This window comes from Streptomyces sp. NPDC107454 (assembly GCF_055582885.1).
Genome location: NZ_JBVJPA010000006.1, coordinates 1 through 56,853, shown reverse-complemented (window position 1 = coordinate 56,853; position 56,853 = coordinate 1). Strand labels below are relative to the sequence as shown.

The following is a 56,853-nucleotide window of genomic DNA, read 5'->3' as shown; positions in this document are numbered from 1 at the left end:
TGCACACGGGTGGCGGTGCGCTCGCCATGCCGGGTACGACGGCCGGTGGGCTGGCGGTCCTGGCTCTCGCCGGTGCGGGCGTCTACGTGGTGCGCCGCAAGCGTGCGGCGGACGGCCTGTCCTGATCCATGCCTGACGACATAGCAGCCCGGGCCGCCTCCTGCGCACAGTGTGGCGGCCCGGCTGATTGCCCCCCGTCCGCGCCGGCTCCGCCGCCGTAATCCAGTGAGTTGTCCCGTACGTGTTCCAGTGAGGTGGTGCCCGATGGCATCCCGGTTGTCCTCCCCTGTCGAGCCCCATTCCGTGACGCCGCTCCAGGGCGCGCGGACCGGCGTGCCGTTGTACGTGTGGTGCGCGGGAATCCTGGTTCTGGCGCTGAGCCTGTTCGGCGGCCACGGCAGGCCCTCCGACCCCTCAGACCCCTCGGCCAAGCCCCATGCCGCGGCGCTGGCACCGTCGTCCGCGGCCCGGCCGCTGGGCAAGCATCTGCCGCGGTCCGAGCCGACGCGGCTGCTCATCCCGAAGATCGACGTGGACGCCCCGTTCACCGAACTGGCCGTCGACGCCGAGGGCAAGCTCCAGCCTCCGACGGCCGACGACACCAACCTGGTCGGCTGGTACGCCAAGGGAGTGTCTCCCGGTGAGCCGGGCGCCGCGATCATCGCCGGTCATGTCGACACGACGACCTCCCCGGCCGTCTTCGCCGACCTCAGGGAGCTGGAGAAGGGCGACCGGTTCACCGTGCAGAGGGCCGACGGGCGCAAGGCCACCTTCGTGGTCGACAACGCCGACACGTATCCGAAGGACGACTTCCCCGACAAGCGCGTGTACGCCGACACCCGCGACGCCGAGGTCCGGCTGATCACCTGCGCCGGCGACTACGACCATTCGGCGAAGGACTACACCGAGAACCTGGTGGTCTTCGCCCACCTCGTCTGACCTCACGGCCCGTAATGTGTCAGAGGCCGGGGACTCCGTGCTCGCGCAGGGGCCCGACGCGCCAGCCGTGCGTCTCGCAGGTGTCCAGGACGCGGGGCAGGGCCGCGAGGGTGGTGCGCCAGGAGGCCGGGGCCGAGGTGCAGTCGGAGTCGTGGAGCAGGATGGTGCCGCCGCCGGACAGATCGCGGGTGACGGTGCGGTGGACGGAGTCGGGGGTGGCCCGTTTGCGCCAGTCCTCGCCCCAGGCCGTCCACAGCGTCGGGGTCAGCCCGAGGCGGCGGCAGGTGAGGTGGGCGGCGGTGTTCATCACACCGTACGGCGGCCGGAACAGTGTGGGCGGGCGGCCGGTGACCTCGGCGACGGCGTCGCGGGCCCGGGCGAGGTCGTCGTACGTGGCGCGCGGGCCGCGCAGCAGCAGGGGGCGGTGGTGCCAGCCGTGGATGCCGATCTCGTGCCCGGCGGCGGCCATCTCCTCGGCCAGGCGGGGCGAGCGGGCCAGCATCGAGCCCAGCAGGAAGAAGGTCGCCCGGATGCCCCGGGCGTCCAGCAGCCGCAGGAAGTGCGGGGTGGAGAGGTGGTCGGGCCCGTCGTCGAAGGTGAGCGCGACGTGGTCGGGGCGGCCGCGGCCGGCGAGGCGGGGCATGGTCCGGTTGCGCAGCGGGCCGAAGGTGGAGATCACCGGCGCGGCGTGCGCGGCGGCGAGCACGGGCAGGGCGATCGCCCCGGCCCGCAGAACGGTACGGGCCGACCGGCCCGGGCCTGACCTCATCGGTCGTCGTCCTCCAGGTAGTGGGTGAGCGCGCCGAAGCGGTGGCCGGGGGATTCCCCGTAGGCATACGCGAGCGGGGCGCCGATACCGAGGGAGAGGGTGGCGGCGACGGCGGCGACCATGAGGGCCGTACGGCGCCCGGCCTGCCGTGACCTGACGGCGAACCGCGCGGCAACGGGGCGGCGCAGCGCGTCGGCCGGTACGGCGGCCGGGAGTCGGGACGTGTCGAAGTCGACGGCGGCCCGCGCAGCGACCGGCCGCCCAGGCCTGTCGGTCCGAACTCCGGCCCGGGATCCGGGAGTCCCGCCGCGGGCGTCGGACGGGCGGCGCTGGGACGGAATGACGGCGGCGGACAGCGGGCCGCGGGTCATCGCTGTGACGGCCGGTACGGGGCCGGGGGCCGCGGTGAACAGGGCCAGGCCCGCCTCGCGCTGCGCCCGGCCGCGCGGGCCGTGGAGGAGTTCGGCCAGGGTCGGCGTCAACTGGTCGGGCTCGCGGATCCAGGGGGCGAGGCCCGCCTCGTCGAGCGCGGCGGCGTTGGTCTGGCCGTGCCCGGGTATGCAGCGGTAGCTGACGACCGGGAGTCCGCCCGCGAGCGCCTCCAGCGAGGTGAGCCCGCCCGCGTTCTGGACGAGGACGTCGCACGCGTGCATCAGACCGGGCATGTCGTCCACCCAGCCGTGCACGTGGGCGATGCCGTCCGCGCGCAGCCGCTGGGCCAGCGCGTGATTGCGTCCGCAGACCACGACCGGCAGCGCGACCCCGGTGCCGAGGATCTCCGCGGCGGCCTCCCGGACGGGCCCGACCCCCCACGAGCCCGCGACCAGCAGGGCGAGCGGTGTGTCCGGGGGAAGGCCGAAGCGGGTGCGGGCGGCACGCCGTTCGTCCGCGTCGGCGGGGGTGAAGCGCGGGTCGGTCATCGGGCCGGTCACGGTGACGCCCGCCGCGCCCTGCTCGTGCGCCTGGGCGGCGGGTATCGCGTGGGCGGCGAGGTGGGCGTCGATGCCGGGCGCCACCCACAGGGAGTGGACGGAGAAGTCGGTGAGGTAGGTGAGGGCCGGTATCGCGAGCCGGCCGCGCAGCCGCAGGGCGCCGAGGACCTGGCTCGCTCCGGGGTAGGTCGAGACGACCGCGCGGGTGTCGGGGGTGACGGTGGCGAGGGTGTGGCGTTCGGCGCCGCGCAGCAGGGCCCGTACGGCGGGGTTGGGGCGTCGTTCGTGCTCGGTGGCGGCGTAGATGCGCTGGTAGCCCGCGGGGGCCCAGGTCAGCAGCCGGAGGTAGGCGCCGGAGAGCAGCTTTCCGATGCGGGCGGGCAGCAGGTCGAGGAAGTCGTGGCGGTCGACGAGGAAGCCCGCCGCCGTGAGGTGGCGGGTGAGTTCGGTGGCGGCGCCGTCGTGCCCGGCCCCCATGCTCGCGGAGATGACGGTGATGCGGGTGGGACTGTCGGAGTGGGGCACAGCGGATCAGCCTCCAGAGTGGTGAGGGCATGACGGGGGACGTCACCGACTCGGCGGTGAGGTGCTGAGCGCTCGGGCGTGGTGCACTCAGGCGTTGAGCGCTCCCGCACCCAGCAGCCCGAGAAGCAGTACGCCGACGACAATCCTGTAGATCACGAAGGCGTTGAAGGAGTGCTTGGCGACGAACTTCAGCAGCCAGGCGATCGACGCGTAGGCGACGACGAAGGAGACGGCGGTGCCGACGGCCAGCGGCACGGCGCCCACCCCCGCGCCGACGGCGTCCTTGAGCTCGTACAGGCCGGCGCCGGTGAGGGCGGGGATGCCGAGGAAGAAGGAGAGCCGGGTGGCGGCGACCCGGTCCAGGTCGAGGACGAGCGCGGTGGACATCGTGGCGCCGGAGCGCGAGAAACCCGGGAAGAGCAGGGCGAGGATCTGTGAACAGCCCACCAGCATCGCGTCCTTGAAGGTGGTGTCGTCCTCGCCGCGCTTGTGGCGTCCCATCTGGTCCGCCGCCCACATCGCGCCACTGCCCACGATCAGCGAGACGGCGACCACCCACAGGGAGCCGAGCGCCCCGTCGATGAGCGGCTTGGCGGCGAGGCCCACGACCACGATCGGGATGGTGGCGTAGATGACCCACCAGGCGAACTTGTAGTCGTGGCTGTGCCGTTGCTCGCGGTCGCGCAGCCCCCGGCCCCACGCGGAGACGATCCGCACGATGTCCTTGAAGAAGTACACGAATACGGCGGCGATCGCGCCGACCTGGATGACGGCGGTGAAGCCGACCACGGCCGTGTCGTCGACCGGGATGTTCATCAGCCCTTCGGTGATCTTGAGGTGGCCGGTGGAGGAGACGGGGAGGAACTCGGTCACTCCCTCGACGACTCCGAGGACGGCGGCCTGGCCGACGCTGATAGCGCTCATGGGATCCATCTCTGCGGTGAACAGGGCGAGCACGTGTCCCCCGGGGCACGGGCGCACGGCAACACATGGCAGACTCGGACCACGGCAGCATTTACACCGCCGTAGAAGTTCAAGTTTTACAGGACTGTAGAAGATGGACGGGTGAACGACAAACCCATGGGCCGCGATTCAGGCGATTCACAGGCTCGGGGCTCCAAGCGGGCCAACGGCGAGCGGGAGTCCGAGATCCTCGGCGTACTCCAGCGGGCCGAGGCCGCGCTCACCCCGGGTGAGGTCGCCGAACGGCTCGGGGGCGAGCTGACGTACAGCAGCGTGGTCACGATCCTCACCCGGATGCACACCAAACAGCTGCTCACCCGCACCCGGCGCGGACGGGCGTACGCCTACGCGCCCGTCACCGACGACCCCGGGTTCGCCGCCCGCCGGATGCGCACCGTGCTCGAGGAGCGCCCCGACCGCGAGGCGGTGCTCGCCCGCTTCGCCGACAGCCTGTCCGACACCGACGCGGACCTGCTGCGCCACCTGCTGGGACCCGACGCGGACCCCGACCGGTAGGACAAGGAGCCCGCCCGGATGCGTATCGCCGTCTATCTGCCGCTGCTGCTGTCCGTGATCGCGCCTCTCGGCGCCCGCCCGCTCTCCGAACGCTGCGAACCGCGCCTGGCCACCTGGCTGCTCACCGCCTCCGCGCTGATCCTGGGCGTGGCGACCACCATCTCGCTGGGACTGCTGGCGGTCACCGGCCTGATAGGCGTCCCGTTCCTCGCCGGCCTCGGCCACTGGTCGGCCCGCACCGCGCAGATCAACGACCCCGCCGAACCCCCGGTCGCGCTCCTCGCCGGCCTTCTGCTCGGCGGCGCGCTGCTGACCGCGGCGCGGATGCTGTGGCGCCGGTCCCGCTCCATCGCCTCCGCCATGTGGGAGGCCGCGTGCATGCCCACGCCCGACGGGCTCGTCATCGTCGAGGACGAGGCGCCGGACGCGTACGCGCTGCCGGGGCTGCCCGGGCGGGTCGTCGTCTCCACCGGCATGCTGCGCACCCTGGACAAGGCCGAGCACGACATCCTGCTCGCCCACGAGCGCGCCCATCTCGCCTCCCACCACTATCTGTTCGTGGCCCTGGCCGGCCTGGGCGCCGCCGCCAACCCCCTCCTGCGGCCCTTCGCCACCGCCGTCACCTACACCGTGGAACGCTGGGCCGACGAGCAGGCCGCCCGCGCCACCGGCGACCGCCGCCGGGTCGCCCGCGCGGTCGGCAAGGCGGCCCTGGCCGCCCACAACTCCCCCGCCCCCCGCCTCTCCACCCTCGGCTTCCGCGGCGTCCTCGGCCGACGGGGGCCCCTCGCCGGCGCGGGCCCGGTCCCCCGCCGGGTCGCCGCCCTCCTCGCCCCGCCGCTCACCCGCCGTCCGGGGCTCGCCCTCGTCACGACGGCGTGCCTGGCCCTCACCATGGTGTCGACCGTCGCCGCCACCCGCGACCTGCACGATCTCCTGGAGGTGGTCGGCATCGCCCACCACCACGGCCCGCATCACCCCGACCAGGACAGGTCCGAACACACCGCCCTGCCCTTCGGCTGAACCGGTCGTCGTCGAGGCGTAGGCTGACTGAAAACGGAGGAAAGGGGCGGGCCATGACGAGTCGTTTGCTGATGCCGTGCCGACGTGCGGGAGGCGACCCGGTCGCCCCGGAGACCGAACCCGTACCCGGCTCCACGCGCCCCACCCCGATCCTCGACTGGACCCGCCCGGCCGTCACCGCCCTCGTCGAGCGGATCCCCACGGGCACCGCCGCCCGCGACTCGTTGCGCCTGGCACACGGGGTCATCGCGCGTGAGGTACGCCCGGTGTACTCCGTGGACGACCTGCGCAGCACCTCGCGGACGCTGGCGCTCGGGCGGGGCTCGTGCAGTCAGCGGATGGCGGTGCTGGAGGCCGTCGCACGGGCCATCGCCGTACCCACGCGCGTGCGGGGGCTGCTCGTCGACGGAGTCTTCTGGTATCCACGGTTCCCCCGGTTCAAGCCGCTGGTCCCGGAACGGGTGCTGCTCGCGTGGCCCGAGTTCCTGCTGGACGGCGGCTGGGTACCGATCGCCGAGCTGTTCGGAAGCCCGGACGAGATGAGCGCGGCCTCCGGCGGCTTCACCAACAAGGGCGGCGAGACCCTCTTCGACGCCGTGGCCCGTACGGCGGTCGACTGGGACGGCCACGCCGCCGCGAGCTGCGACGGCGGTCCCGGAGCCGTCTGTGACCTGTCCGGCCACCTCCGCCTCGACCTCGGTCACTTCACCTCCCGCGACGAACTCTTCGCCCGTCACGGCCAGACCCTGTGCCTCCCGGCCCGCACCCTCGCGGAGCCGGTGCTCGGGCGATGGGCCGCGGGAGGCCGGGCGGCCCGGACCGCGTAGCGGCAGGCCGAAGCCTCTTGTCGCATCCTTGACGCCCAAGTCATCAGAGACCCGTCAAGGCATGCTGCCTGCGGCCTCCCCGGTCTCTACCGTCGGTCGTATGGAACGCCGCAACCGCCGCACCAACGCGCGCACCGCGGTCGACGCACCCGCCCCACTCTCCGCGGAAGTCGCGCGCGACCACCTCTGGGCCCAGGACGTACGCAGTTCGATCCGCTGCGCCGCCGTGCTCCTCGCCCTTCTCCTGCTCATCGACTGGGGAGTCGGCACCCTCTCCGCGCCGCGCGCCACCCTGTGGGCCGGGCTCGCGGTGCTGCTGTTTCTCGTGCTGTACCCCACCCGGGTCTCCGCGGGCGAGGGCTGGCTGGTCTCGCGCGGACTGCTGCGCGCGCGCCTTGTGCGCACCGACCACCTGGTGTCGGTGCGCTGCCTGGACGGAGTCGGCCAGCGGCTCGTGCTGCGGGACACGTTCGGCGCGCGCGTCGAGATCGACCCCCGGGTCCTGGTCGCCAATCCGCCCCTGTGGCGCCGCCTCGACGAGGACGCGCGCCTGTCCGCCCTGCACTCCACGCTCTCGTGCGGGCAGACCGCACTGCACCGCGTCTCGGAGCGGATCGACCGCGAGACGGCACTGACGGTCTTCAGGGTGTCGGGGCTGGAGTGAGCGAGAGGCCGCACGGAGGGGGCCCCGTGCCCGCCCTCGCCGACCTGGGCTCGCCGACCTGGTGAGGAGCGGCCCGGAGTGAGTGTCGGGCCCCCTCCCGGCCCCTCCCCCGGCTTACCCTCCGCCCGTGTTCAACGTCACGGGGATCCTCAAGCGGCTGGTGATCGGCCGGGCCATGCGCAGCGAAGAGCTGCACGAGACACTGCTGCCCAAGCGGCTCGCCCTGCCGATCTTCGCCTCGGACCCGCTGTCCTCGGTGGCGTACGCGACCCAGGAGATCCTGCTGGTCCTCACCCTGGGCGGCCTTGCCTACCTGCACTTCACCCCGTGGATCGCGGGCGCGGTCGTGGCCCTGATGACGGTCGTGGTGCTGTCGTACCGCCAGGTGGTGCACGCCTACCCGAGCGGCGGCGGCTCGTACGAGGTGGTGTCGACGAACCTCGGCCCGACCGCCGGACTGGTCGTCGCCGCCTCGCTCCTCGTCGACTACGTCATGACGGTGGCCGTCTCGGTCGCCTCCGGCGTCGACAACATCATCTCCGCCGTCCCACGCCTCGCCGACCACCGCGTCCTGATGGCGATCGGCTTCGTGGCGGTCCTGACGGCGATGAACCTGCGGGGCGTGCGGGAGTCGGGACGCGCCTTCGCCGCACCGACGTACCTGTTCATCGCCGGTGTGCTCGTCATGGTGGTCACGGGCCTGATCCGCTACGCCCTCGGGGACGCGCCGGTCGCCGAGAGCGCCGGCTACGGCGTCACGCCGGACCCCTCGGACGCGAACCTGACGGGTCTCGCCCTGCTGATGCTGGTGCTGCGCGCGTTCTCCTCCGGCTGTACGGCACTGACCGGGGTGGAGGCCATCTCCAACGGCGTACCGGCCTTCCGCAAGCCCAAGTCGAGGAACGCGGCCGAGACACTGACCGCGATGGGCGCCCTCGCGATCGTCATGTTCGTGGGCGTCACCGCGCTGGCGCTGATCACCAAGGTGCACATCACGGACGACGCGTGCCGGCTGACCGGACTCACCGGCGACTGCGGCTCGTACACCCAGCGCACGGTGATCGCGCAGATCGCGGCGGCGGTCTTCGGCGGCGAGCACAGCGTCGGCTTCTACGTCATCCAGGCGGCGACCGCGCTGGTCCTGATCCTGGCGGCGAACACGGCCTTCAACGGCTTTCCCCTGCTCGCGTCCATCCTGGCCCAACACCGTTATCTGCCGCACCAGTTGCACAACCGGGGCGACCGGCTCGCCTTCTCCAACGGCATCCTGGCGCTCGCGGTCGTCGCGGCGCTGCTGCTGTGGGGCTTCAAGGCGAATGTCACCAGCCTCATCCACCTCTACATCCTGGGTGTGTTCACCGCCTTCACGCTCTCCCAGCTGGGCATGGTCCGGCACTGGAACAGCGAGCTGCGCGCGGAGCGCGACCCTGCCCTGCGGCGCCGCCACCACACGGCTCGCGTGATCAACGCGCTCGGCTCGGTCGTCACCGGCCTGGTCCTGGTGATCGTGCTGGCCACCAAGTTCACGGAGGGCGCGTGGCTCGCCGTACTCGCGGCGATCGTGCTGTGGGTGATGATGCGCGGCATCCGGCGCCACTACGACGCCACGTCGGCGGAACTGGCGGTGGCCGACCCGAAGGGCGAACTCACCCTTCCTTCACGCGTGTTGGGGATCGTCCTGGTCTCCACCCTGCACAAGCCGACCCTCCGTGCCCTCGCCTACGCGCGCGCCTTCCGCCCCGACCGGCTGGAGGCCCTGACGGTCTCCGTCGACCGTGACGAGGCGGCGGCGCTGCTCAGGCGCTGGGAGGAGTACGGCATCGACGTCCCGCTGAAGATCATCGACTCGCCGTACCGCGAGGTGACCCGGCCGGTCGTGGAGTACGTCCGCTCGATCCGCCGCGAGAGCCCGCGGGACATCGTCGCCGTCTTCATCCCCGAGTACGTCGTCGGGCACTGGTGGGAGAACCTCCTGCACAACCAGTCGGCGCTGTGGCTGAAGAACCGGCTCCTGTTCACCCCGGGGGTCATGGTCACGAGCGTGCCGTGGCAGCTGACGTCCTCGGCCCACGCCGACCGGCCCACGGCCAGGGCGCCGGGGTCCTTCCGGCGGGGGGAACCGCAGGGGCCGCCGCCCCGGGCGGGCACCCGGCACCGGTGACACGCCCACGGCGGCACTCCGTTCAGCGGAACTCGGCGAGCCTCGGTCGCAGCCCCAGCAGGATCAGCGCACCCGCGCCGAGCAGCAGACCGCACGTCCACGGGAGCAGTCCGGTGGCCTCGAAGCGGCCCGCGCGGACCGCCGCCGTGAAGTGCCGCCGGTTGATGTCCGTCACCTGGTCCAGCGCCGTCATCCAGGCCCCGAAGTGGGCGTTGGACGTGCCCGGCTCCCAGCCCATGCAGAACGCGACGGCCTCGCGCTCCCTGCCCTGCGCGACCAGGGCCCGGATCCGCCGGTCGTCGCGCTGATAGACGGCGTACGCGTCCACCGTCCGCTCCGCCGCGTCCCGTTCGCCGGGGAAGGTGAGGTTGGCGAGCTCACGCGCGAACTCGCCGCCGAAGTCGAGGGTGTGGTGGTCGGCGCGGTACTCCTGCCAGGTCGTGGCGAGCCCGGAGTCGTACGAGTCGAGGGTCGCGCCCTTCATCCCGTACAGCTGCTGCGACTTGGCGAGGAAGGCCTGCGCGTACTGCGAGCGGCGCTCGGGGTCCAGCAGGTAGCGGCTCTCGTCGGCGTTCGCGTCGTAGGCGATCGCGCGGGCGCGGGAGAGGGCGACGACGGAGTCGAAGGCGTCGCGGCGGGCGCTGTGCAGCCGGTCGGCGGAGGCGGAGAGCGCCTGGCCGCCGAGGAGCACGGCGAACAGCGCGCAGACGGTGGCGGCCAGCACGCCGGGGTTGAGGATCCGGTGGAAGCGGCGGGCCAGGTACCACTGGAGGACGCCGAGGACGGCGAGCAGCAGCACGCCGAGCACGAGGACGGCGGCGAGCTGGGCCGAGAGGACCGAACGGGCCTGGTCGTACTGCCGGTCGAAGGCGCTGTTGTTGGAGTCCACCAGCGTCCTCGCGCTCGGCAGGAGCTGGGCCTGGAGGAGATCGGTGGCCTCGCGGTAGTCGACGAGGGCGGCCGGTCTGCCGCCCGCGCGGTCGTCGTTCTCCAGCGCGCGGCCGATCAGCTCCTGGTACTCGGCGAAGTCGTCGGTGAGCGACTCGACGGTGTGTTCGTCGCTCTGGTCTCCCTGGGCGGCGACGGCGAGCGTGCGCAGGTCGTGGCCGATCGCGCGGCGCGCGCCCCCGTAGAAGCCGGCCGCCTTCTCGTACGGCGTCGCCAGGCGCCCCTTGCCCCCGTCGCCGCCGGCCAGCAGGAGGTTGGCGGCCTGCGCGTCCATGTCGTTGAGGGCGAGGTTCAGGTCGGCGGCGCTGGTGGTGCGGGGTGCGTCGCGGCCCTCGACCGTGTCCCAGGTCCCGGTGGCGGCGAGTCCGGCCAGCCCGAGCAGCAGGGCGAGGGCGGCGGTCAGCAGGAGGGTGCCGGTCCGCAGCAGCCGCAGCCGCGCGGGCAGGGTCGCCCAGAAGCGGCGGTGCAGGGCGGTGGCGGCTCTTCGGGGTGCGAGGCGCAGAGGGAGCCTGGGACTTCGGGACCGCCCGGTGCGTCGGGGGCGTCTCGATCGCGGTCCCCCGCGTCTGGGCCGAGGCTGGTGCCCACCCCCGGAGGGGGCGCTCGCGCCGCGCGGTGGCGCTGCGACGGTCCCGGCCCGCGCCGGACGGTGCGTGGTCGCGGCTCGCGCCGCAGGACTGTGCGTGGTACCTGCCGTGACAGCCACGAGCCCCTCCATCGGCACGCCACGGACGCTCGTCCGTGTCCCCCGTGCCGCGCCCAGTCTGCGACCGCTTCACCTCCCCCGCACCGGACCTTGATGGGCCCCTGATGTGGCACCGGACGACTTTGACGCGGCCTTGACGCCGTCGGCCGACCGCGTGTGCGAAAAGCACGGCATTCTCGTCGTCGGGGGCGGACCGAGCGCCGGACCGGAGTGCCGGACCGCGGTGCCGGACCGGGGGCTGTCACCCCTGCGACCGCACCGCCGTCCCCCGTTCGCCGCAATGTCCACCCGCCCTGCCGTTTCCTCCCCCATTGCCCACAATCGGACCACAATGGGCACCACGCCGGGCAGCACGTCAGGAGCACCCCGATGGCCACCACCGACCACGCTCGTACCAGAGGTACGACGGGTACGAGCCGGCTGCGTGCGTGGATGCTCCAGGGGCTGTCCGACATGGGCAAGACCCCGACCCCGCAGAGCCCGCACGCCGCGCCGGAGCCCGTGCACCAGGGGCAACGCTGGTGGCGGGTGATGTGCCTGACCGGCGTCGACTACTTCTCGACCCTGGGCTACCAGCCCGGCATCGCGGCCCTGGCCGCCGGACTCCTCTCGCCCGTCGCGACCATCGTGCTCGTCATCGTCACCCTGGCGGGCGCACTGCCCGTCTACCGGCGGGTGGCCGAGGAGAGCCCGCGCGGCGAGGGCTCGATCGCGATGCTGGAGCGGCTGCTGTCGTTCTGGAAGGGCAAGCTGTTCGTCCTGACCCTGCTGGGCTTCGCCGCCACCGACTTCCTGATCACCATCACCCTGTCGGCGGCCGACGCCTCCACCCACCTGGTCGAGAACCCCCATCTCACCAGCACGTTGCACAACCAGCAGATGCTGATCACGCTCATCCTGGTGGCCCTGCTCGGCGCGGTGTTCCTCAAGGGCTTCCTGGAGGCGATCGGCGTCGCCGTCGTCCTGGTGGGGATCTATCTCGCGCTCAACGTCGTGGTCGTGATCGTGGGCCTGTGGCACGTGGCGACGGCCGAGCATGTGATCACCGACTGGACCAGCGCCCTGACCACCGAACACGGAAACGTTTTCGCGATGGTCGGGGTCGCCCTCCTGGTCTTCCCCAAACTGGCCCTCGGCCTCTCCGGCTTCGAAACCGGCGTGGCCGTCATGCCGCACGTCCAGGGCGACGCCACCGACACCGACGAGAACCCGGCCGGCCGCATCCGGGACACCAAGAAGCTGCTGACCACCGCCGCCGTGATCATGAGCGTCTTCCTCATCTTCACCAGCTTCATCACCACGCTCCTGATCCCGGAGCAGGAGTTCAAGTCCGGCGGCCAGGCCAACGGCCGCGCCCTCGCCTATCTCGCGCACGAATACCTCGGCGGCGCCTTCGGCACGGTCTACGACGTGTCGACCATCGCCATCCTGTGGTTCGCGGGCGCCTCCGCGATGGCCGGACTGCTCAACCTCATGCCCCGCTACCTCCCCCGCTACGGCATGGCCCCGCACTGGGCACGCGCCGTCCGCCCCATGGTGATCGTCTTCACCCTGGTCGCGTTCCTGGTCACCTGGATCTTCGACGCCGACGTCGACGCGCAGGGCGGCGCCTACGCCACCGGTGTCCTCGTCCTCATCAGCTCCGCCGCGATCGCCGTGACCATCGCCGCGCGCAAGGCAGGCCAGCGCAACTGGACCATCGCCTTCGCCGTCATCTCCGCGGTCTTCCTCTACACGACCGTCGTCAACGTCATCGAACGCCCCGACGGCGTCAAGATCGGCGCCTGCTTCATCGCCGGCATCATCCTCGTCTCGCTGCTCTCCCGGCTGGCCCGCGCCTTCGAACTGCGGGTGACCAGCGTGAGCCTGGACGACATGGCGGACCGGTTCGTACGCGACATAGCCAGCCGCCGGATCCGGTTCATCGCCAACGAACCCGACAACCGCGACAAGGCCGAGTACCGCGAGAAGATCGAGCAGATCCGCGCAGACAACGACCTCCCGGCCCAGGAGGACTTCGTCTTCGTCGAGGTCACCGTCCTGGACCCCTCGGAGTTCGAGGCGGGCCTGACCGTACGCGGCGAGGTGCTCCACGGCCGCTACCGCGTCCTGACCCTGGAGTCCTCCTCCGTCCCCAACGCCCTGGCCGCCCTGCTCCTGTACGTCCGTGACCGCACCGGCTGCACCCCGCACATCTACTTCGAGTGGACCGAGGGCGACCCCTTCACCAACTTCCTGCGCTTCTTCCTCTTCGGCCAGGGCGAGGTCGCCCCCGTCACCCGAGAGGTCCTGCGCGAGGCCGAACCCGACCGCTCCCGCCGCCCCCGCGTACACGTCGGCTAGCCACGATGGCGTCGCCCCGTCCGCCCGTCAGTCCTCTTCCGTCGGGTAGTCCGCGCTCACCGTGAACCCGATGACCGCGCCTCCCCCCTCCCGCCGGAAGGCGAACGGCGCTCCGCCGTGGCCGGTGGCCACCTCACGGACGATGGACAGACCGAGCCCGGAACCGGGCAGGCTGCGGGCGTCGGCGGCGCGGTAGAAACGGTCGAAGACCCGGACGAGATCGCCCTCGGCCACGCCCGGACCCCGGTCGAGGACCTCGATCCGGACGCTGCCCGGAAGACCGCCGCCCACCCCGACGCCGGGGCGCACCGGACCGGTGACCGCGATCTCGATCGGCGCCTTGCCCTCGCGGTCGAACTTGGCCGCGTTCTCCACCAGGTTGGATATCGCCCGCTGAAGCGCCGTGGGACGGCCGTCGGCCGTCGTGTCACCGACCACCCGGACGAGGATGTCCCGCCCGGTGCGGCGCCGCGAGGCGATCGCCACGTCCTCGGCGAGATCGGCCAGGTCGATCCGCTGCACGGGCTCGGTGTCGGACCGCCCGGCCGCGAGCGCCACCAGCTCGTTGACGAGGTCGGTCAGCTCACGGGACTCCTGCGCCAGGTCGGCGACCAGCTCCTCGCGGGCGTCGGGCGGCAGCTCGTCGATGCGGCGCAGCATGGAGATGTTCGTACGCAGCGAGGTCAGCGGCGTACGGAGTTCATGGCCCGCGTCCTGGACCAGCCGCCGCTGGTCCTCCTCGGACTGGGCGAGCCGGCCGAGCATCCGGTCGAAGGAGCGGCCGAGGCGGGCCACCTCGTCGTATCCCGCCACCGGCACCTGGATGCCGAGCCGCCCGGTGCGCGCCACGTCCTCCGCGGCCCCGGCCAGCCGCACCAGCCGCCGGGTGATGCGGCGGGCCAGCCACCAGCCGAACAGCCCCGACGCGATCACCACCGCCCCCACCAGCAGCACGGTCCGCTGCTGCAGCTCCCGCAGCAGATCCTCCGTGTCGCTGAACTGCTGGGCCACCTGCACCGCGCCCCGCCCACCGCCGAGCGCGACGGTCGCCACCCGGTAGCGGTCGCCGGCGACGTCGACCTCCCCGTGCTCCACCCACTTGCCCGCGGTCGCGGACGCGGCCGTCCGCCGGTCGGCTGCGGTCACGGGCAGCGCGGGATTGCCGCGGTCCGATATCACCCCACCGCGCCCGAGCACCTGCACATCCGTACGGGCGGGCCGGATGATGTCGTCCAGCGGTCCGTCGTGGTCGGGGTCGGACGACGAGAAATCGCCCGGGTCCAACGCCGTCTCGCGCACCTGGACCCGCAGGTCCTGCACGACCCCGGAGAAGACGGTCTGCTGGTCCACCCGCACCAGCCGGGCGGCGGCGTCGTAACTCAGGAACCCGACGAGGACGGTGACCGCGGCGGCCACGGCGGCGAAGGACAGGGTGAAGGTGGCCCGCAGGGAGGACACCCGCCGGGGCCGCAGCCCCGTGAGCCATCGGGGGGGCACTCAGTCCTCCCTCAGCACATACCCCACGCCCCGGACGGTGTGGATCAGCGCCGGTGCTCCCGGCTCGTCGAGCTTGCGCCGCAGATATCCCACGTACACGGCGAGGTTCTTGGAGCCGGGACCGAAGTCGTAGCCCCAGATGCGGTCGTAGATCGTGGCGTGGTCGAGGACGATGCCCGCGTTGCGGACGAGCAGTTCGAGCAGTTCGAACTCGGTGCGGGTGAGCTCCAGCTCGCGCTGTCCGCGCCAGGCGCGGCGCGCCTGGATGTCCATGCGCAGCCCGGCCGCGGAGATCTGGCCCGACGCCTCCTTCGAAGCGGACACGGCCGCGGACACCGACGGCGCCGGTACGCCGGCGGGGGTGCCGTTCACCGGACCGGTCCGGCGGAGCAGGGCCCGCAGCCGGGCGAAGACCTCCTCCACGTCGAACGGCTTGACCACGTAGTCGTCGGCTCCGGCGTCCAGGCCCGCGATGCGGTCGGCCGTCTCGACCAGTGCGGTGAGCATCAGGATCGGCGTACGGTCCCCCTCCGCGCGCAGCACGCGGCACACCTGCAGTCCGTCGATACCGGGCATCATCACGTCCAGGACGAGGACGTCCGGTGGCGTGCGGTGGGCCTGGGCCAGCGCCTCTACGCCGTCGGCGACGGCCGTCACCGCGTAGCCCTCCAGCGTCAGTGCCCTTTCCAGGGCATGGCGGATGGCACGGTCGTCCTCGGCGAGCAGCACATTTTGGGGCACCCCACCAGTCTGCCAAGCCGCCGGCCGGGTACCACCTGGTGGGCGGTGGTGAGGGTGGGCTTCTTACCCGCCTCTCACCCCTCCTCCCGCGAGCCCCTTACCTCGCCCGGCCAGTCTGTCCCGTATGTCAGGACGGGCGGACCCCCGAATCCCCCGGCAGGGGTCCGGCCGGTGCGGAGGGGGTGGGCCGGAAGCGAGGTCGGTGGCGGCCCACCCCCTCTTCCGGCCTGTTCGCCCTGCTCTCCCTGCTCCCCCTACGGCCGCAGCGCGGCGAGCTGCTGCTCGAAGGGGATGACGGTGAACCTGTGGGCGGAGGCGAGGGCCCCGTCGAGCGAGCGCGGTGCGATGGCGGCGGTGGTGTCGGTGTCCACGGCCACCGACGCGACCGCCGCATCCGCCGTTTCAGCCGCATCCGCCGTGTCCGCCGTGTCCGCCGCATCGGCCCTTCGCACAGCCCCGGTACCGGCTCCGGAGCCCAGGCCCTCCATGAGCCTCCCCAGTTCGCCCGCCGCGCGGTCGATCCGCTCGGCCAGGCCTTCCGCACCCCAGTCCTCCGAGGCCGCGTAGACCCCGGTCGGTACGACCACGGCGCGCAGGTAGGCGAAGAGGGGGCGCAGGGCGTGTTCGAGGACGAGGGAGTGGCGGGCGGAGCCGCCGGTCGCGGCGATCAGGACCGGCTTGCCGGTGAGCGCGTCCTGGTCCAGTACGTCGAAGAAGGACTTGAACAGGCCGCTGTAGGAGGCGGAGAACACCGGTGTGACCACGATCAGCCCGTCCGCCTCCGTCACCGACTCCAGGGCCGCGGACAGGGCCCGCCCGGGAAAGCCGCTGGTGAAGTTGTGGGCGATCTCCACGGCCAGGTCGCGCAGTTCGACGACCTGGACGTCGACGGACGTGTACCGGCCGGTGGCGGCGGCCAGCCGGTCGGCCAGCAGCCGGGTCGACGAGGGGACGCTCAGCCCCGCCGAGACGACGACGAGCTTCATGCGACGCTCACTTCCTGAGCCTTGAGCAGGGACTGGTGGGTCGGCGCGTCCGGCACATCCGCCGGGCGCCCCTTGGCGAACTCCTCGCGCAGCACCGGGACGACCTCCTCGCCGAGCAGGTCGAGCTGTTCGAGGACCGTCTTCAGCGGCAGCCCGGCGTGGTCCACCAGGAACAGCTGGCGCTGGTAGTCACCGGCGTACTCGCGGAACGCCAGGGTCTTCTCGATGACCTCCTGCGGGGAGCCGACGGTCAGCGGGGTCTGGTCGGTGAACTCCTCCAGGGAGGGTCCGTGCCCGTAGACCGGCGCGTTGTCGAAGTACGGCCGGAACTCGCGCACGGCGTCCTGGGAGTTCTTCCGCATGAACACCTGCCCGCCGAGACCCACGATCGCCTGCTCGGGCGTGCCGTGCCCGTAGTGCGCGTACCGCTCCCGGTACAGCTCGACCATCTGCCTGGTGTGGTCGGCCGGCCAGAAGATGTTGTTGTGGAAGAAGCCGTCACCGTAGTACGCGGCCTGCTCGGCTATCTCCGGCGACCGGATCGAGCCGTGCCACACGAACGGGGGCACCCCGTCCAGCGGACGCGGCGTCGAGGTGAACGACTGCAGCGGCGTGCGGAACTTGCCCTCCCACGTCACCACGTCCTCGCGCCACAGGCGGCGCAGCAGCGCGTAGTTCTCCACGGCCAGGTTGATGCCCTGGCGGATGTCCTGCCCGAACCAGGGATACACGGGCCCGGTGTTCCCGCGCCCCATCATCAGATCCACCCGCCCGTCCGCCAGGTGCTGCAGCATCGCGAAGTCCTCCGCGATCTTCACCGGGTCGTTGGTGGTGATCAGCGTGGTCGACGTCGACAGGATCAGCCGCTCGGTCCGCGCCGCGACATAGCCGAGCATCGTGGTCGGCGACGACGGGACGAACGGCGGGTTGTGGTGCTCACCGGTCGCGAACACATCCAGGCCCACCTCCTCCGCCTTCTGGGCGATGGCGACCATGGCCTTGATCCGCTCGGCCTCGGTCGGCGTACGGCCGGTCGTCGGGTCCGCTGTGACATCGCCGACGCTGAAGATTCCGAACTGCATGGTCGCTCACCCTCCAAGTTGTTTACGATTCAACTATACCCCCAAACGATCCACCCCTCGTCGCTATTCCGCGCACCACCCACCCCCGGCTCCCCGCCCCTGCCCCTGCCCCTGCCCCTGCCCCTGCCCCGACTGTCAGTGCCCCGCCCTACGATCCCGTCATGGCCGCCCCACGCCGTGACACCCGAGGCATCGTCGACGCCGCGGAGCTCTTCGCACGCGTCCGCTTCCGCCGCCGCGAACCGGCCGAGCCGCTCCGCCCCTACCTCGAGCACTACTGGCTGATCGACTGGGACCTGCCCGAGCCGTACGCCTCCCACGTGGTCCCGCACCCGTCCGTGAACGTCGTCTTCCAGAGGTACGCGGGTCAGGACCCCGTCGAATTCGGCGAGGTGGCCGGCATCGGCCTCGACCTGTTCACACAGAAACTGGAGGGCCGGGGACGGGTGTGCGGGATCCAGTTCCGCCCGGGGGGCTTCCGCCCCTTCGCGCCGGGACGGGCCCTGACGTCACTCACGGGCGAGCGAATCGCGCTCCACACGGCGTTTCCCACGGTGGACGCCGCCACGGTCCCCTCCGTCCTCGATCCCGCCGACGAGGACGCGCGCGTGGCCGCGCTCGACGCGTTCCTCCTGGACCTCGGTCCGCGCCCGGATCCCCAGGCCGACCTCGCCATGGCCCTGGTGGACCGCATCCGGGGCGACCGCGCCATCCGGCACGTCGGCGACTTCGCACGCGCCGAGGGGATGACCGTGCGGGCCCTGCAACGGCTCTTCGCCGCGTACGTCGGCGTCGGCCCGAAGTGGATCATCCTTCGCTACCGGATCCACGAGGCCCTGTCCCGCGCGGAGGCCTCCGGCCCGGTCGACTGGGCCGCCCTCGCCGCCGACCTCGGCTACGCCGACCAGGCCCACCTCGTCCGCGACTTCACGGCGACGGTGGGAGTACCCCCCACCACCTACGCGACCACCACCCACTGACCCGACTCCGATCGCGGGTGGGCCGGGGCGCAGCCCCGCCCCCCAGGGGCGCGGGGAACTGCGCGCCAAGCCCCCACCCACACCCACACCCACACCCGCAGCCGACCAACCCACCCGGGGACGGCTGGCGGCGGAGCCCGGCGGCATCACCCCGTGGTGGTGGCGGTGATCGTGTCGCGGAGCCAGCGTTGCGCGGCGTCGTCGTCCAAGCGGGGATGCCAGGACATCGCACAGCTGATCGGGCCGATCTCGCTCGGTGCCGGGATGACGGTGGTGGTCCCTGGCGACGCGGTGCCGCGGACCCCGCGGATCCGCTGATCAGCCCGGTGTTCGCGAACCTGCGTGGCCTGCCGCCGCTGCTGATCCAGGCCGGGTCGAACGAGTTGCTGCTCGACGACGCGGTCAGGCTCGCGGCGCGCGCGGCCGCGGACGACGTCCCGGTCGCACTCGAGGTCACCCCGGGCGTCCCGCACCTGTTCCAGGCCTGCGCCGCGATGGTCGACGAAGGCGAGGCCGCGCTCGGGCGGGTGACCGAGTTCCTGCACGCGGCATTCACCCTCGCCAGTGTCGAGCCGACCGGCTGACGGGCGGAAGCACCCAGGACTTCGAGATCACCCCATGGCCCCTTCGCGCACCCCGCGGACTCAGGGGATCAGGACCAGCCGCCCCCGCAGCCCGCCCTCGGCCAGCCGCGCGTGCGCCTTCCCCGCCTCCTCCAGCCCGTACGTGTCGGCGACCCGGGTGGTGAGCACCCCCTCGTCGACGAGCGCCACCAGCTCCGCGAGGCGCGCCCCGTCGGCGCTCACCTCCACCGCGTCCGTCCGCACCCCCCGTACGGACGCCGGATGCGCCCCCGGGATGACGCCCACGAACGCCCCGCCGTCCCGCACCCACTCCAACCGCCGCCGCGCCGAGAATCGCCGCGTCCAGCACCCCGTCCACGCCCTCCACGCCGCCCGCCGCGAAGTAGGCCGCCCCCAGCGACCGTACGAGCTCCTCGTCGCCCTCGCGGGCCGCGCCCGTCACCACGAGACCCGGGTGGGCGGCGAGTTGGACGGCGTACCCGCCGACCGCCCTCGCCGCACCCGTCCTGACATGGCACGCCCCTTCGGTGCCGCTTCACCCACGTCGGACAGGTCCTAGAACACGTACGAGTCCCCGGTGTCCAGCACCAGCACCCGCTGCCGGTCGTTGCCGTGATTGCGGTCGACCGCACCGCCGCCCCACACCGTGTCGATCTCCAGCGTCACCTCCGACGGCTCCCCCCGCAGCCCTACCTCCAGCCGCATCCGGTCCCCCTGCCCGTCCGGCGCCAGCGGCCCCGTACGGCACACCACCACCCGTTCGCCCGAACGCGCGCAGTCGCCCGGCAGCCGCTGCACATCCGCGAGCGGTGCCGACCAGCGCAGCCGGACCGTCACGTCCCCGACGGTGCTCGGGCCATGGTTCTGCGGGGTCAGCCACAGGTCGGCGAGCCCGGCCGCCATGGTCACCGAGCCGCGATAGGCGAGATCGGCCTCGGGAGTGAGGGCACCGACGGACGACGCCCCGCCCAGCGTCAGGGCCGCCCCCACACCCGCCGCGCCCATGCTCCGCACCCACGCGCCGTTCCCCGTCCCCGAGCGCATCCCCGAGCGCATCCGCCATCGCATCCGCAACTCCATCATCCGCATGACGCCGCTTCCTTCGCTCGGGGCCCGCACGCGCTCACGCTCACGTGGGCACCCGATGTATGCCACTCCAGACCGTCGGCAGGCGCCGTCCATCAGGTGACGGAAGCGGCGGATGGGGCCCGTGCGAGAGTGACGGCATGCTGATCGTCCGCTCCGTCGCCCTCTTCGTCATCGCCGCGCTCTTCGAGATCGGCGGCGCCTGGCTGGTCTGGCAGGGGGTGCGCGAGCACCGCGGCTGGCTCTGGATCGGCGCGGGCGTCATGGCGCTCGGCGTCTACGGCTTCGTGGCGACACTCCAGCCGGACGCCGAGTTCGGCCGCGTCCTCGCCGCGTACGGCGGAGTGTTCGTGGCCGGCTCCCTCCTCTGGGGCATGGTCGCGGACGGCTACCGCCCCGACCGCTGGGACGTGACCGGCGCCCTCGTCTGCCTCGCCGGAATGGCCGTGATCATGTACGCGCCGCGCGGCGGCAACTGAGCCCGCGACCTCGCGGACGCCGACCGCCTGCCTATCCTGACGAGGACCGACCACACCACGTACGCCAGTTAGTCACGTCCTAGGAGCAGCCCATGACGTCCGCCGTGCCCTCCGCCTCCTCCCGTATCGCCGTCGTCACCGGCGCGAGCAGCGGCATCGGCGCGGCGACGGCCCGGCAGCTGGCCGCGGCCGGCTACCGCGTCGTGCTGACCGCCCGCCGCAAGGACCGCATCGAGGCGCTGGCCGAGGAGATCAACGCCACGGGCCACCAGGCGACCGCGTACGCGCTGGACGTCACGGACCGCGCCGCGGTCGACGAGTTCGCCGGCGCCTTCAAGACCATCGGTGTCCTGGTCAACAACGCCGGCGGCGCGCTGGGCGCCGACCCGGTCGCGACCGGCGACCCGGCCGAGTGGCGCCAGATGTACGAGACGAACGTCATCGGCACGCTGAACATCACCCAGGCCCTGCTCCCGGCGCTCACCGCGAGCGGCGACGGCACGGTCGTCGTGCTGTCGTCGACGGCGGGTCACGGCACGTACGAGGGCGGCGCGGGCTATGTCGCCGCCAAGCACGCCGAACACGTCCTCGCCGAGACCCTCCGCCTGGAGATCGTCGGAACGCCGGTCCGGGTCATCGAGGTCGCGCCCGGCATGGTCAGGACGGACGAGTTCGCGCTGACCCGCTTCGGCGGCGACACGGAGAAGGCGGCCAAGGTCTACGCGGGCGTGGCCGAGCCGCTGACCGCCGACGACGTCGCCGACACCATCACCTGGGCCGTCACCCGCCCCAGCCACGTCAACATCGACCTCCTCGTCGTCCGCCCCCGCGCCCAGGCGTCGAACACCAAGATCCACCGAGAACTCTGATGCCGCACGGGATGCCGGACGGGATACCGATCGAGGCGCCGGACGAGACGTCGGACACGCCCTCGGACGCGCTCTCCGCGGAGCGCCGCCACCTCGCCGCGGAGAAGAAGAACCAGCGTTACGTCTGGTGGTACCTCGCGTACTTCCTCTTCGGCATCCACATCGTGGCGTTCGTGATGATCTACGCGGTGACACACGCGAAGTAGCCACCCGGGGTCGCTGGTCGTGACGCGTAAGGTCCCTGGTCGTGAACCGACACATACCTTTCGCGCGTCTGCACAACTTCCGCGACCTGGGCGGATACGCGGCCGAGGACGGCCGAACGGTCCGCCGGTCCCGCCTGTACCGCGCGGACTCGCTCGGCAAACTGACCCCCGGGACGGCGGACTGGGATCTCTTCCTCTCCCTCGGCGTCCGCACGGTCGTGGACCTGCGCTACCCCTGGGAGATCGAGTCGAAGGGCCGCGTCCCCGAACACGCCTCCCTCACGTACCACAACCAGAGCATCGAGCACCGCCCGTACGACCAGGCGGCGTTGGGGCCGGAGGTGGCTCCCGGCCCGTACCTGGCAGAGCGCTTCGCGGAGGTCGCCGAGGACGGCACGAAGGAAATCCGCGAGACGCTGCAACTGATCGGGGCAGCGGCCGAATCGGACACCCCCCTGGTCTTCCACTGCGCCTCGGGCAAGGACCGCACGGGCCTGGTGGCAGCGCTGGTCCTGTCCCTCCTGGGCGTCCCCGAGCAGACGATCACCGATGACTTCACCCTCACGGAACGTGCCACGCCCCTCCTGGTGGCGGACTGGCGCGTCAACAACCCCGACCGTGAACTGCTGTGGCCGGCCTACGGCAAGGCCCCCGCCGAGATCATGACGCGGTTCCTGTCGGCGATGAACTCCCGCTACGGCTCGGTCCAGTCGTACGTCACGGAGACCCTGGGCCTGGACACGGCCTTCACCTCGGCCCTCCGCGCGACCCTCCTCGAACCGGCCTCCCCCCTCACCTTCCGCCGCGCGACCGAGACCGACATCCCCACCCTGGTCCGTCTCCGGGACGAAGCGGCCCACTGGCAGAAGCGGACCGCCCCCGGCATCGAGCAATGGACACCGGGCCGGCTGGGCGCGACCCACTTCCGCACCCGCATCCAGGAGGGCGAGGTCTGGCTGGCCCACCTGGGCCCGCAGGTGGTCGGCGCCTGGGAACTCTGGTGGGACGACCCGGCCGCCTGGGGACCGCAGCCCCCCACCGCCGCCTACATCCACCGCCTGATGACCGACCACCGCACCGCCCCACCCGGCACGGGCCGCCGCATGCTGGCAGAAGCCGAGCGTCACATCGCGGCCTCCGGCCGCTCCCTGGCCCGCCTGGACTGCATCTCCACGAACCCCCGCTTGCGCACGTACTACGAGTCCGCGGGCTACACGGTGGCAGGCGAACAGCCCATGAAGGACGGCGGCCTCGGCAGCCGGTACGCGGTGACCCTCCTGGAAAAGCGCCTCCGCTGACTCGCAGGGGTGAACCGCACAGATCACCCACAGCGCGCACTCGAACACGCCTGACAGCGGCCATGAACCAAGCAGAAGCCCCGGACGGACCGACTTGTCCGGGGCCTCCTTTTCCGGCTGCCTCTGCCTCCGCGCGTCAGCCCTTGACGCAGACGACCTGCTTCAGCTTCGCCACGACCTGAACGAGGTCGCTCTGCTGCTCGATGACCTGCTCGATCGGCTTGTACGCGCTCGGGATCTCGTCCACGACGCCGGAGTCCTTGCGACACTCGACGCCCTGCGTCTGCTCCTCCAGGTCCCTCGTCGAGAACCGACGCTTCGCCGCGTTGCGGCTCATGCGCCGGCCCGCGCCATGGGAGGCCGAGTTGAACGCCTTCTCGTTCCCGAGACCCTTCACGATGTACGAGCCTGTCCCCATCGAACCCGGGATGATGCCGAATTCTCCGGCCCGGGCGCTGATGGCCCCCTTGCGCGTGACGAGCAGGTCCATGCCCTCGTAGCGCTCGATGTTGACGTAGTTGTGGTGGCAGCTGACCTCCGGCTCGAAGGTCGGCCTTGCCTTCTTGAACTCCTTGCGGATCACGTCCTTCAGGAGCGCCATCATCAGGGTGCGGTTGTACTTCGCGTACTCCTGCGCCCAGAACAGGTCGTTCCGGTACGCGGCCATCTGCGGGGTGTCCGCCACGAAGACCGCGAGGTCACGGTCGACCAGCCCCTGGTTGTGCGGGAGCTTCTGGGCGACGCCGATGTGGTGCTCGGCCAGTTCCTTGCCGATGTTCCGCGAACCGGAGTGCAGCATCAACCAGACGGAACCGGTCGTATCAGTGCAGACTTCGACAAAATGATTTCCCGATCCGAGCGTCCCCATCTGCTTGGTTGCACGCTCCTGGCGGAATTTGACCGCTTCGGCGACCCCGTCGAACCGCCCCCAGAAGTCGTCCCACCCACTCGTCGCCAGCCCATGGAAGCCGCCCGGCTCGACCGGAGAGTCATGCATCCCCCGTCCCACCGGAATCGCCTCCTCGATCTTCGACCGAAGCCGCGAAAGATCCCCCGGCAGGTCATTGGCCGTGAGCGACGTCCTGACCGCGGACATCCCGCAGCCGATGTCGACCCCCACCGCCGCCGGACACACCGCGTCGCGCATCGCGATGACCGAGCCGACCGTCGCACCCTTGCCGTAGTGGACGTCCGGCATGACGGCGAGCCCCTTGATCCACGGGAGCGTGGCCACGTTCTGGAGCTGGCGCAGGGCCACGTCCTCGACCGACGCCGGGTCCGTCCACATGCGGATGGGCACCTTCGCGCCCGGTATCTCTACGTACGACATAACATCCTCATTCCCCCGGCAAACGACAAAAGTCATGGAACGCAAAACCAGCGCCAAGGTCGACGTATAGGACAACGGACCGGCGTCCACGGCTGTGCGTGCGATACACATTGTCTCCAGGGGCCGCCCCCGTGCGGCAACCCAATAACCACAGGACAGCACCACAGAGCATCCCGGCCACAGGTCCCGGGAGCCGTCGAGAGGAGCCCGACCGTGCAGCGGAAGGCGTACGTTCCCGGCATCGCCGCGCTCCTCGCGGCTCTGCTGGCCGGCTGCACCGGAGGTTCGGCGAGCAACGGCACGGCGGCCGACCCCAAGCCGGGCGACGTCAGCGTGAACACCCCGGCCGCCCAGCCGGGCAAGTACCGCACGCTCCCGGAGGCCTGCGCCGCGGTGAGCCACGGCAGCCTCGACTCCCTGCTGCCCGGTATCGAGCAGATCACCGACCAGGACCAGCGCGACACGGCGTACGAGGGCCAGGCCACCCTCACCTACGACACCGACCGCCGCGTCGGCTGCGGCTGGAAGGTGGAGTCCACGGACGCCACCGACCATCTCAGCGTCGACTTCGAGCGCGTGGTCTCGTACGACAACGCGGTGAGCGACGACTCCCGCGCCCAGGACATCTACGCGACCGAGGAGACCGCGGCGAACCTCCCCGAGGCCTCCGCTTCGGCCACGCCGTCCGACACCGCTTCCGCCACCGCCACCCCCTCGGCGACCTCCTCCACGTCCGCCTCCTCGACCTCCTCCGCCTCCGCCTCGACCTCGGCCGGCCTGAGCGAGACCCCCGCCGACCTCCAGCCCCGCAAGCTCAGCAGTCTGGGCGACGAGGCGTTCCTCAACGACAAACTCAACTCCGGCGCCGCGACGGCTCAGCAGCGCACCGTGACTGTGGTGTTCCGCACGTCCAACGTGATCGTGAGGATCGAGTACGCCGAGCAGCCGACCGCTTCCACGGGCACCCCGGACAGCGAAGAAATGCAGGACAAGGCCCGGAATCTGGCACAGAAGCTGGTCGACCGGTTCAACGGCTAGCGGGTCCGCCGGGGCGCGGGGGCACCCCATGCGAACCCCTCGAACAGGAAACGCATGGCTGCCTCACCGCGTACCGTGGCCCCTCGGACCCGACCGGCCGCACCAGCCACGTGCGGTCGCACCACGAGCGCCACGAGTGAAGGAACCATGCACCGACCAGCACAGCGAGTAGGCCGAGCCCCGCGACTCACCCGCATCCTTGTCAGCGCAGCCGCCGTCCCGGTGGTGCTCGCCGCCGCCGGTTGTTCCTCGGACTCCGGCTCCGGCTCGGGATCGGGTTCGAGCGCCGACAACGCCGCCCAGAAGGGCACGGCCGCGACCTCGTCCGCGTCCCCGAGCACCTCCGCGAACGCCGTCAAGCCGGCCGCGTACGCGACGCTGCCGTCCCCTTGCTCGGTGTTCTCGAAGAAGACGCTGGGCGAACTCGTACCGAAGGGCCTGAAGTCCGCCAAGTCGGGCAAGTCGGACGACGCGAAGGACCGCAGCAGCTGCTCCTGGAACAGCCTCGACAACAAGGGCGTCAAGGGTTCCCAGTTCCGCTGGCTGAACGTCTCCCTGCTGCGTTTCGACTCGGACGCGACCCGTGGTGAGGGCAAGCAGCTCGCGCAGGCCTACTACGACAAGCAGGTCAAGGACGCGCAGACGGTGACCGGCGCGACGGGCGCCCGGTCGGAGCCGGTCTCCGGGATCGGCGACGCGTCGACGGCGGTGCGCTACGGCCTGAAGAAGAAGGAAGGCTCCTTCAAGCAGCAGACGGTCGTGACGCGCGTCGAGAACGTCGTCATCACGCTCGACTACAACGGCGCCGGTCTCGCCGGCGACAAGGCCCCCAGCGCGGACGACCTGACGAAGGCCGCGGAGAAGGCCGCCAAGGAGGCGGTGGCCGCGGTGGCCTCCGCGAACCAGGACGGCAGCCGGGCGACCACCGCCCCGTCACAGTCGGCCTCCCCCTCCAAGTCCGCGAGCCCCTCGAAGTCGGCTTCCCCGTCGGCGTCGGCCAGCTCCAAGCCCTCGGCTTCGGCGTCGGCCACCAAGAAGAACTGACATTCGAGAAGTACTGACATTCAACGGGCGTCGGCGCGCAACTCGACTGCCCAGCAGGGCATTTGACGGAGCCCGGTCACCTCGCGGGCCGGGCTCCTGCCATACCGGCCGCCCGTGCGCCGTACACATGTGCCACCCTGTTGCGCGCAACAACACGCAAGGAGAGGGGAGTACAGGTGGCCGCGCCAATCCAGCTCACACGAATGCACCGGATTCTCATCGGTGTGGTCGTCGCCGGTGCGCTCGTCATCGCGGGTATCGGCTTCGCCGGTTCGTACGCGGCCGTGCGCGAGCTGGCCCTCAAGAAGGGCTTCGGGAACTTCGCGTACGTCTTCCCGATAGGCATCGACGCGGGCATCTGCGTCCTGCTCGCCCTTGACCTCCTGCTGACCTGGATCCGCATCCCCTTCCCGCTGCTGCGCCAGACGGCGTGGCTGCTGACGGTCGCGACGATCGCCTTCAACGGCGCGGCGGCCTGGCCCGACCCGCTGGGCGTCGGCATGCACGCCGTCATCCCGATCCTGTTCGTGGTCTCCGTCGAGGCGGCCCGGCACGCGATCGGCCGGATCGCGGACATCACCGCCGACAAGCACATGGAGGGCGTCCGCCTCACCCGCTGGCTACTCTCTCCGGTCCCGACCTTCCTCCTGTGGCGCCGGATGAAGCTGTGGGAGCTGCGCTCCTACGAGCAGGTCATCAAGCTGGAGCAGGACCGTCTCGTCTACCAGGCCCGCCTGCACTCCCGCTTCGGCCGCGCCTGGCGCCGCAAGGCCCCGGTGGAGTCGCTGATGCCGCTGCGCCTGGCCCGCTACGGCGTGCCGCTCGCCGAGACCGCCCCCTCCGGCCTGGCGGCCGCGGGCATCGAACCCGCGCTGCTGCCCCCCGCACCGCAGCTGGAGGTGGCGCGCGAGCCGGAACCGACGGCACCCGTCGCGCAGAGCAACGCGGCGCCTGTCCGGGAACAGCTTCCCGCCGCCGAGGCGAACGAGCCCCCCGAGCAGCCGGAGGACTACGCCGAGCCGCAGAGCCAGTGGCTTCAGGCGCGGGACCCCCAGTCCATCGCGTACCAGGGCGGCTACGACCCGACGTACGACCCGGATGTCGCGTACCGGCAGTGGTACGAGGAGCAGCAGCAGGCCGAGCAGTTCGAGGAGCAGCAGCGGTTCCGGGTTCGGCAGCAGTTCGAACAGGAGCAGCCGTTCGAGCAGCAGCCGTTCGAGCAGCAGCCGTTCGAGCAGCAGCGGTACGAGGAGCAGCCTGCCCCCGCCCCGGAGCCCTCTCCGGAGGACACCGGTACCTTCCCGATCCCGTCCGGCCCTGGCCGTACCCGTGAGCTGGGCGCGGGCGGCGGCTCGGAGCCGACCGAGGAGGACTACTACCTGGTCTTCAAGAAGTCGATAGACGGCAGCTATCCGACCTCGGGCCAGTTCAGGGGCGACGTGGAAGCGACGTACGGCACCACGCTCCCGCAGCGCGAGGCCGACCGCATGGTCAACCGCTTCACCAACCGCCACACGGCGGAACTCCAGGAAGACCACATCGCGTAGGCACGTCGGCGTGCACAGGAAGGGGGCGCCCGGTGTTCACCGGGCGCCCCCTTCCTCGTACAGCCGAAGGCCCTACGCGCCGAGCAGCTTGCGCACCCGGTCCTGTCCGACCGCGAGCAGCAGCGTGGGCAGGCGCGGACCGGTGTCACGCCCGACCAGCAGGTGGTACAGCAACGCGAAGAACGTGCGCTGGGCGACCTTGATCTCCGGCGGGAGCTCCTTGGCGGTGGCGTCGGCGGGGAAGCCGGCCTGGACCTTGGGGACGCCGTAGACGAGGTGGGTCAGGCCGTCCAGGGACCAGTTCTGCTCCAGTCCGTCGAGGAGCAGCCGCAGCGACTCGCGGCCCTGGTCGTCGAGCGACTTGAGCAGTTCGACGTCGGGCTCGTCACGCACGACGGTGCGCTCCTCGGCCGGCACCTGGGTGTTGATCCAGGTCTCGGCCTTGTCGAGCCGGGGCCGGACCTCGTCCAGGGAGGCGAGCGGGTTCTCGGGGTCGAGCTCGCTCAGGATCCGCAGGGTCTGGTCCTCGGCGCCGGCGGTGATGTCGGCGACGGAGGCGAGGGTGCGGTACGGCATCGGACGGGGGGTCCTGGGCAGCTCTCCGGCAGCGGTGCCGACCGCGCGTGCGTACGCGGCGGCGTCGGCCGGGAGGACCGAGCCGTCGGCGACCTTGCCCGCGAGCTTGTCCCACTCGTCGTAGAGCCGCTGGATCTCCTGGTCGAAGGCGATCTTGAACGACTGGTTGGGGCGGCGGCGGGCGTACAGCCAGCGCAGCAGCTGCGGTTCCATGATCTGGAGCGCGTCGGCCGGGGTGGGCACCCCGCCCTTGCTGCTGGACATCTTGGCCATGCCCGAGATGCCGACGAACGCGTACATGGGCCCGATCGGCTGCTTGCCGCCGAAGATGCCCACGATCTGGCCGCCCACCTGGAAGGAGGACCCCGGTGAGGAGTGGTCGACCCCGCTCGGCTCGAAGATGACGCCCTCGTAGGCCCAGCGCATGGGCCAGTCGACCTTCCAGACCAGCTTGCCGCGGTTGAACTCGTTCAGCCGGACGGTCTCGGAGAAGCCGCAGGCGGAGCAGGTGTAGGCCAGTTCGGTGGTCTCGTCGTCGTACGAGGTGACGGTGGTGAGGTCCTTCTCGCACCGGCCGCAGTAGGGCTTGTACGGGTAGTACCCGGCGGCCGAGCTGCCGTCGTCCTCGGCGGCGGCGCCGGAGCCTTCGGCGGCTTCGAGCTCGGCCTCGTCGACCGGCTTCTGGCCCTGCTGCTTCTTCGCGGGGCCCTTCTTGGTCCGGTACTGGTCGAGGATCGCGTCGATGTCGCCGCGGTGCTTCATCGCGAACAGCACCTGGTCGCGGTAGACACCGGAGGTGTACTGCTCGGTCTGGCTGATCCCGTCGTACTCGACGCCGAGCTCGGCCAGCGCCTCGACCATGACGGCCTTGAAGTGCTCGGCCCAGTTCGGGTGCTCCGAGCCCTTGGGGGCGGGGACGGAGGTCAGGGGCTTGCCGATGTGCTCGGCCCAGGACTCGTCGATGCCGGGGATGCCGACGGGAACCTTGCGGTAGCGGTCGTAGTCGTCCCAGGAGAGCAGGTGGCGCACGGTGTGCCCGCGGCGGCGGATCTCGTCGGCGACCAGGTGCGGGGTCATGACCTCGCGGAGGTTGCCGAGGTGGATCGGGCCCGAGGGGGAGAGGCCGGACGCGACGACCACAGGTTTGCCCGGGGCCCGACGCTCCGATTCCTCGATGACCTCATCCGCGAAACGGGAGACCCAGTCGGTGGTCTCGGTGCTCTGAGCCACGATCGGCACGTCCTTCTTTCTCATACGCCAGTACGGCTGACGCCACCATTCTCCCAGCTCGGGCGTGAACCGCGAAAACGGCTTTTCACCGCATGGGATACTGGCTTTCCTGTACTCAGAAACTCCCGGAACCCGAGCAGAACGGCAGCCACTCCATGGCCTCGGTCACGTCCCTCACCGCCTCCGTCCACCAGCGCCTCGCGGACGCCCTCTCGGCAGCCCTGCCGGAGGCCGGTTCCGCGGACCCGCTGCTGCGACGAAGCGACCGGGCCGACTTCCAGGCCAACGGGATCCTGGCCCTCGCGAAGAAGGCGAAGGCGAACCCGAGAGAGTTGGCGACACAGGTCGTGGCGCGGGTCGAGTCGGGTGACGTGATCAAGGACATCGAGGTCTCCGGGCCCGGCTTCCTGAACATCACGATCACCGACAAGGCCATCACCGAGAACCTGGCCGCGCGGTACGAGGACGGCGAGCGCCTCGGTGTGCCGGCGGCCGAGAACCCGGGCACCACGGTCATCGACTACGCGCAGCCGAACGTGGCGAAGGAGATGCACGTCGGTCACCTGCGTTCGGCGGTCATCGGCGACGCGGTGGTCCAGATCCTGGAGTTCACCGGCGAGAGCGTGGTCCGGCGCCATCACATCGGCGACTGGGGCACCCAGTTCGGCATGCTCATCCAGTACCTGATCGAGCACCCGCACGAGCTGGATCACAAGGGTGCGGCGGAGGTCTCCGGCGAGGAGGCCATGTCGAACCTGAACCGGCTCTACAAGGCGGCGCGGACACTCTTCGACTCCGACGAGGAGTTCAAGACGCGGGCGCGGCGCCGGGTGGTCGACCTCCAGGCGGGCGAGCCCGAGACCCTCGCCATGTGGCAGAAGTTCGTGGACGAGTCGAAGATCTACTTCTACTCGGTCTTCGACAAGCTGGACATGGAGATCCGGGACCCGGACGTGGTCGGCGAGTCGGGCTACAACGACATGCTGGACGAGACCTGCCGCCTCTTGGAGGAGTCGGGCGTGGCGGTCCGGTCCGACGGCGCGCTGTGTGTGTTCTTCGACGATGTGAAGGGCCCGGACGGCAACCCGGTCCCGCTGATCGTGAAGAAGTCGGACGGCGGCTACGGCTACGCGGCGACCGACCTCTCGGCGATCAGGGACCGTGTCTTCAACCTCAAGGCGAACACCCTCGTCTACGTGGTCGACGCCCGTCAGTCCCTGCACTTCAAGATGGTCTTCGAGACCGCGCGCAGGGCGGGCTGGCTGGGCGAGGACGTGCAGGCACAGCAGCTGGCCTTCGGCACGGTGCTGGGCAAGGACGGCAAGCCGTTCAAGACGCGTGAGGGCGAGACGGTCCGGCTGGTGGATCTCCTGGACGAGGCGATCGAGCGGGCCACCGCCGTCGTGCGGGAGAAGGCCGAGAAGGTGGGCCTGAGCGAGCAGGAGATCGAGGAGAACGGCCGGTACGTCGGTATCGGCGCCGTGAAGTACGCGGATCTCTCCACCTCCGCCGTCCGGGACTACAAGTTCGACCTGGACCAGATGGTCTCGCTGAACGGCGACACGTCCGTGTACCTCCAGTACGCGTACGCCCGTATCCGGTCGATCTTCGGCAAGGCGGGCGACCGTACGCCGCTGGCCCACCCGGAGCTCGAACTGGCTCCGGCGGAGCGGGCGTTGGGACTGCACCTGGACCGGTTCGGGGAGACGCTGGACGAGGCCGCCGGCGAGTACGCCCCGCACAAGCTGGCGGCGTACCTGTACCAGCTGGCGTCGCTCTACACGACGTTCTACGACCAGTGCCCGGTCATCAAGCCGGCTCCCGCACAGGAGGTCGCGGAGAACCGCCTCTTCCTGTGCGACCTCACCGCCCGCACGCTCCACCAGGGCATGGCCCTGCTGGGCATCAGGACGCCCGAGCGTCTCTGATCTCCCGCAGGGCGCCGGGCCCGGCATGTCCGACCCCGTAGTACCTGATCCCGTAGTACCTGATCCCGTAGGCCGCTGACGCGCCTGCGGGATCAGGCGTTTCCGCACCCGGACGCGCGTACGCACGATCACCCGAGCGGGTAGGCCTGCCCACCCGGAACTGTTACTCACTTTCGGGTGACAACGGAGGTCGCGGACGGGTGGCGCGACATGGCGAAGAAGTGGCGCAGGCCAGTACTGATGCGGCCACACCCCCCGAAGAGGCGTCAACCCGACACACCTTCACAAAACGTGCACACTACAGGCGACTATCACGACAATGTCGTTGATCAGCAACGCCCTCCGATTCCGGGACGTAGCGGAGCACTTCAGTCGGCAAGCTATGCGGTGTCCGGCCAGCAGGCCGGGTGCACGAACAGCGGGCCGACGGCACGATCCTGTCGCCATGGCCCGCCAGTACCCCAAGGGGGCACCCATGACCGCTTCGCAGACCTTCACGGCCCGTCGCCTGGCCGCCGCCGCTCTGTCCGCCGCCGCGCTGGTGGGGGCAGCCGCCCTGCCGGCAGCGGCCGACGGAGCCGCGCCGCGCGGTTCGCAGGTGGAGATCAGCAAGGTCCAGTACGACGCCCCGGGACACGGCTCCAGGAACAACCGCTCGCTGAACGAGGAGTGGGTGCAGATCACCAACAGCGGGCGCGAGGGCGTGAACCTGGACAACTGGACGCTGTCCAACCGTCAGGGCCGCGTCTACACGTTCCACCACCTGCGCCTGAACGGACACTCCAGCGTCCGCGTCCACACCGGCGTCGGCCGTGACACCTACCGCGACGTCTACCAGGACCGCCGCAACTTCGTCTGGGACGACCGCAAGGACACCGCCACGCTCCGCAACGACCACCGTCGCCTGGTCGACACCATCTCCTGGGACGCCAGGCACCACGGCGACGACGGTCGCCGCAACGGTGACGGTCGTGGCCACGGCGACGACGGTCGCCGCAACGGTGACGGTCGCGGCCACGGCGACGACGGTCGTGGCCACGACGGTCGCGGTCCCGGCCACGGCCACCGCTGACCCCTGGCGGGTCGGGACCGGCGTACGGACTGCGCCTTCCTCGACCCGCGCCTGACCCTCTTCGCGCGGCGTGCCACGAACCACCTGTGGCACGCCGCGCACGTGTGTCCCGGCCGTCCAGGACCTCGTGGACGGGCCCCGGGTCGCGTTGTCAGTGGCGGGCCCTAAAGTCACCGGCATGGCGACACTTCCGAACCCGCTGCCCTCGCTGGCGGCAGATCCGAGCGGGCGCGCGCTCGGCCTCGAACTCCCGCCCGGGAAACTGATCGACGCGACGAACGAGGGCCCCTGGCACGAGCCGCTCCTGTGGCACGCCGAGGCACCGGCCGCTCCCGGAGACTGGGCCACGCTGGGCTCCGCCCCGCGCACGGCCGGCCTGCTCCCCCTCCTCATAGACGTCGGCGGCAGCCAGGGCGGCCCGGAGGAATGGGAGTTGATGCCCCAGGAGACGTCGTATCCGGGGGATCACGACGCCGACGAGGTACTGGCGGGGTACTGGGAGGAGTACGCGGCGGACGAGCTCGAAGCCGACGCGGACCACCCCGGCATGGAAGTGGTCACCGAACTCTTCGGTGAGGCGAAGGAGTTCGCCGAGACGATCGCGCCGCACGGCGTGCAGTGGCCCGGCCTGGCACCGGCCACCGCGCCCGAGGCGGACGCGGACGACCGGGCCACCGAGGTCGCCGACTCCCTCGCGGCCGGCGGCTCCTGGCTGAAGGAGCCGCGCCTCGCCCTGGTCCCGGCGCGCCGCAGCGCGGACATCCCGGCGGCGATCGGCTGGTCCGGTCCGGTGAACTACGAGGGCGACGTGGCCCGCCTGTGCGCGGTCCTGCGCTCCTGGGAGGACCGCTTCGGCATACGGGTCGTGGCCCTCACCTTCGACCAGTTGGTCCTGTCGGTGGCGGCTCCGCCCACGACGGCGGCCGAGGCCGAGGCGGTGGCCGCCGAGCACTTCGCCTTCTGCCCGGACAACATCACGCAGGGCGAGAGCGAGACGCTGCGCACGTACGCGGCGGACGAGGTGCTCGGCAGGCGGGTGTGGTCCTTCTGGTGGGACTGACCGGTCCCTCGTCCACCGAAGCGTGGAAGGACGGCCGGTCATTCGGGGGCGCGGCGAACCGCGCCCCCACCCCCACCCGCCCGCGGGCGGCGAACGCACCAGGAGTCAGGGCTTGATGCCCGTCACCGCGTACACGTTGATGTCCGCGTCCGTCACGTCATTGATGTCGCGATAGCGGACCTTCTCGATCTCGTCGAGGGTGGCGAGGTACGCGGGATCCGCCTTCTCGGGCAGCGGAGCCGCACCGTCGGGCCGCCAGCGGTGCACGGGCACGACACCCGGCTCCTCCACCTCGAGCCCGTTCTCCGTGAAGAACCGCTCCACCTCTGCCCTGGAGCGCAGCACGAACGTGAACCCCCGCTCGGTGAACGTCCGCTGAACCGCCCGGATATTCTCCGCGTTGAGATCCTCGGTGAGGTGGCTGAGCACGAGCCGGCTGCCCGAAGGCAACGCCTCCACCAGCTCACGCACGATCGGATAGGCCGCCTCGTCCTCGATGAAGTGCAGGATCGCCACCAGTACGAGCGCGATCGGCTGCTCGAAGTCGAGGGTCTTCGCGGCCGCTTCGAGTATCCGCGCGGGCTCCTCGAGGTCCGCGTCGATGTAGTCCGTCTGCCCCTCGGGCCCGCTGGTGAGCAAGGCACGCGCGTGAGCGAGCACAACGGGGTCGTTGTCGACGTACACGACCCGCGACTCCGGAGTGATCCGCTGCGCGATCTGGTGGACGTTCTCCTGCGTCGGCAACCCGGTACCGATGTCCAGGAACTGGCGGACACCCGCTTCCTCGGTCAGCGTGGTGACCGCCCTGCGCAGGAAGTCCCGGTTGTGCCGTACATCGAGGTACCCGCGCGGATTGGCCGCGATCGCCGCGGCGGCCGCGGACCGGTCGACCGGGTAGTTGTCCTTGCCCCCGAGGAACACGTCGTAGACGCGCGCCGGGTGCGCCTTGGTGGTGTCGATCCTCCTTCTCAGCTCGGCGGGGTCCTGGCTGAGAGCATCACCGGGCATAAAGCCTCTCCCTGGAGAGTCGCGTCATTCAACGGGCAACAACGTAACTCCTAGGGGGACTTGATAGTGCCCGTCTCCTGGCTAACCTGTCGCGGCTGTCCCCCACTCGCTGCCGCCCAGCGGATAGTCGTACGCGGGCCGCCCCACATTCCCGCTCGTCCGGAACGGCTTCCCGTTGTCGTCGATACGCACCGTGCCGCTGCGCGCTCCACTGGACCAGTCGAGCTCCAGGTACCAGCTCACGTCGTGCGCCCGCGCGTCCGCGAAGACGTAGAAGACCTCGGGATCGGACTCGCTGACCTTGTAGGGGAAGTCCCGCTGCCCGGCCTTGGGGGTGGTCACGGGCCGCCCCGCGTCGAGATCCACGGCGAAGGACTTCGTCTCCACGCCGCCGCCGCAGCCGACGCCCATCGCGTAGTCGTTCCAGGCGAGCGGCGCGTTCTTCCCCACCACTCGCACGTGCAGCCCGTCCAGGACCACGGTGGCCTTCCCGGTCCCCTGCACGGTCAGCGCGAGCATCTGCTCCTGACCGGCGACCCCGCCGAGCGCCGTGACCCACCCGCGCGCGTCCGACTCGTTCGGCGGCGGGGGCACCTGCTCGGCCTTCCGGTTCACCAGGTAGTGCTGGCTGCACGGGTCGTCCCACTTGTACGGGTTGGCGGCCACGAGGGGCGCGGTGGCGCCGTCGGCGACATCCTGGCCCGCACTGCCACCCGAAGGCGCCGTCGAGACGGGCGTCTTGGGCTCAGCGACGTGCGAGGCGGAGACGGAGGCGCTGACCGAGGCGGACGGCTTGCGGTGCTTGCCGTCGGCCGACGCCGTCCCCCGCGGACCGGACGACGCGGCGGCCCCCAGGACCTCCCGCCCCCCGCTCCCGTCACTCCTGCCGTTCGGCACGAACCGCACCGCGAGCGCGGCGGACGCGAGCACCGCGACGACGGCGACCGAGGCGAGGAGGACCGTACGCCGTCGCCGCCCCCCGCTCGAAGCCTCACCCGAGGGCCCGCCGACACCCTCTGAAGCCACACCCGGCTCCCCCGAGGAGCCGTCCGCCCCCACCGGCGTCACGACCGCCGCACCCGTCACGGACTCCATGTCCGCCACAGGCACGACATCCGTCACGGAGTCCACAGACGCCACATCCGTCACGGACTCCACATCCGTCACGGGCGCCGCGGGCGCCCCCTTCTGCCCCCGCAGTACATCCGCCCGCACCCACCGCCGGTGCAGTTCCACCAGTTCCTCGGGAGTCGCCCCGCACACACGCGCGAGCCGCTCCACAGGTGCGTAGTCCGTCGGTACGGCGTCCCCGTTGACGTACCGATGCAGCGTGGACGTACTCACATGCAGCCGCTTCGCGAGCACTCCATAACTGAGTCCGGACCGCTCCTTCAGCTCCCGCAGCAGCCCCGCGAACTCGTCCCCGTCCACCGTTCCTCCATCCCCCGCGTCCCGGTCCGCGTTCCAGGGGGCCGGTATTCCCCCTGGTCAGACCCCCTACGAACGTTCCGGCGTCCCGTATCCCCCGGCAACCGTGGCGCCCGGGACGGATCAACCGACAAGCTGTGGTCATCCAAGCACGCCGCTCCCCTCGACCGGTCGAGCGGCTACCGACCAGCCACACCCCAGGGGGATCACCCATGTCCGCACGCACCGCCCGCACCCGCCTCCTCGCCGCCACGACGGTCGCGCTCGCCGCGCTCGCCCTCACGGCGTGCGACAACGGAAAGGGCGTACGTGACGAGGGTCCGTCCGCCGCGTCCAACTCGTCGTCTTCGTCGTCTTCGTCGTCCTCCTCGTCCTCCTCGTCGCAGCCGACCGGGTCCACGGCCGGCGGCGGTACGAAGGCGAAGCCGGCGGGTGAGACCGGGGGCTCGACGGCCCAGAGCACCGCCACTCCGGGCACCAACACGACGGGCACCAGCGGCGGCTCCGGCTCCGCGGGCAAGAACGGCGGAGGCACCACGACCACGCGGAACCCGGCCTGCAACGGCGCCAACACCAGGACCACCGCGACCGAGGTCTCCCGCCCCCTCAACCACATGCTCCTCAGCGTCACCAACACCGGCGCGAAGAACTGCGATCTGACCGGCTACCCGATCGCCCGCTTCGGCGAGGCCCAGTCGGTCCCGCCGGTCGCCGAGTCGACCCACCCCCAGGCGGTCGTCACACTGGCCCCGGGCGAGTCCGGCTACGCGGGCGTCCTGCTCTCGGCCGCAGACGGCAGTGGCGGCAACGGCTACACGGCCAAGACCCTCGTCGTCGGCTTCGCCAAGGGCCGCAGCGCGACCCCGGCGCTCCCGGCGAAGGGCGTGTACGTGGACGCCAAGCTCACGGTGACGTACTGGCAGCAGAGCCTGGACGACGCGCTGGCCTACTGAGCCTGCCGGAGCATCCGCGCGGCCTCGGTGGCCCAGTAGGTGAGGATGTTCTGGGCGCCGGCCCGCTTGATGCCGGTCAGCGTCTCCAGGATCGCCCTGTCGCGGTCGATCCAGCCCTTCTCGGCCGCCGCCTCGATCATCGAGTACTCACCGGAGATCTGGTAGGCGGCCACGGGGACGTCGACGGAGTCCGCGACCCGGGCCAGGATGTCCAGATACGGTCCCGCCGGCTTCACCATCACCATGTCGGCCCCCTCCTCCAGATCGAGGGCCAACTCCCGCAGGGACTCCCGCGCATTGGCGGGGTCCTGCTGGTACGTCTTGCGGTCGCCCTTCAGCGAGGAGGCCACGGCCTCCCGGAAGGGCCCGTAGAAGGCGGAGGCGTACTTCGCGGTGTAGGCGAGGATGGCGACGTCCTCGCGCCCGATCTGGTCCAGGGCGTCCCGGACGACCCCGATCTGACCGTCCATCATCCCGCTGGGCCCCACCACGTGGGCCCCGGCGTCGGCCTGGACCTGGGCCATCTCGGCGTACCGCTCCAGGGTCGCGTCGTTGTCGACACGGCCTTCCGCGTCGAGCACTCCGCAGTGCCCGTGATCGGTGGTCTCGTCGAGACACAGATCGGACATGACGATCAGTTCGTCGCCGACCTCGGCGCGCACGTCACGGAGGGCGACCTGCAAAATCCCGTCCGGGTCGGTCCCGGGGGTTCCGACGGCGTCCTTCTTCGCGTCCTCCGGCACGCCGAAGAGCATGATCCCGGAGACCCCGGCCTGCACGGCTTCCAGCGCGGCCTTCTTCAGGCTGTCGCGCGTGTGCTGCACGACGCCGGGCATCGTCGCGATGGGAACCGGCTCGCTCACACCTTCCCGTACGAACGCGGGGAGGATGAAGTCGGCGGGGTGCAGCCGGGTCTCGGCGACCATGCGCCGCATGACCGGCGTCGTACGCAGCCGCCGCGGCCGCGTACCGGGGAAGGATCCGTACTTCGTCATGCCCTCTACGCTACGCCCGCCCCATGACCCCCCTTGCCGACACCGTGCCGGTACCCGGTTCGCACCCCGGACGAGCTGGAGGCTTTCAGGGGCGCGGGGAACTGCGCGACCAGCCCCCACCCACCCGCAGCCGAAAAAACGGGGGTATGAGGGGCGAAGCCCCCATACCCCCTACGCACGCCTACGTCGTACGACGCCTCCGCGCCCCCGGCCTCCGCTCGCTCGGCCGAGTGACCGGATCCCCCGCCTCCGCGGCGGCAGCCCGCCGCCGGAGACCGAAGTCCGCCAACGCCTCGGCCAGCTTGTGCACGGACGGCTCCGGAGCCATGACATCGACCCGCAGCCCGTGCTCCTCCGCCGTCTTGGCGGTGGCCGGACCGATACAGGCGATCACCGTCACGTTGTGCGGCTTGCCCGCGATGCCCACGAGATTGCGGACGGTCGAGGACGACGTGAAGAGCACGGCGTCGAAACCGCCTCCCTTGATCGCCTCCCGTGTGTCCGCCGGCGGCGGCGAGGCCCGTACGGTCCGGTAGGCCGTGACGTCGTCGACCTCCCAGCCCAGGTCGATGAGCCCCGCGACCAGCGTCTCGGTGGCGATGTCGGCCCGCGGCAGGAACACCCGGTCGATCGGGTCGAACACCGGGTCGTACGGCGGCCAGTCCTCCAGAAGACCCGCGGCCGACTGCTCACCGCTCGGCACCAGATCCGGCTTCACGCCGAAGGCGACCAGTGCCTTCGTCGTCTGCTCGCCCACCGCCGCGACCTTGATCCCGGCGAAGGCCCGCGCGTCGAGCCCGTACTCCTCGAACTTCTCCCGCACGGCCTTGACCGCGTTCACGGAGGTGAAGGCGATCCACTCGTAGCGGCCCGTCACCAGGCCCTTGACCGCGCGCTCCATCTGCTGCGGCGTCCGCGGCGGCTCGACGGCGATCGTCGGCACCTCGTGCGGCACGGCTCCGTAGGACCGCAGTTGGTCGGAGAGCGAGGCCGCCTGCTCCTTCGTCCGCGGGACGAGCACCTTCCAGCCGAACAGCGGCTTGGACTCGAACCACGAGAGCTGCTCACGCTGAGCCGCGGCGGAACGCTCACCGACCACGGCTATCACCGGGCGCCCACCGTCCGGGGACGGCAGCACCTTCGCCTGCTTCAGGGTCTGGGCGATCGTCCCGAGCGTGGCCGACCAGGTCCGCTGACGCGTCGTCGTACCGGCGATCGTCACCGTCATCGGCGTGTCCGGCTTGCGACCCGCCGCGACCAGCTCGCCCGCGGCGGCGGCCACGGAGTCCAGCGTCGACGACACGACGACCGTCCCGTCCGACGCCCCGACCTCGGCCCAGCACCGGTCGGAGGCCGTACGCCCGTCGACGAACCGCACGTCGGCGCCCTGCGCGTCGCGCAGCGGCACACCGGCGTACGCGGGCACGCCCACGGCCGCGGCGACACCCGGCACGACCTCGAACGGCACGCCCGCGGCGGCGCAGGCCAGCATCTCCTCAGCGGCGTACGTGTCGAGCCCGGGGTCACCGGACACCGCACGCACGACCCGCTTGCCGCCCCGCGCGGCCTCCATGACAAGATTGGCAGCGTCCCTCAACGCGGGGTCACCAGCGGTCGTTGACACGGCGTCAACAACCGCTAGTTGAGGCGTGCCTGTGCCCGGATACGTACTGGAAGACGTGCCCAAAGGCGTCCCCCCGTCCGTATTCGTACTCAGTACGGCGACGCCTTGTCTGGCGTGGACGCGGACCATGTCGAGTACCTCGTACTCGGCGACGAGAACATCCGCGTTCGCCAGCGCCTCGACGGCGCGCAGTGTCAGTAGTCCCGGATCTCCGGGTCCGGCACCGAGGAAGGTGACGTGCCCGTGTTCGGGACCGGCGGGAAGGTTGGTGGGGCTCAATGTGCTCGCTCCCCCATCAGACCGGCCGCGCCCTTGGCAAGCATCTCGGCGGCGAGTTCACGGCCGAGCGCCATTGCTTGGTCATGTGTCTCGGGCACGGGACCGGTGGTGGACAGCTGCACCAGCGTCGTGCCGTCGGTCGTGCCGACGACGCCGCGCAGGCGCATCTCCTTGACAATCTGCCCGTCGGCCATGGGGGTCCCCCCTGCTCGAGCGAAGTCGAGAGCTTGGGGGAGGTCGGCGAGAGCACCCACGGGTGCGCTGCAGCCGGCCTCCAGGGCGGCGAGCAGGGACCGCTCGGCGGTCACGGCGGCCCGGGTGAACGGGTCGTCGAGTTCGCCGAGCGCGGCGACGAGATCCGCGTTGTCCGCGGCACATTCGATCGCCAGTGCCCCCTGGCCGGGGGCGGGCAAAACGGTGTCGACGGACAGGAAGTCCGTCACGTCCTCGATCCGCCCGAGGCGGCCCAGGCCGGCTGCGGCGAGCACGACGGCGTCGAGCTCCCCGCTGCGTACGTATCCGATCCGCGTGTCGACGTTCCCACGGATCGGGACCGTCTCGATCGTCATCCCGTGGTTACGGGCGTACGCGTTCAGCTGGGCCATCCGGCGCGGCGAACCGGTGCCGACGCGCGCGCCGTCCGGAAGCTCCTCGAAGCGCAGCCCGTCGCGGGCGACGAGCACGTCGCGCGGGTCCTCGCGCAGCGGCACGGCGGCCAGCGCGAGCTCGTCGGGCTGCCCGGTCGGCAGGTCCTTCAGGGAGTGCACGGCGAAGTCGATCTCGCCGAGCAGCAGCGCCTCGCGCAGCGCGGTGACGAAGACGCCCGTGCCGCCGATCTGGGCGAGGTGCTCACGGGAGGTGTCGCCGTACGTCGTGATCTCCACGAGCTCGACGGGCCTGCCGGTCACCTGGCTCACGGCCTGCGCGACCAGCCCGGACTGGGCCATGGCGAGCTTGCTGCGCCTGGTTCCCAGCCTCAGTGCCGCCTTCTCATCTGGTCGCCCTTGGGGCGCTCCAGCCTGTCCCTGCGGCGCACGTGGCTCACGTGGCTCACTCATGCTCGCCCTCGGTTCTTGGCGTTCTCGTTGTTGTTCTCGGCCCGCGAGACGGAGGCGACCGTCTCGGGGTCCAGGTCGAACAGGGTTCGCAGCGCGTCCGCGTACCCGGCGCCACCGGGTTCGGCGGCGAGTTGCTTGACCCGTACGGTCGGCGCGTGCAGCAGCTTGTCGACGACACGCCGCACGGTCTGCGTGATCTCGCCCCGCTCCTTGTCGTCGAGGTCCGGCAGCCGCCCGTCGAGCCGCGCGATCTCACTCGCGACGAGGTCGGCGGCCATGGTGCGCAGCGCCACGACGGTGGGGGTGATGTGGGCGGCCCGCTGGGCGGCGCTGAAGGCGGCCACCTCGTCGGAAACGATCCTCCGCACCTGGTCCACGTCCGCCGCCATCGGGGCGTCCGCGGACGCCTCGGCCAGCGACTCGATGTCGACGAGCCGCACGCCGAGCAGCCGGTGCACGGCCGCGTCGATGTCACGGGGCATGGCGAGGTCCAGCAGCGCGAGCACGGGCGCGGGCCGGGGGGCCTCGGCGACCGGCTCGGGCCTGCGGCGCTCGGGCACCCGGCCGACGGTGGCGACGGCCAGGGCGAGCGCGGCGATGGCTTCGGCGTCGGCCTCTGGGTCGAGTACGGCCGTCCCGCGCGGGGCACGGGCCGCGACATCGCCCTTGTCCACCCAGGCCGCGTGCTGCTCCAGCTCGGCGGCGGCCATTCCGGCGACGGCGGCCTCGCCGAGCACGGAGAAGCCGGCCGTGCCCTGCACGGCGGACAGGTCGAGCGGACAGTCGTCGTCGCTGCCGACGCTGGTGGCAGCGAGCTGCGCCGGGTCGCCCACGACCGCGGACGACGCCGTGCGAGCGGAGCCGGCACCGCGCACGGCGGGCGTCACCGCCGGCCCGGCCGCGGCCACGGACTCTCCCGTACGTCCCTCCACGGCCGCCACGACCGACTCGGCCGTCAGGACGAGCCCGGTGGCGCCGGTGCAGGAGATGGCGATGTCGGCACGTGTCAGCTCGACCGGCACCGCATCCATCGGTACCGCGCGGGCCAGCACGTCCGTGTCGCCGCCCTCGTTCTCGTTGAGGATCTGGGCGAGCCGCTCCGCGCGGTCCGGGGTGCGGTTGGCGATGACGATCTCGGAGACTCCGGCGCGCGCGAGTGTCGCCGCGGCCAGCGAGGACATCGAGCCCGCGCCGATGACGAGGGCCTTCTTGCCCTTGGCCCAGGCGTCGACGGCGGCGCCGGCCGACAGCTGCTGGAGGCCGAAGGTGACGAGGGACTGCCCGGCGCGGTCGATGCCGGTCTCGGAGTGCGCGCGCTTGCCGACCCGCAGCGACTGCTGGAACAGGTCGTTCAGCAGCCGGCCCGCGGAGTGCAGCTCCTGCGCGGTGGCGAGCGCGTCCTTGATCTGGCCGAGGATCTGGCCCTCGCCCACGACCATCGAGTCGAGCCCGCAGGCCACCGAGAAGAGGTGGTGGACGGCCCGGTCCTCGTAGTGCACGTAGAGGTGGGGGGTGAGCTCGTCGAGGCCGACCCCGCTGTGCTGGGCGAGCAGCGTGGACAGCTCGGCGACGCCCGCGTGGAACTTGTCCACGTCGGCGTACAGCTCGATGCGGTTGCAGGTGGCGAGCAGTGTGGCCTCGGCGGCCGGTTCGGCGGCGACCGTGTCCTGCAGCAGCTTGATCTGGGCGTCCGTGTTCAGCGTGGCCCGCTCCAGGACGCTGACCGGGGCGCTGCGGTGGCTCAGCCCGACGACGAGGAGACTCATGCCGGCATCACGGCGGGGACGTCCCCGTCAGGACCTTTGCCGTTGTCCTCCTGGGCGGCCTGGGCCACGGCGGCGGCACCGGCCTGGGCCTCGGCCTCCTCGCCGGCCTTGCGCTGCTCGTGGAAGGCGAGGATCTGCAGCTCGATGGAGAGGTCGACCTTGCGCACGTCGACGCCGTCCGGGACGGACAGGACGGTCGGCGCGAAGTTGAGGATGGAGGTGACTCCGGCGGCGACCAGGCGGTCGCAGACCTGCTGGGCCACGCCCGGAGGGGTGGTGATGACGCCGATGGAGACGCCGTTCTCGTCGATGATCTTCTCGAGGCCGTCGCTGTGCTGCACGGCGATCCCGGCGACCTGCTTTCCGGCCATCTCCGGATCGGCGTCGATCAGCGCGGCGACCCGGAAACCACGGGAGGCGAACCCGCCGTAGTTGGCCAGCGCGGCGCCGAGGTTACCGATACCGACGATCACTACCGGCCAGTCCTGGGTCAGGCCCAGCTCACGGGAGATCTGGTACACGAGATACTCGACGTCGTACCCCACACCACGCGTCCCGTAGGAACCGAGGTAGGAGAAGTCCTTGCGCAGCTTCGCGGAGTTGACCCCCGCCGCGGCCGCGAGCTCCTCGGAGGAGACCGTGGGTACCGAGCGCTCCGACAGTGCGGTGAGGGCTCGGAGGTACAGCGGAAGCCGGGCGACGGTGGCCTCGGGAATCCCTCGGCTGCGGGTCGCCGGTCGGTGAGTTCGGCCAGTTGCCACGGTGCTCCTGCGGGTAGCGCGGGGCTGCAGGCGGTCACACGTACCTAGACCGCCCCGTCGAATGCAGGCTATGTCTTTGTGAACGCGTGCACAAAGATGGTGTCCGATTTGCCCGGGCAACGTGACGGGGGTCACGCACTCCCGGCGCACCGGTATGGAACCGGCGCGCGCACCACTTCGTTCCGCTCCTGAAGGGGGCAAAGCCGCACACTCTCCTCAACGAATCCCGCCCCCGAGACCAATCGCCGTCGATCCTAGGCGACTTTCCGGACCCGTTGGACTCACCGGTCAGGGCGGGGTCCGGACCCGATCACGGCACAATCCGGACGGAACACCACGCCACGCCCCGCCCTCCACGGGCCGCGCCACACCGCGCCGCTACGGAGCGAGGGCTTTGCGCAGCCGCGCCTCGTCCACACGCCAGAAGGTGTGCTGCGCCCCGTCCACCAGCACCACGGGGATCTGCTCCCAGTAGGCACGGTGAAGCTCTTCATCCTCGGTGATGTCCTTGTGCTCCCAGGGGACCCCGAGATCCCCACACACCTTCTCCACCACTTCTTGTGCGTCATCACACAGATGACAACCAGGCTTCCTGATGAGCGTGACCAGCCGCTCCGAGGGTGCCTTCTGCGTCGTACGGCGCCCACCGCGCCGGAACATGGAACTCATACGGGTCATTCTCCCGCCACCCGCGCGGCCAGGAGATGCCGGTCGGACGACTTCTTTAACGGCTCGGTCGCAGAGAGTTCACAGCCTCGCATCCTCTCGACTCCGGAAGCTCCGAACAAACTGGCTATGCTCACGACATGGCCGCTCTCGGATGGCTCACTCCCCGTAGGCGCTCCGCCACCGCGCGGAGCGTGTTGGCAGGCGAGGCCTCGGCGGAGGCAGCGCGCAAGTCCTCCCAGGAACTGGAGGAACTAGCCCACGACGCCGCGCCCGACGCCGACGCGCCCGACCGGGAACCGGAGTTCCCGGTCCTCGGCGACGAGAAGGCCGCGGCCTTCTTCGACCTCGACAACACCGTGATGCAAGGCGCCGCCCTCTTCCACTTCGGCCGGGGCCTGTACAAACGGAAGTTCTTCGAGACCCGCGACCTCGCCCGATTCGCCTGGCAGCAGGCGTGGTTCAGGCTGGCCGGCGTCGAGGACCCGGAACACATGCAGGACGCCCGTGACTCGGCACTCTCGATCGTCAAGGGCCACCGGGTCGCGGAGCTGATGTCGATCGGCGAGGAGATCTACGACGAGTACATGGCCGAACGCATCTGGCCCGGTACGCGGGCCCTCGCCCAGGCCCACCTGGACGCGGGCCAGAAGGTCTGGCTGGTCACGGCGGCCCCCGTGGAGATCGCCACGGTGATCGCCCGCCGGCTGGGTCTGACCGGTGCGCTGGGCACGGTCGCGGAGTCGGTGGACGGCGTCTACACCGGCAAGCTGGTGGGCGAGCCCCTGCACGGCCCGGCGAAGGCGGAGGCGGTGCGCGCGCTGGCCACCGCCGAGGGCCTGGACCTGTCCCGCTGCGCCGCCTACAGCGACTCGCACAACGACATCCCCATGCTGTCGCTGGTCGGCCACCCCTACGCGATCAACCCGGACACGAAACTCCGCAAGCACGCTCGTACGTTCGAGTGGCGTCTGCGCGACTACCGCACGGCCCGCAAGGCCGCGAAGGTCGGCATCCCCGCCGCGGCCGGAGTCGGCGCCGTGGCCGGCGGCACGGCCGCCGCCATCGCCCTCCACCGCCGCCGCCGCTGACCCGCGGGGCGACGCCCCGGATCCCCCAGCCCCCGCCCCCCGGCCGCCCGACGTTCTTCGGCGACCGGCCGGTGGGGGCTGGTCGCGCAGTTCCCCGCACCCCCAAAAGCTCCAACCCGCCCGGCGGCCGACGGGGGGGCGGGGCGCGGGGAACCGCGCGCCGAGCCCCCACCCACCCGCGGAGCAAAACAGCCCAGGACACCCCGCCAGGAGCCGGGCCAATCCCCTGTCCTACCCCCGTGGCCCCCCACCCAGTCACGCCACCCCCCACACGGCCACAACACGCCCCGCACCCAGACGGAACCCGAACCCATCCGATCAACAACCGGTCACTGTCCGACACTTGATCAGGCGTCAATCGGTTACAGAAGCGACGTAATCGATGATTTGAGCAACTCGGTGTAGCGCTGCCTGTACGAAGCGTTATTCTCCTCAGACGCAAACCGGTACCTCTCCGTCGCTACGACGGGTGAACGGTCCCGCACTGCACGTGATGGAAGCTCTGCCTCTGGGAGTCCCGTGTACTCACACGTCGGGGTTGACGCCTCGGGCCTGGCTACGCTGCGCGCAACGGTCCTGGACCGCTTGCGCGGCTTCGTCCCCACCGCGTACGCCGTCCCCGCCCTCGCCGCCGTCCCCGCGCCCCTCGGCCCTTGCTACGCCCTGGCCGAGGGCAGCGCGGCGGTCGGCAGACGAGGCCGCTCGGGCTCGGCCGCCACGCCCACCGCACGCCGCCCGGCCGCAGACAGCGACAGCGCCCGGATGATGGATCTGGTCGAGCGCGCCCAGGCCGGCGAGGCCGACGCTTTCGGCCGCCTCTACGACCAGTACAGCGACACCGTGTACCGCTACATCTACTACCGCGTCGGCGGCAAGGCGACGGCCGAGGACCTCACCAGTGAGACGTTCCTGCGCGCCCTGCGCCGCATCGGAACGTTCACCTGGCAGGGCCGCGACTTCGGCGCCTGGCTGGTCACCATCGCCCGCAACCTGGTCGCGGACCACTTCAAATCGAGCCGATTCCGACTCGAAGTGACCACCGGCGAAATGCTCGACGCGAACGAGGTCGAGCGAAGCCCCGAGGACTCCGTCCTGGAGTCACTGTCGAACGCGGCCCTGCTCGACGCCGTACGACGGCTCAACCCCCAGCAGCAGGAGTGCGTGACCCTGCGCTTCCTGCAAGGGCTCTCGGTCGCCGAGACCGCCCGGGTGATGGGCAAGAACGAGGGCGCGATCAAGACCCTCCAGTACCGAGCCGTCCGCACCCTGGCACGGCTCCTGCCGGACGACGCCCGCTGAAACCCGTACGAATACCGGCCCGTACGAACGCCCCAGTGATCCCACACACTCAGCGACGCTCAACTCACCTTCCGTGAAAGTCCGTTGACTTCACGGTCCGATCATCCGTCGTCCGTAACCCAAGTGCCGCGACGCTCGTTGTGCGGGATACAGGCTCCCTGTGGTCACGACCCGGCCATCGCCGATCACTCGATCGTGTGGATGCGCTCGGGGCGTGCAACCCTCAGGACCCCCTGGGGAGTCGACCGTCTTGACGAGAGGAGGTGCCGCCAGTGATCGCGAACGTATCGGCACACCGGCGGGCGAACGCCTTCGCCCAGGCCCTGGAGGAGCAGTCCGACCAGGGCACGGCGGCCGAGCAGCCCGATGGATCGGCACCGTCCCAGGCTGCATCGGAACAGACCGAGCAGGGCCTGCTGTTGGCCCTCGCCACCGGTCTCGGCGAGCTGCGCAAACCGGAGCTGGACCCCGAGGTCAAGGTCGTGCAGCGAGCACAGCTCGTGGCAGCGATGGAGGCCATGCTGCTGGAAGGCACCGCCGCGGGGGGCGAAGGCCCGGACCGTTCCGTGCCCGAGCAGCGCTCGCACCGGGCACGGGGCGCACACCGGGCGACCGGATTGGGGAAGCTGCGACCGCGTTCGCGTTTGTCCAAGGGCCTGGCCGCGGGCGGGCTCACCGTGGGCGTGGCCGCGGGAGCCTTCGGCGGCGTGGCGGCCGCCAGTTCCGACGCCCTGCCCGGCGACTCGCTCTACGGGCTCAAACGAGGCATGGAGGACATCCAACTAGGGCTGGCCCACGGCGACAGCGACCGCGGCGAGCTCTACCTCGACCAGGCGTCCACACGCCTGAGCGAGGCACGCCGACTGATGGAGCGTGGCCGCTCGGGCGACCTCGACCACGAGTCCCTGGGCGAGATCCGCCGCGCCCTGTCGGGCATGCAGCACGACGCCTCCGAGGGCCACCGCCTGCTGTACGCGGCGTACGAGCGGGACGGTTCGCTGGGCCCCATCCAGGCCCTGTCCGCCTTCGCCCAGTCGCACCGAGAAGCCTGGGGCGCACTGCGCGACCGGCTGCCCGTCCAGCTCGGCGACGTCAGTCAGCAGGTCTCGTCGGTGTTCGCCGCCATAGACGAAGAGGTCGACCCGCTGCTCCCGGGAGCCCCGGCGAAGGAGGGCACGGGCCGTCACCGGGGTGCCAGTTCGGACGCCCCCGGCTCGTCGTCCGGTACGGACCGTCCGGCGCCCAGCGCCAGCAGCGGCTCCACCACCGGCAGCCACAGCAGCGGCAAGCCGAAGCCGTCCAGCTCCAGCAGCACCGGCGAGGGCCTGCTCGGCGGCACCACGGGCGGTCTCCTGGACCCGCCCAAGGACACCACCAGCTCGTCCCCGTCGGCCGGCAAGTCCAGCCCGACGAGCGGCGCGCCGGACGTCACCCTGCCCCCGCTGCTGCCCGGTCTCCTGCCGGGCCTGGGCATCGACAGCGAGGACAGCAGGTAATTCCGCTACGTGGCTGGGGGCGCCCTTCTCAGGAAGGGCGCCCCCAGCCACGTACGTCCATCGCCGACGGAACATCCGTCAGAAGAAGACCGACCGGCGCTGCACCAGCAGCTTGTACAGCGTGTGCTGGATCTGCTCCCTGACCTGGTCCGTCAGGTTGAACATCAGCATCGGGTCCTCGGCGGCCTCCGGCGGATAGCCGTCCGTGGGGATCGGCTCGCCGAACTGGATCGTCCACTTCGTGGGAAGCGGGACGGCGCCCAGCGGACCCAGCCACGGGAAGGTCGGCGTGATCGGGAAGTACGGGAAACCCAGCAGCCGCGCCAACGTCTTCGCGTTGCCGATCATCGGGTAGATCTCCTCCGCGCCGACGATCGAGCACGGAATGATCGGGACGCCCTGCCGCAGAGCCGTCGACACGAACCCGCCCCGGCCGAAGCGCTGAAGCTTGTAGCGCTCGCCGAACGGCTTGCCGATGCCCTTGAAGCCCTCCGGCATCACACCGACCAGCTCGCCGCGCTCCAGGAGCCGTTCGGCGTCCTCCGCGCACGCCAGGGTGTGCCCGGCCTTGCGGGCCAGCTCGTTGACCACCGGCAGCATGAAGACCAGGTCGGCCGCGAGAAGGCGCAGATGGCGGCTCTCGGGGTGGTTGTCGTGGACGGCGACCTGCATCATCAGGCCGTCCAGCGGGAGGGTGCCCGAGTGGTTGGCGACGATCAGCGCGCCGCCGTCGGTCGGGATGTTCTCGATGCCCTTCACCTCGACCCGGAAGTACTTCTCGTACAGCGGCCGGATCAGGGACATCAGGACCTGCTCGGTGAGCTCCTGGTCGTACCCGAAGTCGTCGATCTCGTAGTCACCGGTGAGGCGCCGGCGCAGGAAGGCGAGGCCACCGGCGACGCGCCGTTCCAGCCCGCCGCTCACCCGCGCCTGCGATGCCGACGGCGCGTTGTCCGGCGTCGACGGCTGAGACGGCTGCTCCTCACGCGTCACAGGAACATCATCCTGCGGGAAGGTCCGGCCGGGCAGGGGCTGGACCTCACGTACCACCACGGGATCGCCCTTGCGCCGGCTCCCCGCGGCCCGCCGCCGCGGCGGGCGCTGCACAGCACCCCCGCGCGACCGGTCGTCGTCGAACGGAATGACCTTGGCGTCCGCCATCGTCGATGCGCTCCTCAGTTGGCGCTCAGTGTCGGGGGGTGGCCGCCGCCCACGTAACGCAGCGCGGCGATCCGGTCGACGGCCCCCGCGAGGGCCTCGGGGGGCAGGAGTCCGGGCCCCCGGCTGCGTGCGAAGTCCGCGAAGGTCTCCGCGGTCGAGTATCTCGGTTTGTAGCCCAGCGTCTCGCGCATCTGGTTCGTCGACACGACCCTGCCGTGGGTGAGCAGCCGCAGCTGCTCCGGCGAGAAGTCCGTCACGCCCAGGGTACGCACCGCCGTGCCCGCCCAGCTGAGCGCCGGCAGCAGCAGAGGCACCGTGGGGCGGCCCAGGCGTCGAGCGCACTGCGAGAGCAACAGGACGCCGTCTCCGGCGATGTTGAAGGTGCCGCTGTTGAGCGTGCCGCGCTGTGGATCGTGCGAGGCGAGCCGCAGGACCTCGATCACGTCGTCCTCGTGCACGAACTGCAGCCGCGGGTCATAGCCGAAGACGGTCGGCAGCACCGGCAGCGCGAAGTACGAGGCGAGCGGCGAGTCGGCGCTCGGCCCGAGGATGTTCGCGAACCGCAGCACACACACGGCGACGTCGGGCCGCCGCCGCGCGAAGCCACGCACATACCCCTCGACCTCCACCGTGTCCTTCGCGAAGCCGCCGCTGGGCAGCGACTTGGGCGGGGTGGTCTCGGTGAACACGGCCGGATCTCGCGGCGCGGACCCGTAGACGTTCGTACTGGACTTCACGACGAGCCGCTTGACCGACGGGGACTTCTGGCAGGCGCCCAGCACCTGCATGGTGCCGATGACGTTGGTCTCCTTGACCGTCGTCCGGCTGCCGCCGCCCAGCGCGATGCCCGTCACGTCCATGTGGACGACCGTGTCGACGGAGTGCTCGGCAAGCACGCGGGCGATCGTGGGCTGGCGGATGTCGGCCTGGACGAACTCGGCCTCGCCCAGATGATGCTCGGGCAGCACCGCGTCCACGGCGATCACCCGGTCCACCTGAGGGTCACGCTGGATCCGTCGTACGAACCGGCCTCCCAGCTGACGGGCCACTCCGGTGACGAGCACGACCTTCCCCAAGATCAGCGCCTCTCTTCCCGTTCTGGACGTGAGCCGACGTAGCTCTGCTCGTACCCTGCCGTGTTCCCCGTGTGCCGCCAACCTAGCGGGTTGATGTTGCGCTGTGATGACCACCCGATGCACGAAGTGACGACAGCCACGAACATACGATCAGACCAAGCCACACGGCACATGGGCGTATGCACAGCATCGCCCTCCAGGGCCCCAGCGCAGGAGACGCGCGCCGCTCCCCACGGAAAGTACCCGCTCTGGGCGAAAGCCGCCGCGACGGCGGAGGCCGGTACGCCGGGAGCCTGGCCGGAAAACGGCTGTGGCCCCCCACCGGCCGGTGGGGGGCCACAGAGCGCGCCGTTCGCAGCGCTCGCACAAGCGTAAGGACGAGCCCCGGCGATGCGGGGCACGGTCCTACTTCTTGTTGCGACGCTGAACGCGAGTGCGCTTGAGCAGCTTGCGGTGCTTCTTCTTGGCCATCCGCTTGCGCCGCTTCTTGATAACAGAGCCCACGACTACCCTCGCTCACTTCTCTTTACTCGGTGCTGGGCTGCATGGGCCCACACGACCTATGAGGGGCCAGCCTACCCGTCCGAGCGCTGAGGTCGTAATCGAGGGGATCCGAGTGGATTCCCGAGGCGACCACAAGGGCCTCTCGGGAACCCCTCGAAGCAATCGTCAGGCTGTCTCCACCCCCACATAGCTCTCGCGGAGGTACTCGTGAACCGCTTGCTCCGGCACCCGGAAGGACCTCCCCACCCGGATCGCCGGCAGATGACCGCTGTGCACCAAGCGGTACACGGTCATCTTCGACACTCGCATCACCGAGGCGACTTCCGCCACGGTAAGGAACTGAACCTCGTTCAGAGGCCTCTCGCCAGCTGCAGCCATGACACACCTGAACCTTCCGCACTCGACGGCCACCGGCTTCCCCTTCCGGTGACTCTTCGTCGTTGCGTGCTCACTCCCCAATGTAGGGGCGGGTGATGCGAGTGGGGAAGAGGAGATGGCATCGGCCGCCTACTGTGACAGACACGCTCGATTGAGTACATAGCGAGTAAGCGGTCGGTAGTAATCAGACCGCACAGCGTCATCAAGCGGAACGACGACGGACACCCGCCCCTCTGCCTCTCCGACGAAGAGCGCAGGATCGTCCGTATCGGCGAGCCCCATGGCCTCGAACCCCAGCTGACCTGCTCCGCAGACCCAGCCGTGGTCCCCGATGACGAGTTCCGGGAGCGGTCCGCCACCCTCCGCGGCGGCCGCCAGAACGGTCCGAACCGGCAGCGGTGAGTGGGTATGTGCGCCGGTCGCACCACCGGGGGCTTGCGCCCGGGGTTCGCGTACCAGCGCGACACCTTGTACGTAGTCAAGGTTGTACGTGCGTAGGCCGAACCGGGTCGTTATGTCGACAGAGCTACCCTGCGCGGGGGTGAGGACGGTACATCCCGCCGCCGACAGGGCGTCCGCAAGGGCGGCGTAGAAACCGAGCAGACGGTGCGGGTGGCCGGTCCCGAGGAGTACCGGTTCGCGCTTGCGGGCCGCCGTTCCGAGTCGCGCCGCGAAGGAATCGAGCGCGACCAGAGTCCGCTCAGGGTCGATCACATCATGCCCACTCGTGCACGCCGGATCGGCCGAAACTCCACACTTGTCGGCCATCAACTCGATCAGGTCCCGCTGCTCCCACGTCCACTCGGGATCGAGCCCGAGCAGTACCCGGGGATCGCGGGCCGCGAAGAGCCGATAGCTCCGCAGACTCTCCTCACGCGAGGTGGCAACGGGCCCGGCCAACCGGGCCGCCAGCAGGTGCGCACGTAATGCTCCGGTGCTCAACACGACAGCGATGCTGACGCACATACCCCCTCTTCGCCCCGAATTTCCCGAAAACGCCCCACAGTTGGCGTAATGCACACTCTTTCCCCCTATCCCCCGACACCCCCCAACCGACCTGAGAGACCGAACGCACCAGCCCCCGGACCGAAGCCCCAGCCGGGCCACGAGAGCCCCGTCCTCGGCGGGGCTCTGCCGAGGACGGGGTTCGGGGGTGCGGGGGGGGGCTACCCCGCAGGGGGTGCGGGGGCGGAGCCCCTGGGGATGGGTCGGGTAGGGGCGGCGGGGGCGAAGAAAGGTCAGGGCAAGAGGCCCCGTAGGGGGAACACCGCGCGGCGCGTCGCAACGATCGCCTGGTCGAGACGGTCGGCCGGGTCGTACCCGGACTCCCACCCCTGCCAGGACACGGGCCACCGCCCGTCCGTCATCCGCACGGGCGCCAACTGCCGCGTACGAGCGAAGACCTCCTGCCGCCAGCTCTCGGGAATCACCGTCTCGGGATCGATGGGCCGCCCCGCCGCGACGGCGACCAGATGCGTCCACGACCGCGGCACGACGTCCACGACCGCGTACCCGCCGCCACCCAACGCGACCCACCGCCCGTCGGCGTACTCGTGCGCCAGGTCGTGGCAGGCGACCTGCACGGCCCGCTGTGCGTCGAGCGAGACGGCGAGATGAGCGAGCGGGTCCTCGAAGTGGGTGTCGGCACCGTGCTGGGTGACAAGCACCTGCGGCCGAAACTCGGCGACGAGCTCAGGCACCACGGAGTGGAACGCCCGCAGCCACCCCGCGTCCCCGGTCCCGGCCGGCAGCGCGACATTGACGGCGGAGCCCTCCGCCGAGGAGGCCCCCGTCTCCTCCGGCCACCCGGTCTGCGGGAACAGCGTCCGCGGATGCTCGTGCAGCGAGATCGTCAGAACCCGGGGGTCCTCCCAGAACGCCGTCTGCACCCCGTCCCCGTGGTGCACATCGACATCCACGTACGCGACCCGCTCGGCCCCCAGCTCCAGCAGCCGCGCGATCGCGAGCGAGGCGTCGTTGTAGATGCAGAACCCGGACGCCCCACCCGGCATCGCATGGTGCAGCCCACCCGCGAAGTTCACCGCGTGCAGCGCGTCCCCGTGCCACACCGCCTCCGCCGCCCCGACCGACTGCCCGGCGATCATCGCCGACACCTCGTGCATTCCCGCGAAGGCGGGATCGTCCATGGTCCCCAGCCCGTACGAGGCATCCGCGGCCCCCGGATCCACCGACGCGGCCTTGACCGCCTCGACATAGTCCTCACGATGCACGAGCCGCAGCGTCGACTCCCCGGCCGGCTTCGCCGCGACGACATCCACCTCCCGATCGAGCCCGAAGGCATCGACCAGTCGCCGGGTCAGCGCCAGCCGGACCGGATCCATCGGATGGTCCGGGCCGAAGTCATAGCCCGTTACTGCCTCGTCCCACATCAGCTGTGCGCGGCCGCTCATGCCCGTCACCGTATCGGTCCGGTTCGGGCGCGAACGAGCGGGCGTACCCCAAGGTCGCCAGGACCAACACCATCGGAACAAGCATGGCGCCCCGGTAGTTCCAGGCGTCGCCCAACGCCCCCACCAACGGCGAACCGATCAAGAACCCGACGTAATTGAAGATGTTCAGCCGAGCGATGGCAGCGTCCGAAGCCCCGGGAAACAAGCGCCCGGCCGCCGCGAACGTCTGCGGCACCAGCACACACAACCCCAGCCCCAGCAACGTGAACCCGAGCATCCCGACCCACGCCCCGGGCGCCACCGCCACCACCCCGAACCCCAGCGCCGCCACGACCGCCCCCAGCCGTACGACGGCCACCGCCCCGAACCGCCGCACCCCGAAGTCCCCGACGGCCCGTCCCACCAGCGTCATCACCATGTAGACGTTGTAGGGAACGGTCGCCAACTGCTCCGAACTGCCCAGCACGTCCTGCAGATACTTCGCACTCCAGTTGGAGACCGTCGAGTCCCCGATGTACGCGAACGTCATCACCAGACACAGCGGCAACAGCAGCCTGAAGACCAGGGCCCCGCTCTCTCCCCGCCCCTTCCCGGCCGCGGCATCGACATCGCCACCGGTATCGGCTTCGACGTCGGCAGCGGCCTCAGGACCAGAGGCGGCGCCCCCGTCGACGTACCACCGACTCCCCACGAACGCCGCCGGCAGCAGCACGAGCACCACCGGCAGATAGGACACGAAGAGCGAGAGATGCCAGTGCGCCCCCACCCACGCGAGCGAGGCGCCCACGATCCCGCCCAGGCTGTACGTGGCGTGGAAACCGAGCATGATGCTGCGCCCGTACGTCCGCTGGAGGCTCACCCCGAGCATGTTCATGGACGCGTCGAGCGCGCCGACCGCGAGCCCGAAGGCGCCGAGCGCGACCGCCAGTTCGACCAGCCGGTCCCCCGACCCGACCCCGAGCAGCGCCAGGAGCACAACGGGCTGGGACCAGCGCAGCAGCCGACTGGGCCGTATTCGCTTCACCAACTGCTCGGTCGTCACGCTGCCGACCCCGGCGAGGATCGGCACGGCGGCCAGGAACGCGGGCAGCAGCGCGTCGGAGACGCCGTACCGGTCCTGGATGGCCGGAATGCGCGTCACGAGCAGAGCGAAGGTGGCGCCCTGAGCGAAGAAGCTGAACGCCAAGGAGGCCCTACCGCGCCGCAGCACATCTGTCATGGCGGCGAGCGTAGGGCCCCGGCATACCGGTGGGTAGATCCAGTCGAAGATGAATTTTGCTCAACTCTTCGGCTGGACGGTCCCGGCCACCTCGTTCTCCAGCAGCTTCTCCATCGGCACGACCGCCAGCCGCCCACTGACCAGGATGGCCACCGCGATCGAACCGACCATCACGACCGTGCCCAGCCAGACCATCGTGTCGACCGGCAGGGTGTACGCGCCCACGACCCTCGCGACGCACTCCGCGAGCAGCACCACGCCCCAGACCAGGGAGAAGGCCCGCTCGGCCTTCCGGAACGGCTCGGAGCCGGCCGCCAGCCGGTCCCACGCGGCGTTCTTTGCCGCGTCGCCCTTGATGAGGAACGGCTTCATGCCCGCCGTCATCATCGGCCTGCCGAGCTTCACGGAGACCAGGATGCCGATGCCGATCGCGCTGCTGACCCCGCTGTCCTTGGCCAGCATCAGCCGCGGGTCACCAGCGACGAGGCTGAGGGCCAGCCCGACGACGTTGACGAACAGGATCAGCCCGGCCAGGGCGTTGGCCTTGCGCTCCTTCACCGCGCCCCACACGGTCCGCACCGCAGGCACCACACTGCTCCAGCCCAGGGCCGCCATGGTGCTCATGCCGAACCCGTTCTTGAGGAGGTAGTACGACCCGACGGGCACCGCCACGTCGAGGATCAGCGGAAGGAAGCTGGGCCTGGCGGCGGCATCGGCGCTCGTGGCGGCCGGCGCCTCGACCGTGGTCGCTCCCGTGCTGGTCTCGATGGCCGTGATGCTCATGATCGGGTCCCTCCGTCGTCGCTGTGTACGTCCCGTTCCGATGTACTCAGCTTCGCGGTCGGACCCCACTCGCCAACAGAAACGATCGTCCGGAGCTCGGCGTGACAAATGTCAGTGCTCCGCGATGGGTGCCGTCATACGAGCAGGTCAGCCAACTCGCCCAGTTCGGAGAAGAGTTGAGTGGCACCGGTGAGCTTGGCGGCCGGCGTCATCGCCGTGAACCCGTACACGTCCATCCCCGCTGCGTTCGCCGCCCGCACCCCGAGCGGACTGTCCTCCACGACGACACACCGCTCCGGCGCCACACCCATCCGCTCGGCCGCGTAGAGGAACAGATCGGGTGCCGGCTTGCCCCGCCCCACATCCTGCGAACTGAAGACACGCCCCTCGTCGAACCATCGGTCCAGCCCGGTCTTCCGATGCCCCACCCGGATCCGCTCATGGCTCCCGGAGGAGGCCACGCAGTACGGGACCTCGTCCGCGGCCAGCTTCTCCAACAACTGCACGGCACCGGGAACGGGTTGCAGCTCCCGCTCGAAGGCGGCGAACACCCGCCCGTGAAAGACGTCGTCGAAGTCCTCCGGCAGCCGCTGCCCACTCCGCTCCTGGACGAGCTCGTGGATGCGGTGCATGGCGGACCCCATGTAGTCCCGGATGGACTCCTCGTACGAGGTCGGGTGCCCGAGTTCGGTGAGATAGGCGGCCAGGATCGTGTTGGAGATCGGCTCACTGTCCACGAGGACGCCGTCATTGTCGAAGATCACCAAGTCATAGCGCATGACAAAACACTAGACCCCTGAACGCAGAAAACCCCCGTACCGATTTCCCGGTACGGGGGTTCTCCCTACAATTAGTTCGGCGGCGTCCTACTCTCCCACAGGGTCCCCCCTGCAGTACCATCGGCGCTGTGAGGCTTAGCTTCCGGGTTCGGAATGTAACCGGGCGTTT

52 protein-coding genes, 1 rRNA gene and 1 pseudogene (1 of these 54 only partly in view) are annotated in these 56,853 nt (G+C 70.8%); 24 read left to right on the top strand and 30 right to left on the bottom strand.

The features are described 5' to 3' along the window. Window positions 1-125: the 3' portion of a hypothetical protein gene (locus ACZ69M_RS15880; RefSeq protein WP_470050264.1), read on the top strand. Its footprint begins 763 nt before the window's first position; 125 of the gene's 888 nt are visible here — the last part of the coding sequence; its start codon lies off the left edge, out of view; the stop codon is at window positions 123-125. 139 nt (window positions 126-264) lie between these two features. Next, on the top strand, window positions 265-939 hold the full coding sequence (locus ACZ69M_RS15875; RefSeq protein WP_470050262.1) for a class F sortase: 675 nt from the start codon (window positions 265-267) through the stop codon (window positions 937-939). Between the two features lie 19 nt (window positions 940-958). Here the strand turns inward: ACZ69M_RS15875 and ACZ69M_RS15870 are convergent, their stop codons facing one another. The 3 genes from ACZ69M_RS15870 to ACZ69M_RS15860 all read right to left on the bottom strand — a co-directional run bounded on the left by ACZ69M_RS15870 (window position 959) and on the right by ACZ69M_RS15860 (window position 4,089). Then, window positions 959-1,708 (bottom strand): polysaccharide deacetylase family protein, encoded by a 750-nt coding sequence (locus ACZ69M_RS15870; protein ID WP_470050260.1) that lies wholly within the window; start codon window positions 1,706-1,708, stop codon window positions 959-961. Further along, window positions 1,705-3,165: an MGDG synthase family glycosyltransferase gene (locus tag ACZ69M_RS15865; RefSeq protein WP_470050258.1), complete on the bottom strand. Its 1,461-nt coding sequence runs from the start codon at window positions 3,163-3,165 to the stop codon at window positions 1,705-1,707. The genes ACZ69M_RS15870 and ACZ69M_RS15865 overlap by 4 nt, the downstream gene beginning before the upstream one ends. A gap of 87 nt (window positions 3,166-3,252) precedes the next feature. Then, window positions 3,253-4,089, bottom strand: coding sequence for an undecaprenyl-diphosphate phosphatase (locus tag ACZ69M_RS15860; RefSeq protein ID WP_470050256.1), 837 nt, complete (start codon window positions 4,087-4,089; stop codon window positions 3,253-3,255). Window positions 4,090-4,230: 141 nt separating this feature from the next. Between ACZ69M_RS15860 and ACZ69M_RS15855 the strand changes: the two genes are divergently transcribed. The 5 genes from ACZ69M_RS15855 (at window position 4,231) to ACZ69M_RS15835 (ending at window position 9,319) form a co-directional block, all read left to right on the top strand. Beyond that, complete coding sequence (locus tag ACZ69M_RS15855; protein WP_360263257.1) at window positions 4,231-4,644, top strand: BlaI/MecI/CopY family transcriptional regulator; 414 nt, start codon at window positions 4,231-4,233, stop codon at window positions 4,642-4,644. Window positions 4,645-4,662: 18 nt separating this feature from the next. Next, window positions 4,663-5,667 (top strand): M56 family metallopeptidase, encoded by a 1,005-nt coding sequence (locus tag ACZ69M_RS15850; RefSeq protein WP_470050254.1) that lies wholly within the window; start codon window positions 4,663-4,665, stop codon window positions 5,665-5,667. Between the two features lie 53 nt (window positions 5,668-5,720). Next, the gene (locus ACZ69M_RS15845) at window positions 5,721-6,494 is read left to right on the top strand and encodes a transglutaminase domain-containing protein (protein ID WP_470050253.1); all 774 of its coding nucleotides are present in this window, start codon (window positions 5,721-5,723) and stop codon (window positions 6,492-6,494) included. 100 nt (window positions 6,495-6,594) lie between these two features. Further along, window positions 6,595-7,158: a hypothetical protein gene (locus ACZ69M_RS15840; protein ID WP_470050251.1), complete on the top strand. Its 564-nt coding sequence runs from the start codon at window positions 6,595-6,597 to the stop codon at window positions 7,156-7,158. A 175-nt stretch (window positions 7,159-7,333) separates the two neighbouring features. Then, window positions 7,334-9,319 (top strand): APC family permease, encoded by a 1,986-nt coding sequence (locus ACZ69M_RS15835; protein ID WP_470050943.1) that lies wholly within the window; start codon window positions 7,334-7,336, stop codon window positions 9,317-9,319. Between the two features lie 22 nt (window positions 9,320-9,341). On the opposite strand, the gene ACZ69M_RS15830 is transcribed toward ACZ69M_RS15835, so the two are convergent. Further along, a complete protein-coding gene (locus tag ACZ69M_RS15830; RefSeq protein ID WP_470050249.1) occupies window positions 9,342-10,973 on the bottom strand; it encodes a hypothetical protein in 1,632 nt (543 codons plus the stop codon). A 369-nt stretch (window positions 10,974-11,342) separates the two neighbouring features. On the opposite strand from ACZ69M_RS15830, the gene ACZ69M_RS15825 reads away from it, so the two are divergent. Beyond that, window positions 11,343-13,316 (top strand): APC family permease, encoded by a 1,974-nt coding sequence (locus ACZ69M_RS15825; protein ID WP_470050247.1) that lies wholly within the window; start codon window positions 11,343-11,345, stop codon window positions 13,314-13,316. A gap of 27 nt (window positions 13,317-13,343) precedes the next feature. Here the strand turns inward: ACZ69M_RS15825 and ACZ69M_RS15820 are convergent, their stop codons facing one another. The 4 genes from ACZ69M_RS15820 to ACZ69M_RS15805 form a co-directional block, all read right to left on the bottom strand. Further along, window positions 13,344-14,813, bottom strand: a complete 1,470-nt coding sequence (locus tag ACZ69M_RS15820) for a sensor histidine kinase (RefSeq protein ID WP_470050245.1) — start codon at window positions 14,811-14,813, stop codon at window positions 13,344-13,346. Continuing rightward, window positions 14,814-15,554: a response regulator transcription factor gene (locus ACZ69M_RS15815; protein WP_470050243.1), complete on the bottom strand. Its 741-nt coding sequence runs from the start codon at window positions 15,552-15,554 to the stop codon at window positions 14,814-14,816. A gap of 254 nt (window positions 15,555-15,808) precedes the next feature. Continuing rightward, window positions 15,809-16,540 (bottom strand): FMN reductase, encoded by a 732-nt coding sequence (locus ACZ69M_RS15810; RefSeq protein ID WP_470050241.1) that lies wholly within the window; start codon window positions 16,538-16,540, stop codon window positions 15,809-15,811. Further along, window positions 16,537-17,622, bottom strand: a complete 1,086-nt coding sequence (locus ACZ69M_RS15805; RefSeq protein ID WP_352046285.1) for an LLM class flavin-dependent oxidoreductase — start codon at window positions 17,620-17,622, stop codon at window positions 16,537-16,539. Before ACZ69M_RS15805 ends, ACZ69M_RS15810 begins: the two co-directional genes overlap by 4 nt. 161 nt (window positions 17,623-17,783) lie before the next feature. On the opposite strand from ACZ69M_RS15805, the gene ACZ69M_RS15800 reads away from it, so the two are divergent. Continuing rightward, the gene (locus ACZ69M_RS15800) at window positions 17,784-18,602 is read left to right on the top strand and encodes a DUF6597 domain-containing transcriptional factor (RefSeq protein WP_470050239.1); all 819 of its coding nucleotides are present in this window, start codon (window positions 17,784-17,786) and stop codon (window positions 18,600-18,602) included. A gap of 215 nt (window positions 18,603-18,817) precedes the next feature. After that, a complete protein-coding gene (locus ACZ69M_RS15795) occupies window positions 18,818-19,186 on the top strand; it encodes an alpha/beta hydrolase fold domain-containing protein (protein ID WP_470050237.1) in 369 nt (122 codons plus the stop codon). Between the two features lie 60 nt (window positions 19,187-19,246). On the opposite strand, the pseudogene ACZ69M_RS15790 reads toward ACZ69M_RS15795, so the two are convergent. Both ACZ69M_RS15790 and ACZ69M_RS15785 read right to left on the bottom strand, forming a co-directional pair. Then, window positions 19,247-19,709 (bottom strand): annotated as a pseudogene (locus tag ACZ69M_RS15790) (zinc-binding dehydrogenase); the annotation flags it as partial. 32 nt (window positions 19,710-19,741) lie between these two features. Next, a complete protein-coding gene (locus tag ACZ69M_RS15785) occupies window positions 19,742-20,230 on the bottom strand; it encodes a hypothetical protein (protein WP_470050941.1) in 489 nt (162 codons plus the stop codon). 182 nt (window positions 20,231-20,412) lie between these two features. On the opposite strand from ACZ69M_RS15785, the gene ACZ69M_RS15780 reads away from it, so the two are divergent. From ACZ69M_RS15780 to ACZ69M_RS15765, 4 genes are all read left to right on the top strand, one after another. Beyond that, entirely contained in the window at window positions 20,413-20,751 is a 339-nt protein-coding gene (locus ACZ69M_RS15780; RefSeq protein ID WP_470050235.1) for a YnfA family protein, read from the top strand. Between the two features lie 92 nt (window positions 20,752-20,843). Continuing rightward, complete coding sequence (locus tag ACZ69M_RS15775) at window positions 20,844-21,620, top strand: SDR family NAD(P)-dependent oxidoreductase (protein WP_470050233.1); 777 nt, start codon at window positions 20,844-20,846, stop codon at window positions 21,618-21,620. Between the two features lie 11 nt (window positions 21,621-21,631). Then, window positions 21,632-21,826 carry a hypothetical protein gene (locus tag ACZ69M_RS15770; protein ID WP_470050231.1) on the top strand — a complete coding sequence of 65 codons (195 nt, stop codon included), beginning with the start codon at window positions 21,632-21,634 and terminating at the stop codon, window positions 21,824-21,826. A 41-nt stretch (window positions 21,827-21,867) separates the two neighbouring features. Beyond that, window positions 21,868-23,124, top strand: a complete 1,257-nt coding sequence (locus ACZ69M_RS15765) for a GNAT family N-acetyltransferase (protein WP_470050229.1) — start codon at window positions 21,868-21,870, stop codon at window positions 23,122-23,124. Between the two features lie 136 nt (window positions 23,125-23,260). Here ACZ69M_RS15765 and ACZ69M_RS15760 read toward each other — a convergent pair whose 3' ends face one another. Then, window positions 23,261-24,454: an RtcB family protein gene (locus tag ACZ69M_RS15760; protein ID WP_470050228.1), complete on the bottom strand. Its 1,194-nt coding sequence runs from the start codon at window positions 24,452-24,454 to the stop codon at window positions 23,261-23,263. A 213-nt stretch (window positions 24,455-24,667) separates the two neighbouring features. Between ACZ69M_RS15760 and ACZ69M_RS15755 the strand changes: the two genes are divergently transcribed. From ACZ69M_RS15755 to ACZ69M_RS15745, 3 genes are all read left to right on the top strand, one after another. Further along, the gene (locus tag ACZ69M_RS15755) at window positions 24,668-25,492 is read left to right on the top strand and encodes a DUF3558 domain-containing protein (protein WP_470050226.1); all 825 of its coding nucleotides are present in this window, start codon (window positions 24,668-24,670) and stop codon (window positions 25,490-25,492) included. 147 nt (window positions 25,493-25,639) lie between these two features. After that, the gene (locus ACZ69M_RS15750) at window positions 25,640-26,536 is read left to right on the top strand and encodes a DUF3558 family protein (protein ID WP_470050224.1); all 897 of its coding nucleotides are present in this window, start codon (window positions 25,640-25,642) and stop codon (window positions 26,534-26,536) included. 203 nt (window positions 26,537-26,739) lie between these two features. Continuing rightward, entirely contained in the window at window positions 26,740-28,083 is a 1,344-nt protein-coding gene (locus ACZ69M_RS15745; RefSeq protein WP_470050939.1) for a DUF2637 domain-containing protein, read from the top strand. A 72-nt stretch (window positions 28,084-28,155) separates the two neighbouring features. Here the strand turns inward: ACZ69M_RS15745 and lysS are convergent, their stop codons facing one another. Continuing rightward, window positions 28,156-29,898, bottom strand: a complete 1,743-nt coding sequence (lysS, locus tag ACZ69M_RS15740; protein ID WP_470050222.1) for a lysine--tRNA ligase — start codon at window positions 29,896-29,898, stop codon at window positions 28,156-28,158. Window positions 29,899-30,044: 146 nt separating this feature from the next. On the opposite strand from lysS, the gene argS reads away from it, so the two are divergent. The 3 genes from argS to ACZ69M_RS15725 all read left to right on the top strand — a co-directional run bounded on the left by argS (window position 30,045) and on the right by ACZ69M_RS15725 (window position 33,949). Further along, window positions 30,045-31,817, top strand: a complete 1,773-nt coding sequence (argS, locus tag ACZ69M_RS15735; RefSeq protein WP_470050937.1) for an arginine--tRNA ligase — start codon at window positions 30,045-30,047, stop codon at window positions 31,815-31,817. Between the two features lie 475 nt (window positions 31,818-32,292). Further along, complete coding sequence (locus ACZ69M_RS15730; RefSeq protein WP_470050221.1) at window positions 32,293-32,889, top strand: lamin tail domain-containing protein; 597 nt, start codon at window positions 32,293-32,295, stop codon at window positions 32,887-32,889. A 178-nt stretch (window positions 32,890-33,067) separates the two neighbouring features. Then, entirely contained in the window at window positions 33,068-33,949 is an 882-nt protein-coding gene (locus tag ACZ69M_RS15725; protein ID WP_470050219.1) for a DUF4253 domain-containing protein, read from the top strand. Between the two features lie 105 nt (window positions 33,950-34,054). On the opposite strand, the gene ACZ69M_RS15720 is transcribed toward ACZ69M_RS15725, so the two are convergent. Together ACZ69M_RS15720 and ACZ69M_RS15715 are read right to left on the bottom strand one after the other, a co-directional pair. Further along, window positions 34,055-34,957 carry an SAM-dependent methyltransferase gene (locus ACZ69M_RS15720; protein WP_470050217.1) on the bottom strand — a complete coding sequence of 301 codons (903 nt, stop codon included), beginning with the start codon at window positions 34,955-34,957 and terminating at the stop codon, window positions 34,055-34,057. Between the two features lie 81 nt (window positions 34,958-35,038). Next, window positions 35,039-36,388, bottom strand: a complete 1,350-nt coding sequence (locus tag ACZ69M_RS15715; protein ID WP_470050216.1) for a helix-turn-helix domain-containing protein — start codon at window positions 36,386-36,388, stop codon at window positions 35,039-35,041. A 209-nt stretch (window positions 36,389-36,597) separates the two neighbouring features. Between ACZ69M_RS15715 and ACZ69M_RS15710 the strand changes: the two genes are divergently transcribed. Beyond that, on the top strand, window positions 36,598-37,338 hold the full coding sequence (locus ACZ69M_RS15710; RefSeq protein ID WP_470050214.1) for a DUF4232 domain-containing protein: 741 nt from the start codon (window positions 36,598-36,600) through the stop codon (window positions 37,336-37,338). Here ACZ69M_RS15710 and hemB read toward each other — a convergent pair. From hemB to ACZ69M_RS15680, 6 genes are all read right to left on the bottom strand, one after another. Further along, window positions 37,332-38,333: a porphobilinogen synthase gene (gene hemB, locus ACZ69M_RS15705; RefSeq protein WP_470050212.1), complete on the bottom strand. Its 1,002-nt coding sequence runs from the start codon at window positions 38,331-38,333 to the stop codon at window positions 37,332-37,334. The two genes, ACZ69M_RS15710 and hemB, sit on opposite strands and share 7 nt — an antisense overlap. Window positions 38,334-38,514: 181 nt before the next feature. Next, entirely contained in the window at window positions 38,515-40,236 is a 1,722-nt protein-coding gene (locus tag ACZ69M_RS15700; protein WP_470050210.1) for a bifunctional uroporphyrinogen-III C-methyltransferase/uroporphyrinogen-III synthase, read from the bottom strand. Continuing rightward, complete coding sequence (gene hemC, locus ACZ69M_RS15695) at window positions 40,233-41,294, bottom strand: hydroxymethylbilane synthase (RefSeq protein ID WP_261692021.1); 1,062 nt, start codon at window positions 41,292-41,294, stop codon at window positions 40,233-40,235. Before hemC ends, ACZ69M_RS15700 begins: the two co-directional genes overlap by 4 nt. Continuing rightward, window positions 41,291-43,060, bottom strand: coding sequence for a glutamyl-tRNA reductase (locus ACZ69M_RS15690; RefSeq protein ID WP_470050207.1), 1,770 nt, complete (start codon window positions 43,058-43,060; stop codon window positions 41,291-41,293). The genes hemC and ACZ69M_RS15690 overlap by 4 nt, the downstream gene beginning before the upstream one ends. Then, on the bottom strand, window positions 43,057-43,821 hold the full coding sequence (locus ACZ69M_RS15685) for a redox-sensing transcriptional repressor Rex (protein ID WP_054228018.1): 765 nt from the start codon (window positions 43,819-43,821) through the stop codon (window positions 43,057-43,059). The genes ACZ69M_RS15690 and ACZ69M_RS15685 overlap by 4 nt, the downstream gene beginning before the upstream one ends. 378 nt (window positions 43,822-44,199) lie before the next feature. Further along, window positions 44,200-44,499: a glutaredoxin family protein gene (locus ACZ69M_RS15680; RefSeq protein WP_075033738.1), complete on the bottom strand. Its 300-nt coding sequence runs from the start codon at window positions 44,497-44,499 to the stop codon at window positions 44,200-44,202. Between the two features lie 128 nt (window positions 44,500-44,627). Here ACZ69M_RS15680 and ACZ69M_RS15675 point away from each other — a divergent pair, with 128 nt between their 5' ends. The 3 genes from ACZ69M_RS15675 (at window position 44,628) to ACZ69M_RS15665 (ending at window position 48,373) form a co-directional block, all read left to right on the top strand. Beyond that, on the top strand, window positions 44,628-45,578 hold the full coding sequence (locus tag ACZ69M_RS15675) for an HAD family hydrolase (protein ID WP_075033739.1): 951 nt from the start codon (window positions 44,628-44,630) through the stop codon (window positions 45,576-45,578). A 519-nt stretch (window positions 45,579-46,097) separates the two neighbouring features. Continuing rightward, window positions 46,098-46,877 (top strand): ECF subfamily RNA polymerase sigma factor, BldN family, encoded by a 780-nt coding sequence (locus tag ACZ69M_RS15670; protein WP_054230018.1) that lies wholly within the window; start codon window positions 46,098-46,100, stop codon window positions 46,875-46,877. Window positions 46,878-47,149: 272 nt separating this feature from the next. Next, window positions 47,150-48,373, top strand: a complete 1,224-nt coding sequence (locus ACZ69M_RS15665) for a DUF5667 domain-containing protein (protein ID WP_470050204.1) — start codon at window positions 47,150-47,152, stop codon at window positions 48,371-48,373. 78 nt (window positions 48,374-48,451) lie between these two features. On the opposite strand, the gene ACZ69M_RS15660 is transcribed toward ACZ69M_RS15665, so the two are convergent. From ACZ69M_RS15660 to rrf, 10 genes are all read right to left on the bottom strand, one after another. Next, entirely contained in the window at window positions 48,452-49,534 is a 1,083-nt protein-coding gene (locus ACZ69M_RS15660) for a lysophospholipid acyltransferase family protein (protein ID WP_470050202.1), read from the bottom strand. 14 nt (window positions 49,535-49,548) lie between these two features. Next, entirely contained in the window at window positions 49,549-50,610 is a 1,062-nt protein-coding gene (locus tag ACZ69M_RS15655; RefSeq protein ID WP_352046261.1) for an NAD-dependent epimerase/dehydratase family protein, read from the bottom strand. A 405-nt stretch (window positions 50,611-51,015) separates the two neighbouring features. Continuing rightward, window positions 51,016-51,114 carry a 30S ribosomal protein bS22 gene (locus ACZ69M_RS15650; protein ID WP_003948845.1) on the bottom strand — a complete coding sequence of 33 codons (99 nt, stop codon included), beginning with the start codon at window positions 51,112-51,114 and terminating at the stop codon, window positions 51,016-51,018. A 165-nt stretch (window positions 51,115-51,279) separates the two neighbouring features. Continuing rightward, window positions 51,280-51,492 carry a helix-turn-helix domain-containing protein gene (locus tag ACZ69M_RS15645; protein ID WP_004984898.1) on the bottom strand — a complete coding sequence of 71 codons (213 nt, stop codon included), beginning with the start codon at window positions 51,490-51,492 and terminating at the stop codon, window positions 51,280-51,282. Window positions 51,493-51,621: 129 nt separating this feature from the next. Next, the gene (locus ACZ69M_RS15640; RefSeq protein WP_470050935.1) at window positions 51,622-52,437 is read right to left on the bottom strand and encodes a phosphatase; all 816 of its coding nucleotides are present in this window, start codon (window positions 52,435-52,437) and stop codon (window positions 51,622-51,624) included. 293 nt (window positions 52,438-52,730) lie between these two features. Next, window positions 52,731-53,903 carry an acetoin utilization protein AcuC gene (locus tag ACZ69M_RS15635; protein ID WP_470050200.1) on the bottom strand — a complete coding sequence of 391 codons (1,173 nt, stop codon included), beginning with the start codon at window positions 53,901-53,903 and terminating at the stop codon, window positions 52,731-52,733. Next, window positions 53,854-55,122 (bottom strand): MFS transporter, encoded by a 1,269-nt coding sequence (locus tag ACZ69M_RS15630; RefSeq protein ID WP_470050198.1) that lies wholly within the window; start codon window positions 55,120-55,122, stop codon window positions 53,854-53,856. Before ACZ69M_RS15630 ends, ACZ69M_RS15635 begins: the two co-directional genes overlap by 50 nt. Before the next feature lie 60 nt (window positions 55,123-55,182). Next, window positions 55,183-55,905, bottom strand: a complete 723-nt coding sequence (locus tag ACZ69M_RS15625; RefSeq protein WP_470050196.1) for a VC0807 family protein — start codon at window positions 55,903-55,905, stop codon at window positions 55,183-55,185. A 134-nt stretch (window positions 55,906-56,039) separates the two neighbouring features. Further along, window positions 56,040-56,684: an HAD family hydrolase gene (locus ACZ69M_RS15620; protein ID WP_095853261.1), complete on the bottom strand. Its 645-nt coding sequence runs from the start codon at window positions 56,682-56,684 to the stop codon at window positions 56,040-56,042. 74 nt (window positions 56,685-56,758) lie between these two features. Further along, window positions 56,759-56,853: ribosomal RNA gene (rrf, locus tag ACZ69M_RS15615) — 5S ribosomal RNA — on the bottom strand; the annotation flags it as partial.

Coding starts and splice junctions, on each gene's coding strand:
- ACZ69M_RS15660 (WP_470050202.1), bottom strand. CDS start 49,534: ATGGCGGACGCCAAGGTCATTCCGTTCGACGACGACCGGTCGCGCGGG.
- ACZ69M_RS15850 (WP_470050254.1), top strand. CDS start 4,663: ATGCGTATCGCCGTCTATCTGCCGCTGCTGCTGTCCGTGATCGCGCCT.
- ACZ69M_RS15625 (WP_470050196.1), bottom strand. CDS start 55,905: ATGAGCATCACGGCCATCGAGACCAGCACGGGAGCGACCACGGTCGAG.
- ACZ69M_RS15825 (WP_470050247.1), top strand. CDS start 11,343: ATGGCCACCACCGACCACGCTCGTACCAGAGGTACGACGGGTACGAGC.
- ACZ69M_RS15840 (WP_470050251.1), top strand. CDS start 6,595: ATGGAACGCCGCAACCGCCGCACCAACGCGCGCACCGCGGTCGACGCA.
- ACZ69M_RS15805 (WP_352046285.1), bottom strand. CDS start 17,622: ATGCAGTTCGGAATCTTCAGCGTCGGCGATGTCACAGCGGACCCGACG.
- ACZ69M_RS15810 (WP_470050241.1), bottom strand. CDS start 16,540: ATGAAGCTCGTCGTCGTCTCGGCGGGGCTGAGCGTCCCCTCGTCGACC.
- ACZ69M_RS15800 (WP_470050239.1), top strand. CDS start 17,784: ATGGCCGCCCCACGCCGTGACACCCGAGGCATCGTCGACGCCGCGGAG.
- ACZ69M_RS15875 (WP_470050262.1), top strand. CDS start 265: ATGGCATCCCGGTTGTCCTCCCCTGTCGAGCCCCATTCCGTGACGCCG.
- ACZ69M_RS15730 (WP_470050221.1), top strand. CDS start 32,293: ATGACCGCTTCGCAGACCTTCACGGCCCGTCGCCTGGCCGCCGCCGCT.
- ACZ69M_RS15690 (WP_470050207.1), bottom strand. CDS start 43,060: ATGAGTCTCCTCGTCGTCGGGCTGAGCCACCGCAGCGCCCCGGTCAGC.
- ACZ69M_RS15710 (WP_470050214.1), top strand. CDS start 36,598: ATGTCCGCACGCACCGCCCGCACCCGCCTCCTCGCCGCCACGACGGTC.
- ACZ69M_RS15720 (WP_470050217.1), bottom strand. CDS start 34,957: ATGCCCGGTGATGCTCTCAGCCAGGACCCCGCCGAGCTGAGAAGGAGG.
- ACZ69M_RS15645 (WP_004984898.1), bottom strand. CDS start 51,492: ATGGCTGCAGCTGGCGAGAGGCCTCTGAACGAGGTTCAGTTCCTTACC.
- ACZ69M_RS15785 (WP_470050941.1), bottom strand. CDS start 20,230: ATGCGCTCGGGGACGGGGAACGGCGCGTGGGTGCGGAGCATGGGCGCG.
- ACZ69M_RS15635 (WP_470050200.1), bottom strand. CDS start 53,903: ATGAGCGGCCGCGCACAGCTGATGTGGGACGAGGCAGTAACGGGCTAT.
- argS (WP_470050937.1), top strand. CDS start 30,045: ATGGCCTCGGTCACGTCCCTCACCGCCTCCGTCCACCAGCGCCTCGCG.
- ACZ69M_RS15795 (WP_470050237.1), top strand. CDS start 18,818: ATGCCAGGACATCGCACAGCTGATCGGGCCGATCTCGCTCGGTGCCGG.
- ACZ69M_RS15770 (WP_470050231.1), top strand. CDS start 21,632: ATGCCGGACGGGATACCGATCGAGGCGCCGGACGAGACGTCGGACACG.
- ACZ69M_RS15680 (WP_075033738.1), bottom strand. CDS start 44,499: ATGACCCGTATGAGTTCCATGTTCCGGCGCGGTGGGCGCCGTACGACG.
- ACZ69M_RS15750 (WP_470050224.1), top strand. CDS start 25,640: ATGCACCGACCAGCACAGCGAGTAGGCCGAGCCCCGCGACTCACCCGC.
- hemC (WP_261692021.1), bottom strand. CDS start 41,294: ATGAGTGAGCCACGTGAGCCACGTGCGCCGCAGGGACAGGCTGGAGCG.
- hemB (WP_470050212.1), bottom strand. CDS start 38,333: ATGACGAAGTACGGATCCTTCCCCGGTACGCGGCCGCGGCGGCTGCGT.
- ACZ69M_RS15845 (WP_470050253.1), top strand. CDS start 5,721: ATGACGAGTCGTTTGCTGATGCCGTGCCGACGTGCGGGAGGCGACCCG.
- ACZ69M_RS15860 (WP_470050256.1), bottom strand. CDS start 4,089: ATGAGCGCTATCAGCGTCGGCCAGGCCGCCGTCCTCGGAGTCGTCGAG.
- ACZ69M_RS15760 (WP_470050228.1), bottom strand. CDS start 24,454: ATGTCGTACGTAGAGATACCGGGCGCGAAGGTGCCCATCCGCATGTGG.
- ACZ69M_RS15745 (WP_470050939.1), top strand. CDS start 26,740: ATGCACCGGATTCTCATCGGTGTGGTCGTCGCCGGTGCGCTCGTCATC.
- ACZ69M_RS15775 (WP_470050233.1), top strand. CDS start 20,844: ATGACGTCCGCCGTGCCCTCCGCCTCCTCCCGTATCGCCGTCGTCACC.
- ACZ69M_RS15870 (WP_470050260.1), bottom strand. CDS start 1,708: ATGAGGTCAGGCCCGGGCCGGTCGGCCCGTACCGTTCTGCGGGCCGGG.
- ACZ69M_RS15725 (WP_470050219.1), top strand. CDS start 33,068: ATGGCGACACTTCCGAACCCGCTGCCCTCGCTGGCGGCAGATCCGAGC.
- ACZ69M_RS15630 (WP_470050198.1), bottom strand. CDS start 55,122: ATGACAGATGTGCTGCGGCGCGGTAGGGCCTCCTTGGCGTTCAGCTTC.
- ACZ69M_RS15675 (WP_075033739.1), top strand. CDS start 44,628: ATGGCCGCTCTCGGATGGCTCACTCCCCGTAGGCGCTCCGCCACCGCG.
- ACZ69M_RS15780 (WP_470050235.1), top strand. CDS start 20,413: ATGCTGATCGTCCGCTCCGTCGCCCTCTTCGTCATCGCCGCGCTCTTC.
- ACZ69M_RS15620 (WP_095853261.1), bottom strand. CDS start 56,684: ATGCGCTATGACTTGGTGATCTTCGACAATGACGGCGTCCTCGTGGAC.
- ACZ69M_RS15835 (WP_470050943.1), top strand. CDS start 7,334: ATGCGCAGCGAAGAGCTGCACGAGACACTGCTGCCCAAGCGGCTCGCC.